Raw genomic sequence first — 55,317 nt, forward strand, 5'->3', positions numbered from 1 at the left:
CTTTTCAAAAGGGTATTTTGGCTTTGACATATTAGGGGCTATTCCATTTCATCGTCCAACAAAATGGGTGCAGTACATTGATAAAAAATCTCCAGGGGGCTTTCTGCTGTATACCATCCACAAAACGCTTTCGGCATACAGCCTCAAGCGTCCGCGGCTATTCTAACGACTTTCGTATCTGCAACAATCCTTTTATCGCACGGCTAATTCCTCTGGTTAGCTCTTATCGCCTGCAAATAAATTTTTAACCTTTCCGTTTGATTTAAATTCCAGAAATGGAGACTTTGTCATGTCTTACAATCGACAGCCTGTCGCAGAAGATCCTATGCAGATATGGGGCGCTGTTGGTGTCCTTCTTATCCTGCTGCTATTCGTCATATGGTTATTCTTGCCGGAAGTGGTTTACGCCAGCTGCCTGATTCTTCATACCTTATGGGGACTGGTCGACTGGGGACCATTTCATAACTATGCAGCACCACGATACAACCTGCTTGCCATGACCGGTAACAACGCCGCCAACATAAGCTATAGCCAGTGGGTTAACGTCATGGAGCAGACCATAGGTATTCTGTGGATGTACCTCTTACCTGTGACACTCTGGTGTTTGTGGGAATGGTATCAACATCCGGGGCAAAGCCGTTTCACCCGCAGACCAGTAGATATTACCCGACTGCCACACATCTTTGCTTCGTTGTCCCCTGCTATCGCTCCTGTACTGGCAGATGGTGATCCGGAAAAACTCTTTCATGGTGGTAAACGGCCTGAACGACGGGTTGCTCTCACCCCGGAAGCATTTGTCGAGCAGCATACTCTCATCACCAATATGCAGCTCGATGTTGCAGCTGCAAGACGATGTTTCATGGCCCAGTTGGGTAAACCTTTAACGTCCTGGAAAGACATGGCACCACATGAAAAAGCGCTCTTTGCCATATTTGGCCTTCAGTATTTCCTGGATGATCGTAAGGCAGCATTAAAGCTCATGGATACACTGAACCTCTCATGCAGAATTAAAAGCAAACGGGACAGCGGGAAATTCTGTACCCCTGTTTATTCACTGGCCAAATCAGCTTTCCAGAGAGTGATTAAAAGCAACGGAGCACAGCAATGGCTGAAACAACATCGCTACGTCCGCAGTGGGCTGGTCTGGCTGTATGCACATGACCTGCGGCTTACGCCACCCAACTGGATTTGGCTGAAAGGCGTGGACAGAACGCTCTTTTATGCATTACACCGCGCCAATACCACGAAAGGATTTATTGAAGGCGCTGGCGTGGTGGCCGTTGCACGTGCAGAGGCCGAAGCCATGCGTTTTGGCCTTCCCTGCCCTGACCCCTGTGTTGATGAAGCGGTGGAAGGCTTACGGCGGGATATGCTCAGTCTCGGTCTTATCTGGGATGAACCACAACCAGATCGCGACCGGAAACGCCGCATCCTGACCAACTGGTCCCTCACCGACGACATCCTGCCCCGTACACCTGCTACAGACAACGAATTCTGATTATCCGGAGAACTGAAAATGACAATCGAGTACTTTGCAACACGCATTGCAAAACATATTTCCGTGCAGGCAATCTGGCCGGATGGCAGGACAGAAATTATTGCCGTCCTTCCACGGGATACCCTGTCAGGGCTGGTAACACGAAATAATCAACTGATTCATATAGCCTTTGACGCCATGGGCACCCGTAACAGAGAAACCGTCCTGATTGATAAACAGGAGCATAACGCTGACCAGATACTTACAGCTATTGATTCCTGCCTGCGCCTTGAATACCTGATGGAACGCCGCTTCAGCAGAACACCTTTGTTCCGTGGCATAATCGCCAGCGTTGTGCTGTTCGTAATGGCAACGATTGGCTTCTCTCTGTTCCGCTATGTTGATCGTGTATTCTGGGACGATACAACGCCTGAAGCAGTACAGACAGCAGGTGAGCCACGACTGCTTCCCCCTCACCTGAATCACACTGTGCCATTAAATGAAGGCATTCAACTCCCGGTTCCCCCGAAAAAAGACGTCCAGGTACCGGAGAAAACAATCACAAGCAAAAATCCGGAAGCCGCAGCTGCGCGACATAATCTGGCTACTGTTCTGAAGCGGAACGCCGATCGGGGCATGTTTACCATCAACCTGTCATCCGGTCATGAACGAACCCTGTACGCATTTCTCGATCCTGCCTGTCCTAACTGCAGACTTCTGGAGCCGGCCTTAAAACGCCTGGCCAGCGACTTCAATGTCGTTATCTACCCGGTTTCAGTTATTGGTGGAGAGGAATCCACCGACCGTGTGGCACCACTGCTGTGTGAAAAAGATGCTCAGAAACGTGCTGCCGGCTGGCACCGACTGTATTCCGCAGATAACGGAATGATGACGCCATCAGAAGAAACAACGCCTGCAGATGAAACATGTCTGAAAGCAGCCAGAGCTGCGATTGATGTTAACAATGTCGCCTTCCGTAAGTTCGGATTTGCCGGTACCCCATGGGTGCTGTCCGACACGGGCTGGCATCTGCCTACTGGAATTCTGCAGGAAACTGGCACACTTAATTTATTCCTGAAAACCACCGACAGCGAGTCTGGCCATGAGTGAACATCGCGTTAACCCCGAGCTTTTACACCGTACAGCCTGGGGAAATCCTGTCTGGAATGCACTCCAGAGTCTCAATATCTATGGCTTTTGCCTGGTGGCAAGTCTTGTGGCCAGTTTTATCTGGCCACTTGCATTACCGGCATGTCTGTTGTTCACACTGATAACGATGCTGGTATTTAGTCTGCAGCGATGGCGCTGCCCTCTTCGTATGCCCATGACGCTGGAATGTGCTGACCCGTCACAGGACAGAATGATTAAAAGAAGCCTTTTCAGCTTCTGGCCAACTCTGTTTCAGTATGAGGTCATCCTGGAGTCACCGGCCAGCGGCATATTTTATGTTGGTTATCAACGCGTCAGGGATATAGGTCGGGAGTTGTGGCTGAGTATGGACGATCTGACCCGCCATATAATGTTTTTCGCCACCACCGGTGGGGGTAAAACGGAAACCATCTTTGCCTGGGCGATTAACCCGCTTTGCTGGGCAAGAGGATTCACCCTTGTCGATGGCAAGGCACAGAATGATACGGCAAGAACGATCTGGTATCTGGCCAGACGCTTTGGCCGTGAAGACGATGTGGAAGTCATCAACTTCATGAACGGAGGAAAATCCCGCAGTGAAATCATTCTGAGTGGTGAAAAAACGCGTCCTCAGTCAAATACCTGGAATCCCTTCTGTTACAGCACTGAGGCATTCACAGCGGAGACAATGCAGTCAATGCTGCCCCAGAACGTCCAGGGGGGCGAGTGGCAGTCCCGGGCCATTGCCATGAACAAGGCACTGGTATTTGGTACTAAATTCTGGTGTGTGCGCGAAGGCAAAACAATGTCGCTGCAGATGCTCCGTGAACATATGACTCTCGAAGGAATGGCCAAACTTTACTGTCGTGGCCTCGATGATCAGTGGCCGGAAGAAGCTATCGCACCGTTACGTAACTACCTTCAGGACGTTCCCGGTTTCGACCTGTCGCTGGTCAGGACACCATCAGCCTGGACGGAAGAACCCAGAAAACAACATGCTTATCTCTCCGGGCAGTTTTCTGAAACTTTCAGCACATTCACGGAAGCATTCGGGGATATTTTTGCTGAAGATTCCGGTGATATCGATATCCGTGACAGCATTCACAGCGACAGGATTCTGATGGTAATGATCCCCGCTCTGGATACATCAGCGCATACAACGTCTGCTCTTGGACGAATGTTTATCACCCAGAAAAGTATGATTCTCGCCCGTGATTTGGGCTATCGCCTCGAAGGAACTGATTCCGATGCACTGGAAGTCAAAAAATATAAGGGGCGTTTCCCTTATCTGTGTTTCCTTGATGAAGTGGGGGCATACTATACGGACCGTATTGCTGTGGAAGCCACTCAGGTGCGTTCACTGGATTTTGCTCTGATTTTGATGGCACAGGACCAGGAACGTATAGAAGGACAGACAACAGCCACGAATACGGCAACACTGATGCAGAACACGGGGACAAAATTTGCCGGCAGGATTGTCAGCGAGGGCAGTACGGCCAGAACGCTGAAAAGCGCCGCCGGTGAAGAAGCCAGGGCGAGGATGAACAACCTGCAGCGTCAGGACGGCATATTTGGTGAATCATGGATTGACAGCCCACAAATCAGCATCCTGATGGAAAGCAAGATAAATGTTCAGGAGTTGATTGAACTTCATCCTGGCGAGTTCTTTTCTATTTTCCGGGGAGAAACCGTACCATCAGCATCATTCTTCATCCCTGACAATGAGAAAAGCTGCAGTAGCGATCCCGTTGTTATAAACAGGTATATCAGCGTGGATGCACCTCGCCTGGACCGTCTCCGCCGTCTTGTTCCCCGTACTACTCAACGTCGAATCCCGTCACCGGAAAATGTCAGTGCCATCATTGGCGTCCTGACTGCAAAACCCTCCAGAAAAAGACGAAAAATTCGCACAGAGCCGCACACGATCGTGGATACATTCCAGCAACGCATTGCAGGACGTCAGGCGGCTATGGCAATGCTGGAAGAGTACGACACGGATATCAACGCACGTGAAAGTGCCTTGTGGGAAACAGCGGTGAATACGCTTAAAACGACCACACGGGAAGAGCGACGAATTCGCTATATCACGCTGAACAGGCCAGAACTACCTGAAACAAAAGAGGAAAATCAGATATCAGTGAGAGCAGAAAGAGCAGGTATAAACCTGTTAACGCTTCCACAGGACAATACCCCCCCGACAGGGCGTCCTGTAAACGGGTTTCATCATAAAAAAACCAACCGTCCGGACTGGGACGGAATGTACTGAACATAGGCCGCGCCGGATTCTGGCGCGGCCTTTTTTTTAACCTGGAGAAGGCGGTTCCCAGCGTTTATCCTGCTCCGGCGGAGGCAGTGATGCGTCATCGTTGCTGTTCGCCGCGATATAATCGCGGTAGTAGCGTTCACTTCCTTCACGGTGATGATCCACGTCCGGTCGCGTAATCCTGTAGTCTTCGTGACCGGTACGGCCTGTCACATTATGCCAGGCAACCATTTCAGCAAAGACCTGGTTAAATTGTTTGTCGTTTCCTTCTGGTTCAAAACCCATGCGTGGATCACGCCCGAATAATACCGGTGCAATCAAATCCAGTTTATCTGCCAGCGCATTGCGGTCATGGTGATTACGGAAAACAACCCTGTCACCATAATCCGTACAGACAAACTCTCCCGTCCGACGGTCACGGAAACGAACACTCCCGTTCTTCTGCAGACGGGCCTCGAGATCACCGGTATTACCGTATACCGGCGTTCCGCCCGGTTCACAAAGCACGACACAGCGGTCTGTCGTCGTTGTGCGTGACTTGTCTTTACGGCGATCGCGATAATCCCAGCCTCTCAACTGCGATACAGCAGCCCTGTCTCCCTGAGCAGCCTGAATTTCGACCCACTGACGGTAAGAGGGTGGATACCACTTCCCGTCAGCAATAAGTTTCTGTCGCTCATCCCTGATGTCTTCTTTCAGCCTGATCAATGCCTGCATTCGCTGAACTTCTGCAATGTGATAATGCAGCTTACGTAATGCCGGATCATCGTACTGCGCACGAATGTGTGACTTCCGCAGACGGCATGCCTGATGAATTTCCCGACAACGTTCCCCATAACGCAGATCTGGTTTACGCCATTGTTCACGCCATGCCAGATAGCGGGCACGCAGGTCAGCACGGGCCTCAGCCCTGGCTTCACGTCGCTGCCGGCGCAGCATTGGATCACGTTTACTGCTGACCCCGTACCTGTCACTGACAGCCAGCTCCGGGTTATAGCGATTTTCAGGTTGCACCCTGTCAAACAAATCTGCTGGGGCACTCACAAAAGGTCCGGCCTGTGGCTCCGCACGCCCCAGTGTCAGATCAGGATGAATGCTGCTGGCTTTCACCGGCGTTTGCTCATGATTAAAGGCATCAACGACAACAAGCCCGTGATGTTGTTTCTGTAGCATCAGTCCCTGTTGTGCAAACAGCTCATGACAACGCTGCCAGGTAAACTCACCCTGTGTGATCATTTCTTCAATCTGAGGGCTACAATGGCTGATGCTGTATCCCCACAGACTTTCTTTGTCAGAAAACAGTTCGCGTTTGATAGCCCCCTGCGGCCCCGTACCTGTACGCATACGGTGCCATTCTTTATCGGTCGCAGGACAGCTCTCCATACGACGACCACGGAAGCGTTCTGTTGGCGTAACCTGGCGGAAAATATCTGTTGGTACAGGCTGCCAGCCACCATCGAGTTGATTCACATTGTCGAGCGTCAGCAGCGACCATACGCTGTCAGCACGAACGGGAGTCTGGTTATGATCATAACCGTCACAGATAACCAGGTGACCATGCTGAACACGCATCCATAATCCCGCTTCAGCCAGTGTGCGGTGAATAGCCTGGCAGTTTTCCAGCCGTCCTTCCCGTGCCATTTCCGGCAGACGTTCTCCAAGATGACGACAGGCATACTGCTGCAGACTTTCTGTTTCAGCGATTTTTTCCGGGCGAACATCAGCGGCAATGAAGTCCGGATTAAAGCGTCCTGGTGCTTCCACCTGGCTGAAAATGTCTTTTGGTACTGGCGTGTAGTCACCCATTTTTTTCATGAGTTTTTCTGCACACCAGGAGGGACCAAACGAGTCAAGCTGTACACCTTCCCTGTTGCGATCCCAGCCATCCATCACCAGAAATTTTCCGTCCATCTGAGACAGGTACAGACCATCTTCCGCAAGACGACGATGCAGGGATAACCAGTCATTTACAGGTTCACTGCGTAAACCAGCGACCGCTGTCTGCGCAACATACTCGCGAAAAGTTTGTTTTTTTCCGCGTGTCCAAGCGTTCTGGCGATCACGTTCAACGGCAGTTTTGCGAACGATACGATTTCCCGGCGCATGGACCCAGCAACCGTTATCCGGAGCAAAACCATGCTTCAGTTCAAGCTCACGGCAGGCACGGCTGAGTTTTTCCTGACTCCATGAAAGGCAATTGAGATAACCTGTAACCGGATGCACCCGGTTGACCGCAACGTGAACATGCAGGTTATCAGTATCGGTATGCACGGCAGAGACATACTGATGTTCACCCAGCCCGAGAGATTTCAGGGTATGGCGTACACTGTCATAAATCTGTTCCGGACGCGGGCTTTCATGGGCCTGCCAGGAAAGAATGTAGTGAAAAACAGGATCAGTATTATCTTTCGCATAGTGTGCCTGCTGTGCAATGTACTCCATATCTGCAGCGGCAGTTTCAAGCGATGTACAGTTGTGAAAACAGGTCACACCGTAAAAGTTAACCCATTCGCAGCCGTCCTTCATGACATCAACCAGCGCCACGAATGATTCATTTCGAAGGCGTGTTGCATAATCAACAAGACGACTGAAGCGGTTTCGGTGCGATTGTTCAGCCTGCGAAGAAGAAGATAAATCCAGTTCCTCATCGGTCATGTCATCCCGGACAGAGACGTAGGACACCAGGTCTTCGAACGAAGACTTGCCGTCCCTTCTCTTTTTCGGAATGACTGCATTCACCGGAGAATCCTCAACCTTCCATTAACTGTTTACGCAATGTATTTGTAAGTTCGGTTATGGCAACAAGCACTTCTGCGTATTCCTTGTCACCGGTTCTTTTTCCCTGAACAAACAGATGCTTCTGCATCCTTCCCAGTCTCATTAACTCCTTCAGAAAAGCATCATCTGTCCGGGAGTTAATTCGCTTATTCAGTGCTGCATTTCGGATGTAAGCAGATACAGTAAGTCCGGAATCTTCAGCTTTTTTCCTGATGGTTTCATCCTCAACAGGAGAGAATCTGAGTGTTCTGACAACTGTCTTTTGCCGTACCTCACTTTTCTTTCTTACTGCACTATCACTCACTTCAGGCTCCTTACGGGGTGTCGGGGCGAAGCCCTGACCAGATGGTAATTGTAATAGCGTCGCGTGTGACGGTATTACAATTACACATCCTGTCCCGTTTTTCAGGCCATTATAGCCTGTTATTTTTGTGCATCATAGTCTTATGCAGACGGCAGAGGCAGGGCGCAGCCCTGCCAGGAGGCAGTTTTTGATGATAAAATCAGACTTCAACATGAAACGGAGAGAAAGTGCCAATGGCTTCTAAAAAATTTTACTCAGATGATGACATCCAGCTGGCAAAAGCTGCCTTATCGGAATTGCCGGACCTCACCGCTCAACGGAAAACATTGCGTGATTTTCTTGATGCCATTCGTGATGACATCATTGTCCTGGTAAGGACAAAGGGTTATACACTGGCAGATGTTCGTGACACGCTCAAAAATGCAGGGTATGAAGTAGGAGAGAAGGCACTTCGTGACATTATTCGGGAAGCAGAATCGAAAAAACCATCCCGCCGTTCTTCCTCTAAAACAGCACCTAAAAAGACAGATTCAGCCAGGAAAGATGGCATCGATATGAACAACAATTGATGTAACAATGTCACATCATGTTCTGAGATTATGATGATTACAGAAAAAAAAGCCCCGGTATAAATACCAGGGCTTTTCTGTTTAATCAGACTCGTGGCGGCAATGAACCAGGATAATGCCGTGCAATAATATCATTCAGTTTTTCAACAAGGTCAGGACGCTTAAAGACAATGTGTACGGTCCCTTTCTGGTAGCCACGCACCGTAAAATATTCCCCTTCTAACAGCTTACCGACATTGTCGCCGTTCCCGAGAAATTCACCATACTGCGCCCCGATGCTGCTCCGGAAGTCAGGAACGTTGCGCCCCTCCAGCAGATAAAACGGACGTACCAGGTCATCCAGTGCCTCCCGTCCGCTGCAGTCCAGCGTCACACGCCCGTTACTCCAGCGGTACAGCAGGTTTTCAATAATGATTTTCTTGCCCAGACGGCATGGATTGTTGGTTCTGTAATCCCATGACAGTTTCCTGTAGACATCAATCAGTCCCTGTTCAAATGTCTGCATCTTACTGGCATTCAGATGGCGAAAAGTTGCCAGCACATTGTCCAGGGTGATTTCAGGACAGGTGTCGCTCATCAGCTGGCTGTTCCACTCATCACGCTGGCATGAACTCATGAAGGTGTACATCCCCGTATCTGTCATCAGGCGGTCCCAGATTTTACGGTCGGCAAGACGGGTGATATTCCTTTTCGCTTCTTCCGGTTTATCCATGCACCGAACGGAGTCGGTCACGCAGTCTTCAAAACCGTAAAGAAAAATATCACCTGACGCATCAAGCAGAATCCTGCGCGCTGTCGCCAGGCATTCCATCGCCTGCATGAACAGTGCAATACCTTCGTTACGCTGCGCGATGATGCGGTCGATGGCCACAGACGGAATAACATCTGTCGTGCCGGCAGTATTCAGGTCAGCAGTGGGTAAAGTCTGATTCATCACATTGTCTCCTCATCGTCACGACTGCCGGGTCAGCCAGGTCATCTCCCGGAGGAGCGAAGCTCCTTCTGCCGTCCGGGTCTTCGGGGATTTCCCCGCAATGGACCTTTCCGACGGGGGACGCTCACCACGTCACGGGGCAGTTGTCCGGGGGCAGACGCAAAAGTTTTTGACGCCTGCGGCAAAAAGTTTTGTGGCTGGTACATCTCTCCCCTGGACGGCTGAAACGGGATGTGGTCGTGTATGTACCCCTGGAAAGTCCGTCTGCGGAGAAAAGGCCGCAGAGCGGCGGCAGGCAGGCAGAGAGAACTGCGCCATCAGGCGCAGTGGCCTTACACACCGTAAGGTGTGCAGGGAGCGCCGCATCCGGCGCGACCGGAGAAAACCGACGGCCCAACAACGGCATGCGGTGGTCACTGGTACACCACTCCCGCACAGGTGAAAACAGAGAAAACAGCACGACACCTACTATCAAAAAAAGGTGAAATTTCTTCACTTTTTCACACTTATTTTTTGCGCTGATTTGGTGATTATGGTGATAAAATAAAGTGAAGTTTTTTCACTTTTTCAAAGGTGTTTTATGACCGGCTGGGAACTGCGAATCTGGCGAAAAAGCATGCTCTGGTCACGCGAAAAAGCGGCCAGAGAATTTGGCGTGACACAGAGAACATGGCACGCCTGGGAAAATGCGGATCAGGTGGATGTCACCGTCTGGAGGACCACCCAGGCACTTTCAGTCCGTGACCTGCTGCCTCACATGCAGGGGATGCGCAAGGCAGATATCATCAGGCGTCTGGAAAATGAACTGGGGGAAACGGCAGAGGATGTGTGAGCGTGATTCACAGCCTGGCTGAATGCCAGGCTACTGCTCATCAGGAAACAGTTTTTTCAGTTCTTCACCGGAAAGTCCGGTTGCCTCCTGAATCCGTTCCGGCGGCCAGCCCATATCCCGAAGCCGGCAGGCTATTTCCCGCGCCACTTCAAGAGCGCCTTTTTGAACAAGACGTTCTGCAATCGTCATGCTGTTTGCTCTACTCCTGCTGGCAAAAAAGCCCGGGATTTTGCCGGGCTTTGTGGTTCTCATCAGTGAGTGATTTTCTTCAGTTCGTCATCGGAAAGTCCGATAGCCTGCTTAATCTGCTCCGGCGTCATCCCCATTTTCTGAAGCTGGCACGCAATAGCCAGGGCTTTTTCAAGCGCTCCTTCCATGCGTCCTTCCATGCGTCCTTCCATCCTGCCTTCCTGGCGACCTTTTTGCTCAAGACGTTCTGCGATAGTCATCAGTTTATCCTCATGCTGCGGCAGACGCTCAGCCAGCGCCCGCATAAATTCCGGTGATACAGAATCCCCTGCGTTAACGATGTAATGAATCAGAACACGCACCTGCTCGTCTGAAATTTCCACCATGACCTGCGGGAGTTTGTCCAGCAGCTCCATCATGTCACGATGGCGGATATGCTTCATCAGCAGCGTCAGTGCGGCCATCCGGCGATGGTTCATGATTTCATTGTCATCAACGACAGTGATATCAACCAGCGGAAACGGCTTTGTGTATATTTTAGCCGCAAGCGCCGGATTCTCAAAACAGTCCAGCCAGTTCATGCTGTACGGGTACGGGCTGCGCTCACCGTGATAGAACAACACCGGAATGACCAGTGGCAACGTTTTGTGCTGTTCCAGATGTCTCTGCATCGCCGCCACACTGTAACGTAACATGCGAAAAGGCATGTACAGATTTTCGGTGCTCTGGTGCTCGATGAGCGTATAAACATAACCATCTTCACCCCCGGTGGTTTTCACGCTCCAGAGGATATCGCTGGCGTACTGATGCAGGTCCGGCTCAACAAAGGTGGCGGGTTCCAGCTTCAGTGTGGACAGGTCGCACAACTGCCGGTACTCCGCAGGAAGATGCAGTTCCAGAAAATCTCTGGCGACGTCGGGATTCGCCAGGAACGACCGGAACGCGGCATCATGCGGCGTGGGCGTTGTGGTGTTTTTCTTCTTACTCACGGTTCCTCCTGGTGAGATGTCTGAACGTATCCTGCCGCCTGCACAGGCAGACGGCAAGGGTTAATCAGTGGCAGACCCGCTCAATTTCAAGCGCGCGAAGCAGGTGGCCCCATTCGCTGACTTTCATAGCGGGGATACGCACCCGCTTCTGCTCACTGCAGCGTCTGGCGATATGGCCGCTCATCGCCAGGACGTCCGGGTTAATCTCATCCTGTGCCAGCTCCTGACGTCTGAAGCGGGTATGGCGGTGCAGGGGTTTATTCTCCCGCAGGCACTCTTCACGCAGACGCTTTACATACTCGGCGGTTGCGAAGATAATTGATGGTCTCACAAATATTTCTCCTTATGTTGTTGATGACTGCCGCTCTTCCTGGCGGGGAAGTAACGGCGGAGAGAGGCAGGGTTTATCGCCCTGCCTTTTTTTCATTTCGGACAGCGACGCAGTGCCAGCGCGAGCGCTTTCATCTTCCAGCCTTCCGGCGTGCGGTACATCACCTTCCAGTAGCCGTCGATGAACACATAATGGAAGCGCACCTCTTCAGTGCTTTCAGTGGCAATAGCCTCCCTGAAAGAACGGTACTCACGCGCCTCACTGTCCATCCGGAAACCACTGTCACGTCCGTAATAAGCCGTCACACCGTCCACCGGGTTCTGAAGCGTATGCCCGGCGGGTTTGTCACAACGGGGACCGAGGCAACGGATATCACCGTGTTCAACCAGGGCTTCGGCCTGCTGACCGGTGGCATAGTGGGTATGCAGGATGCGACCGTTCCAGGTCGGCTCCCCGTGCAGGTGGCAGTAAACGGTACGGAACACCCCGTCGCGGCAAAAAACGGAAATCGTGCTGCTGACTGTCATGAAAACATCTCCTTCTGCTGAATCAGGTCGCCGGGCCGACCGGTTGCTCCCCGGAGGGGCGAAAGCCCCTTCTGCCGTCCACTTCTTCGGGGTTTCTCCCCGCAGTGGACCTTTCCGATGGGGCGTCCGTCACCACGTCACGGGGCAGCTGTCCGGGGGCGGACGCAAAATTTTTTGCCGGGTTTATGGCTAAAAATTTTGTGGACGGTATATCTTCCCCTGGACTGCTGAAACGGGATGTGGTTACTCCAGCCCCCGGAAAGTCCACAGCGGGAAACAGGCCGCAGGGGTGGCGGCGGAAGGGTTGACTGCGCCATCAGGCGCAGTTGCCTTACACACCGTAAGGTCTGCAGGGAGCGCCGTTTCCGGCGCGACAGGGGCGGCGCGACCGGAACGGTCGCTGCAAGCCTGGTTTTTCAGACATCGGACCGTAGCGGCAGCCCGAAACCGCGCCAGCGGGTTCGGCGGAGACTGGCGGGTGCGCCAGCAGCTGCCTGTCGGAGTCGGGCCTGACGACCGGATGCCGCCAGGCAGCCGGGAGCCGAAGGTGTCCCCGCCTCCGGAAATCAGAACAACAGAAACGACATAACAGAAAAATGCCTCACACCATGACGGGCAGGAAGGGCAGCGCCGCAGGCGCGGCCCTCCTGCATTTCAGGCAGGCGTAAGCCTGCCAGGGTTTTCCGGCGGCCTGGCAGGCCATACCCCCGCCGGAGCGGGGGAGTAAATCACCGACGGAACACATGACCGTCAATAAAGGTGAAGGAGTCCAGGAATAAATCCCGCGCATACGCCTCATAGTCAAAATAGAGCGCCACCGTCTCCGGCACGTCAGCCAGCAGGCCGGTATCACTGGCGAACTCAACCGCAAAAGCCTCCTCACTGTCAGCCTCGCCCCACCAGGCATCGCGGAAGGTGTCAAAATCCGTCTCACCGGTATCATCCACCCAGAGACGATAAGCCTCTTCGCAGCCTTCATCCCGTGCCTGGCGGAAGCCTTCAACCCAGGCCCAGTTGATATGGCATTCAGAGGCCATATTCCCCGGGAATCCCTCATAATCCTGAAACATCAGTTCAGGATCGGCTTCATCCTGGTGAAGAGCACGGCAGGCGGCGAAAAAGTCGCGCTCATCATCAAACGTGGTCAGGTCAAACCAGCGTCCGGCGATGCTTCCACAGTTGTATTTGTGCCAGGTTCCAACGTATACAGCAGGTGCAACAACAGACATTCCCGAATCCTCCATAGTCACATGTTCTGCGGCACCGGGCGGTGCCGTGCCTCCATAAAAGCCGGGCGATAAGGCGGGGATGCACAGGGCGCAAGGGAAGCCGCAGCCTGACGCACACGGCTGGCGGGAGTTGCAGGGTGAGGCCGCGAAACCTGAGCGGGCGAACGACCGGAAAATCACGGCAGACGGGAAGGAGGGACCGGGTGACCGCAGCGGCGAAGCGTACCCTTGCATCAACGCCAGCCCGGCTACGATGGAGGCACGGCACAGCCCGCACACGACGCTGAGGCCACATAGCTGAAAACCCACAAGGCCATGCCCCGCATGGCCGGGTAAAAGCGGAGCCGCCGGCGACTTCCTTATTCCGGCGAGTGCAGAGGACACGCCGCATGACCTCCAGACCACCCCTGATATGAAACGATCATGATCGGCGTGTCCCTGCGTAAAATATACATGCCTGGTTCACCGGAGAATATCTGTGATATCCACAAGTTTTCTGTCGCACAGCCAGTCCTGCGCTTCACGCACCACGCTACTGTCGGGTTTCACCGCTTTCAGCGATGATGCCAGTCGCTTGATCAACATAACCAGTTCCCGTATCTGTATGTCCGGCATTGTCTCCGGCGGAGCAGAGGGACTCTCATTTCCGACGCCCATCCCATGCGCTTCCAGTGTGGCACGGACAAACCAGGCGGCATCGATCAGTTGCTGGCGAATCCAGGTCAGATCGGCATTTCTGTCACGGGCTGCCATTCGCTCACCCGACAGCGCCTTGCTGATATGGCTGCGCACCAGATTATCCAGGAGTTCCTGCGCTTCTTCCGGTGAAAAGCCACCTGGTATCTCTGTGCGCAACAGTCCTTTCCTGTACAGTAGCTGCAGCAGATCAATCTGCGACCGCACTGCAACTATCAGTACATAACGGACAATATTCGCACTGGCGGTGGTTTCTGTATCATTCAGCAGTTCCTCCGGATCATTACCACCGGTATTGCAGAGCAACGGCAACAGAGGTCGCATCCACACGGGAACCTGATATTGTTCGTCTGATTTCATCATATTGCGTTCTCCAGCTTGTTCGGGATCATCCACTGCTCAAGTGCACGTACCTGTACCGGTGCACCACGACCGGCCTCACCGGCTTCAAAAATCAGCCGCCAGAGTGGTTCCTCCTGCCAGAAAAACCGGTCAAATGATGACAGTGATGGAAAACGCCCGCACCACCCCCAGAAAATCGTTTCCAGATCATGCTCCTCAACAACACCAGACCAGCGGGACAACCAGCTTCCGACCGTGGCGGGAGTATGAAACGCAAGGTCAATCTGCGCCTGAGCAAAACATGTCTGGTATTCCAGTTCCCGTCGTTCTGCCTCACGTTCCCGCTGGCGGCTGTATTTCTGCTCTGTCAGCGTGGTTTTCTGACGACGCCGCTCACCTTCACGAAAAGGAACGGACGGGAACAGACGATGCCCCGCATCGGATGGCAGGGGAAGAACACAGACTTCACCAAAACTTTCAATCAGTTTATCCACGGCAGCCAGCCACAGGAGACGGTTGCCATGAAATTCCTCCTTCGTCAGCGCAGGAGCAAAAAAGCGGAGATCGGTCAGCGAAATCCGGCGACTGCCATTCAGGCAGCGAAAGAAAGCGCTGGCATAAGGCCATGCTGAAAGTGTGCGTCCCTGACGACGACGTTGTTCGGTGACAGCCACAGCCTGCATGGCGGCCTGTTGCTCTGCGCTGAGGGGGATCAGTGCCCGTGAACGTGCGCTCATGCCTGACCTCCTTCTGCCATCAGGATATGGATGATGTCGTTAACACTGTACCCCTGCGCATCAAGTGTCGCGGCAAGCGCCAGCGTGTGACTGATAGCGACAGGCGTGAAGATATGTTGCACCTGAACGACGGCGAAAGGCTGTCCACCACAATTCACCAGAACCAGCATCCAGAGCTGAGAGACGTCTCCCGGCGAACATAATGCCAGGTGGAAACGTTCGTGGGCTGGCGTGAAACGAACCTGGACGGGGAAAAAGCCCCCGAACTCACTGCCATACTCGCCATTCATCATCCAGTTAGCCGGTGCGTCCACTTCACGCATCACCTCGTGAGTGAGATTACGGCGCATATCGCTTCCCGCAGCACGGATATCTTCATATTCCTGTGCGTTCATGGACTGCAGGGCATTCAGGGTCAGTTCAGTTTTCATCACGGTATCTCCCTTGCTGCCGCCCCGTCTCTGGCGGGGCGGTGTGGTTGTTCATCAGGCGGCATCAGCCAGGTTATCGGTGCGTTCAGTGGCATCTGTCTGTGGATGTGGTGCACACATCCAGCCTGGAACCCAGCGGTTGTCTTTCATATGGTGCTCTGCATGTTCAGCCGCATCACCTTTCTTCATCTTCTCCACGTCCCGTGCGGCACCGGACAGTCCTGCCTCATTCAGGGCTGTGATAATCTGCGGCTTTTTCAGGTGTCCGAAAAAGTTTGCTTTTGTCGGCTGCCACCAGTCGCGCATGTGAAAACCGATGGCGCTCTCCAGCGTGTCCAGCGGGCTGCGTGACGTGTGACCACACTCGCGGGTCTGAACGCCGTGGATGCTGCACGCGGTGCAGAAACTGAGCAGGGATAACAGCACCTCCTGACTGAGTGACAGGAACGTCGTCATGTCCCGTGACCATCCCTCCGGTAACAGGGCCGCAAGACGGGCTTTTTCTGCCATCATCGCCATGAACGCGGCACCTTCCTTCCCTGACGGCGCATCGCTGGTCAGCGAATAATGTTTACATTCCAGGCTGATTTGTGCTGGTTTACTGTACGCTCCGCTGCCAAACACATTCAGGCAGAGCGTCCATGCCAGCAGTGTCAGGGATTTGTCCGGTTGCTGCATGAGTGCCGCCTGGACTGCCAGCGTGCGTTCGGAAGACATTTTCGTCAGCAGTGGCAGACTGATTTCCTCCACTGATGCTTTCTCCTGCACCTGTTCCGTGCGGTCAGCGTCATCAGTCGCGTCATCTTCACTGCGCAACTGCACACCACGCTGGACACATACGTTTCCATAACGCCAGGACACCACCACGCCACTTCCGGCACGCATCTCCGGCGTCCACGCCCTGACCTTCGCCATGCAGTCAATCAGCTTCATTTCTGCTTCCAGCAGGTCAGATTCCTCACACTGGTTTTCCAGCGCGTCGTAACGTGCCATCAGTTCGTTCAGGCGTTCTTCTTCTGCCTCCGTCAGCACCGCTTCCGGCTCCGGCAGACTGCGGTATGTTCCGGCATCCTCACGGCAGGAACCAACAGGCTCCATACGTCCGGCGCACCATTCCCAGCCTTCTGCTTCCCGAAGGTGTTCAGCGACAGCCTGGAGTTTTTCCAGCAGGGCAGCATCGAGCGCAACACAGTCCACATAGCCACCCTCGTCGTCGCTGAACAAATCGGTGCGCAGTTCATCTGGCGAGAAGGCATCAGCCCCCACAAAGCGGAATTTAGTGTTCCCCGCCACCGCCACTTCACTTTCGGTCACCAGACGACGAATGGTCTGTACTTCCGGTTTACCGCCCCATCCCGACTGACAGGCGGCTTCAAACACCTGCACCTGACGCGCGGTGTCGTTCTCCAGCGCCAGCGCCTGACAGTGCTCTGTGGTGATGCGGTCTTCTGCCAGCGCATCGAGGATGACAGGCGCAAGGTCTGCCAGTTTCAGCATTCGCTGAACGTGGCGGGGCGAATAACCCAGCAAATCACCGATTTGTGCCGGTGTTTTGCCTTCCTGCGCCATTGCGCGGAATCCGGCAATCTGTTCGGCAGGGTGCATATCCCGACGCTGACCGTTTTCAGTCATTGATGCGGCAGTCGCCAGTTCCTGCGGAATAACCTTCACGCGTACAGGACAGTCAGCCGTAAGGATGTTGCGCTCTGCCAGCATGTTGAGTGCTGCCAGTCGGCGACCGCCTGCGGCGACACCGTAACGGTCACCTGGCAGGGCATGAACAACCAGATTCTGTAACAGGCCGACACCTTTAATGGAGTCCGCCAGTTCGCTGACGGACTCCGCAGAATACGGCACCGTGCGCACATTCAGCGGTGACTTAATCAGCGAGGCCAGCGGCACGCTCACTTCCTCCGTCTGCGCCAGCAGGGCAGACAGGACTGTTTCCTGCGTTTTTGCATATTTACGGCTTGCTTTGCGGGTGGTTTCTGGTTCACACTTCGTTACAGGCATAATCATCCCCTTATAATTGCTTATGTCCTGCCGGACGTTCGCGCGTCCGGCACCTCTCTTACTTAAGAATCCCGAAATCCCTGATGGCATGATTCATCCAGTACCCGGCACCGTCCTCAAAATTCCAGGTACGCCAGACCAGGGCACCGTTATTGCGGACAACCAGGCGAAAATGTTCCCCGTGGTCATCCTCGATAAAGACGTTCCGGTACTGTGCGGCAACGGCTTCCGCCTGTTCGCGGGTAAAGGAGCCGTCCGGCAGCCCCTGAAGTATTCTGAAATATTCGCTCATCCTCATATCTCCGGTGATGCCCCGCGCAGGGCGGGGCGGTTATCACAGTCAGGCCAGTCAGAACGGGATATCGTCTGAAAACCCGTAATCCTCCCCCTCCGGCGGTTGCGGCTGAGGCTCGGGCTGCGCGGCCTTACGTCCACGGCCTTTCGTTTTCGCGCCACCTTTTTTCGTCGCGTCAGCACTCTGTGGCTGCCCATTCTGCTGAGGCTTCGGTTGCGCCTGAGCGTTCTGCTGTGGTGCACTCCCCAGCATCTGCATGGTGCCCGTGGTCTTAACAAGAATTTCAGTGACGTAACGGGTGATACCGTTATCTTCCCAGCTACGGGTACGGAGTTGCCCCTCGATGTAGACCTGCGCGCCCTTGCGCAGATATTCACCGGCCACTTCCGCGAGCTTGCCGAACAGCACCACGCGGTGCCATTCCGTCTGCTCCCGCATCTCCCCCGTCTGTTTGTCGCGCCAGCTTTCTGACGTAGCCACCTGCAGGTTTGCCACTGCGCCCCCGTTGGGGATGTAACGGACTTCCGGATCATTGCCCAGACGCCCGACGAGGATGACCTTGTTGATACCACGTGCACTCATAAGAACCTCCTGACTGAAAGATGTGAGATAAACCGGATACCGGCGACGGGACGTTCATGTGCCCCTTCAGAGGAGCGAAAGCTCCTCCTGCCGTCCACTTCACAGGGGTTTCTCCCCGCAGTGGACCTTTCCGATGGGGGCCCGTTTACCGCCTCACGGGACAGCTGTCCGGGGGCGGACGCAAAATTTTTTGCCGGGTTCATGGCTAAAAATTTTGTGGCCGGTGCATCTCACCCTGGACAGATGGAACGGGAGGGGGTTACGTCTGCCCCCCGGAAAGTCCACAGCGGGAAACAGGCCGCAGAGGTGGCGGCAGGAGGGAGGACTGCTGCGCCATCAGGCGCAGTTTCCTCACACACCGTCAGGTGTGCAGGGAGCGCAGGTCACGGCGCGACAGGGGCGGCGCGACCGGAACGGTCGCTGCAAGCCCGGGTTTTCACGCATCGGACCGTAGCGACAGCCCGAAACCGCGCCAGCGGGTTCGGCGGAGACTGGCGGGTGCGCAAGCAGCTGCCTGTCGGAGTCGGGCCTGACGACCGGATGCCGCCAGGCAGCCGGGAGCCGAAGTGGGCGCAATAAAAGACAGCCAGAAACGGTGACAGTGTCACGGAATATCACACCTGTTCCCTGCATACAGCCATACACTACCTTCTGACCGGAAAGCCGGGCCGGCAGCGCCGCAGGCGCTGCACCCCGCATTTCCGGCAGGCGTCAGCCTGCCAGGGGTTTTCGCGCGGGCTGACAGGCGGCCTCCACCGCCTGCCCCTGTATCACCTGTTTCTGCTGCCCTGAAGAATGTAGTGACCACCGAGGAAAACCGCCTGCTGATTCGCCACAAAATCGCAGATTTCATCAACAATCTGTGCGGTGGTGAGCGGTTTCTGCCCCATCTCACGACGTCGCGCATTAATCACGGCTTTGTAATTACGCAGAATTTCGCGGGTTTCCGTGCTGATATTCATGACATGTGCTCCCCGTCCAGCGCCTGTAACACAACGTTCATTGCTTCGCGTTCCTCCCTGACGAACGCATCACCGTCGCCCCCGTTCTCACTCCCGACGGCATACAGGCGCTTCATTTCACTGCCTGCCAGCGCCATCACTTTTTCCAGCATCACCGCCGGAACTGTCACCTGACGGCTGGCGCGCTTTTCTTCCATCAGCTCACGAACAACGTCGTGAACAATGCTGACATCCGCACCATATTCAAAGGCATCGTCCAGCCGCTGCATGACGGTTTCCAGCTCATCGTCTGTCAGACTCCAGTCCTGGGCTATGTGACGCACATCCCCACGGGTCAGCACCACGGCAAAAACGCATTCACTGTCCGGCACGTCTGTATCCAGTACATCGCGGATAATTTCTTTAACAGTACAGTACATGTTCTCGTCTCCTTTACAGGGGCGTCATTGCCGCCCCGTCCGTTAATCAGTCCAGTGCTGCGTAAATCGCGTTGCATTCAGGGTGAAATTCGATGTGACGCCACAACTGCGCATCGCGCATCCGGTAAAGCTGGGTCAGTCCTGCATCCCCGCTGTCGTGGTACAGCCACAACTGGCGGTTAATCACAAGGGAGGTAAGGATGATGCCTGCGGCATCAGCACTCACGGTACGGTCAAACCAGTTTGCACCGTTCACCATGTGGAAACGGTCGCCATCCGGCATCATGTAGCCGCCACCGTCCGGCAGGCGGATGAAGTGCCAGAATCCGCCTTCGTATTCCGGCATCATTTTTTTCGCCAGCGCGTACACAGACGCCTCGACATACAGAAAATCCTGGCCAAACAGGTAAGGCAGAAAGAAGAGGCGGTCGCATTCTTCAACATTCAGAGTGACAGGTTTCGCATATTGCATGATGTTTTCCTCCGTTGTTCACATATTCCGCGACACCGGGCGGTGCCGTGCCTCCATAAAAGCCGGGCGAACAGGCGGGGATGCAGGGGCGCAAGGGAAGCCGCAGCCTGACGCACACGGCTGACGGGAGTTGCAGGGTGAGGCCGCGAAACCTGAGCGGGCGAACGACCGGAAAATCACGGCAGACGGGAAGGAGGGACCGGGTGACCGCAGCGGCGAAGCGTACCCTTGCATCAACGCCAGCCCGGCTAAGATGGAGGCACGGCACAGCCCGCACACGACGCTGAGGCCACATAACTGAAAAACCACAAGGCCATGCCCTGCATGGCCGGGTAAAGCGGAGCCGGCGGCGACTTCCTTTGTGCTCTTTCCGGTGACCGGCAGGAAAAAGGCGGGGATTTTCCCCGCCATCGTCATCATTTCCGGATTTTTGCCAGGGCATCCGCCATGCTGCGAATTTCAGCCCGGGCTTCCCGGACCACCTCCCGCAGAACACCACGGTCAAACCAGCGGCGGGGCGGTTCATCCGGTATACGCAGCACATCGCAGGCCAGCCCACTGGACAGGATATGCTCAATACAATCGCTGACCAGGTACATTTCCACCGACGAAAAACGTGCTCCCCGGTTCACGATGGCATCGAGCACCACGGGCAGGTTTTCGTCATCTTCATCGAGCCAGCACGGGTGATCGCTTTCCTTCACGACCAGGCGAAAGCGGCGCGTCTGGCGGGTCAGCAACGTCTGACCGGTGGTGGTCAGCGCCGCACGGATACGCCGCGCATCTTCTGCCACCTGGTAACAGATGCTTCGTACCGCATCGTGCACCGCATCAAGAACAGCCCTGATTTCGTCTTCGGTCAGCCATTCTCCGGCATACGGGAAAGACACCTGCGTTCCGTCTGCCGGAAGTACCGGCAGCGATTGCCACTGACTGCCGGACAGTACCAGTTCCGCCCCGGTTCCGGTCAGTCTCTGAATGGCGGAGGCCAGGAGCGGCGGCAGTACGCCGCCGTGACGGTTGATAAGTAACGTCGCCAGCCGGGGCGCATCCAGCCGCACGTAAATGCTGATCCAGCCCGGATACTTCGGGTTACGCTGGTCAACATCCGTCTCTTCCGGCCAGCCCTGCGCCAGCAGCAGGTTACGGGCGTGACGACAAACCAGTGCATTCAGCGTTTTGTTCATGATTAAGCGTTCTCCCTGTATCGCCGCCCGCAGGGCAGGCGGCGATAACATCAGTTGTTTTCGTGTGTGTTGTTTTTCAGCAGGGTGCGGGCCTGATTAATCACTGCCTGACGGCGGGTAACACATTCCGGGACGGCAAGGCCGTTATCACGGGCGGCCCATTCACGTTTCCACAGTGCCTGTTCAGCGGTCTGAATCAGGGACGCCAGCAATTCAGCAGAGACGGTCACCAGGCGGTTTTCGCTCACGTTGCTGATAATCTCCATCGCAGCGGCGGAAGAAATACCGGACTCCATCCGCTGGTCTTCCGGGATGTCCTCCAGGTGCGCCAGGACAGTCCTGATTTCATGATCGGTCAGAGAAATTTCCATACCGTCGGCCAGTGCCTGAATCTCTTCCGGGGACCAGATAAGCAGCATCAGCGGCGTGTTTCCCGGATACTTTGCTGCCAGCTCACGGCAGAGCGTTTCGCATGTTCCGTACATTTCGTCTCCTCCTTAATCTTTGAAGCACGCATCCAGTTCAAGAATTTCGGTATATGCCTCCATCAGGAGGCGGTTTGCGCGAAACAACGTCTGACGCACCAGACGTTCCGGCAGGGTGTCAGCATTAAAGCTGTACCGCCGCTCCATCTCATTCATGGTTGTACGCAGGTCGCACATGGCATTGGCCACCTCCGCCACTTCGGCGCGAAGTTTTTCGTGTCCGGCATAGTTCATTTACGCAGCCTCCGGTTCAAACCAGTTATCATTTGCAGCCCCCTGCTGCATGGCCCGTTGTACGGCGGCCAGTCGTTGCTGTCCGGCACAGTGATACTGTTCAAGCAGCTCGATACCGATATACCGGCGTCCGGACTGAAGGGCGGCCACGCAGGTTGAGCCGCTGCCTGCAAACGGGTCCAGCACAATCGCGTTCGGATGTGTGAAGCTCTCAATCAGTGGTTGCAGGCTGGTAACAGGCTTTTCCGTCGGGTGATGGCGGTTGCCTGAATATTTCCAGCCCAGCACGTCCGGCAGCGGGTTTTGTGGCAGACGTGGACGGCCTTTTGCCAGGATGTAGGCGCATTCGTGGCGATAGCCCACATATGCGGCCTTCGATGTGTAGTTTTTGGTGAAGACCAGGTGACCAACAACGCTGAATCCCGCATTTTTCCAGGCGGCCATAAAGCGATCGACGCGGTTCCAGCCATAGAAGCTCACCATTAACGCGTCTTTTTTCAGCACGCGGTACATTTCATTACAGGCCGGTTGCAGCCATTCATCGGTTTTATCGCCGGCGATGGTACGCCCCTGTCGGTCACGAAAACCGACGAGGTACGGCGGGTCAGTCAGTATGAAATCAATGGCGTTATCAGGAATCGTGGCCATAACATCGATGCAGTTACCGAGGACAAAACGGGACATACAAAACTCCTTCTCTTACAGAGGGCACCGGGAGGGCACCCCTGTGGTGCCCGTTCCCCGCTGCCTGTGGGCTGTTCACCGCGTCCGGTAACGGGTCAGGCCGACCGTGGAATACCGCAGCCGTCGTCTTTTTGACGGCAAGGTTATGCCGCGAAAGCGGCTTGAAGGGCGTTCATCAGAAAAGGGCGACTGGCTGGCGTACACTGTCACCGACGCCAGCCGGGAGCGGTAAAAGCGCCCGTCCCGTGCCCGGCCGGACGCGGGACACTGACCACAGGCAGCGTTTATGCCGCGCCGCATCAGCCGGCGCAGTAAAAAGAGGAGCACAGCGACATCCTTTACCGGAAAAGAAACGGGCGGTTGCCCGCCCGTCTCCATCATACTTCATCCGCCATAATGCGCCACCTTGTCGACTATCCACACAGGTCCGGTGACTTCCGGCAGCTCATCATCATCTGTCGGATGTGACCATTCCAGTTCCCCCCACAGCACATCAACGAGCTCTCCGCGCTCATACAACTGCCAGCCACAGAAATCACAGCCCTGTTCGGCATACCAGTGCTCCAGCGTGCAGCTGAAACGGCGGCTTAATTCTGCAATAACGTCGCTTTCCGGCTGACACCACGGCGTGTCGAAATCCACCTTAATGAAGTTGTCTCCCTGACTGCTGATATTCACCTCATACCCACAAGGCCACTTCACGCCATACTGTTCCGTATACCAGTGATATGCAGAAGGAACACCGTTCAGAACACCACCGTTAAAGCCATTCACTTCAACATCCAGGCGGGTAGGCAGAACCGTCAGCAGGTCAAACGGCATGGTTTTTTCCGGCAGTACGTTGTCACACAGACGGTTCCACCACACCGATACAGCCTCGTTACTCCAGAAGCCACACCAGTCACCTCTTTTTGCGGTGAAAAGTGCGGTGATGGTATCCCTGACATCGTCCGGTAATCCTTCCCAGCGACGCTGGCCAGTACCGCTCTGCAGCCAGAGTTCATGCAGCATCAGGCAGTTTTGCTCATCCAGCAGTACACCGTTCTGCAGGTATGTCAGCCAGCGGGTGAACGCGATATTCTCCGGCGATACAACGCCACGCCCGGCAGCCGTCAGTCCGGGGCATGGTTCAAACCGCACATCTTCAGTGGTCTGCAGAAGTCCGGCACTACCGGCCAGAAACAGCTGAATACCTTCATCTGTGGCGCGGCGATAAAGCGGTGTGACTGCACCGCTGGCCAGTCGTTTAATCTCAGCGATCTGTGCTGGTTCACCAGAAAAATACATACGATTCGAGCACCAGTTTGGCATGGGAATTCTCCTCTCACATGCGGCCTCCATCAGGCCGTGCCGCACCTGTAACCGGGCGACCGCATACGAATGCAGGTGCGGCCCCGAAGCCGCAGCGCGTGGAGGAGGAACGACGAAACGTGACCGGGTGAGGAGGCCGGCGACAGCGACACACTTGCATCGGATGCAGCCCGGTTAACGTGCCGGCACGGCCTGGGTAACCAGGTATTTTATTCACAGAACCGTGCGCAAAATGCTGTGGATAAGCTGGACACAGCAGTCCACAGCAGGCATACAGCCACACTCTCAGAGAATTGAGCGTTTTTTAGTCACAATAATGACATTTGACTGTGTGTGGATTCAGTTATTAGAATACTGTATATACATACAGCAAAAGAAAAGGGAGATGAGAACATGATCCGCATTGAAATTCTTTTCGACCGCCAGAGCACAAAAAACCTCAAATCAGGCACACTTCAGGCGCTACAGAATGAAATCGAACAACGTCTGAAACCACACTACCCGGAAATCTGGCTGCGTATAGACCAGGGCAGCGCCCCGTCTGTATCTGTCACAGGAGCCCGCAACGACAAGGATAAAGAACGTATCCTGTCTCTGCTGGAAGAAATCTGGCAGGACGACAGCTGGCTGCCTGCAGCATGAGTACCGTTTATCACCGTCCGGCTGACCCTTCAGGCGATGACAGTTACGTGCGACCGTTGTTTGCCGATCGTTGCCAGGCCGGTTTTCCTTCGCCTGCCACTGATTATGCTGAGCAGGAACTGGATCTGAACAGCTATTGCATCAGCAGACCTGCAGCCACCTTCTTTCTGCGCGCCAGCGGTGAATCGATGAACCAGGCTGGCGTGCAGAATGGTGATCTGCTGGTAGTGGACAGGGCCGAAAAACCACAACACGGGGACATCGTTATCGCTGAGATCGACGGTGAGTTCACCGTCAAACGACTGCTGTTGCGCCCACGCCCGGCACTGGAGCCGGTTTCAGACAGCCCGGAGTTCCGCACACTGTATCCGGAAAACATCTGTATTTTTGGTGTTGTCACTCACGTGATACACAGGACGCGGGAGTTACGCTGATGTTTGCACTGGCTGATATCAACAGTTTCTACGCCTCATGTGAAAAAGTTTTCCGCCCGGACCTTCGCAACGAACCGGTCATCGTACTCAGCAATAACGATGGCTGTGTGATCGCGCGCAGCCCGGAGGCAAAAGCCCTTGGCATCAGAATGGGGCAGCCCTGGTTTCAGGTGAGACAGATGCGCCTGGAGAAGAAAATACATGTATTTTCCAGCAATTATGCGCTGTACCACAGCATGAGCCAACGGGTTATGGCTGTTCTGGAGTCGCTTTCTCCCGCAGTTGAGCCCTACTCAATTGATGAAATGTTCATTGATTTGCGGGGGATAAATCATTGCATCTCTCCGGAGTTTTTTGGTCATCAGCTCAGGGAACAGGTAAAAAGCTGGACAGGACTCACCATGGGGGTGGGCATTGCGCCTACAAAAACGCTGGCTAAAAGTGCACAGTGGGCAACAAAGCAATGGCCACAGTTTTCCGGTGTGGTCGCGCTGACGGCAGAAAACCGTAATCGGATCTTGAAGCTACTGGGGCTGCAGCCAGTTGGTGAGGTCTGGGGAGTAGGACGCAGACTGACGGAAAAGCTGAATGCGCTGGGTATTAACACAGCACTGCAGCTGGCGCAGGCTAACACGGCATTCATCCGGAAAAACTTCAGCGTCATTCTTGAGCGTACGGTACGCGAACTCAACGGCGAGTCCTGCATATCCCTGGAAGAAGCACCACCGGCAAAACAGCAGATTGTCTGTAGTCGCAGTTTTGGTGAACGAATCACAGACAAAGATGCCATGCACCAGGCTGTTGTTCAGTATGCAGAGCGGGCCGCAGAGAAACTACGTGGGGAGCGTCAGTATTGCCGGCAGGTGACGACATTTGTACGGACATCCCCCTTTGCAGTAAAAGACCCCTGTTACAGCAATGCCGCTGTGGAAAAGCTTCCATTACCCACACAGGACAGCCGGGACATTATTGCCGCAGCATGCAGAGCGTTAAACCATGTCTGGCGTGAAGGGTACCGCTATATGAAGGCAGGAGTCATGCTGGCTGATTTCACACCATCGGGTATAGCGCAGCCGGGATTATTTGATGAGATCCAGCCCCGTAAAAACAGCGAAAAGTTAATGAAAACACTCGATGAACTGAACCAGTCTGGAAAAGGGAAAGTGTGGTTTGCGGGGCGAGGAACCGCCCCTGAATGGCAAATGAAACGGGAAATGCTCTCGCCTTCGTATACAACACAATGGACTGAGATCCCCATTGCTTCATTCTGATATATCAGAATAATTTTTGCATTTTAAGGCGCACATCATTCATTGCCTCCTGCACCGAATCAGTAGCAGAAGGAGGCATTTTTTCAGCAGATTGCAAAGCACCGAGTTCAGTCAACACAGCTCTGATATCGGCCTGAGAAGGCTTCCATCCTGTCGTCTGACTGAGTAAGGTTACAACCTGATCTGCTGAAAACTCCTCGCTCAAAATGGCAGTCAGCAATACAGGCAGGCGAGGATCAAGTTGGTGTAACGCCATTCCAGAAATAAATGCATTCCGGAACAGCTCACCACGCTCAGAACGCGGAACGGACTCTATCGCTTCCAAAGTTTGAAAGTCTGCAGCTTTTTCCGGATGCAGATAAAGTGTGAATTTTTTCCTTTTCCGTTCATCGTCCACAATATTACTCCTCTTTGAAAGCCGCGATAGCTTCAACCAGTGCTGTCTGTGGCGACTCCATCATCACTACTTTTTGCCCAAGATGGTGCCATGCCGTTTTTATCGAATCATAGATCAACGGGGCCCCACCACCGACAACATAAACACGATTCACATGATGAAAATCACCGAGCTCATTGACTACTTGCTCCCCCAGACTGGCAATAGCCCCCTCAATGGTATTAAGGACCAGATCAGTTTTTGTTTCGTCATTTATAACCTGCCGAACAAAGTCCGGGTCATTACGACGTTTAATCAATTCATCTGCAACGAGGAAACTGGTATCACTGGATGCCATGCGCAATGCACTCATTGCAGCTTTCGTAACTGAAGACACACCAATGCCAGAATTACCATGAATGGCACTTACAGAGTCAAATTGACCAACGATAACACCAACATCAAGCGTAGTGCCGCCAATATCAACTACCAGCGATTTTTCGAACTGACCAACTTTATCCATGACCAGACGAGAAAACACAGCTGGCAATGATTCAGGCATCACATCAACGTGTTCAATGGTGAAAACATCGCCTTTATTAAGACAAATCGGCCTCATTAAATTCTCAATTTTACGCTGAATGTTGAGTTCATTTTTTTGACACTCTTTCGTGTAGAACTCACTGATAGGCAAAGTCACAGTCAATGATACAGGCTGAGGCGCTAATCCACTATTCAGTAAAGCGTGATGCACAGCTAACAGGTTAACATCCGTATATTGATACTCAATATGAGTCGTAAGAATAGATTGGTTGCTAACTTCATCATACGTGTATTTTTTACCATCCAGTTCATAGTTAAATGTCTGGCGAATCCCTAACCCGTCAACCTTCCATCCATGACGAAATGAGTTTTGCGACAACGACTTACAGATTTTCCCATTGTCATTCCATGCCAACTTGATTGTTGTTGAACCATCATCGCAGTATACGTTCATCTATAGCCCCTTAAATACTCAATCTGAGTAAATCACTGTTTCTGGTTGCAAGGTAATACTCAATTTGAGCACTATCATAGTTATGAAACCACAAAACACAAGTAATATTTATTACATCATATGACATACTTCATATTTCATACTTCATAAATATGAATGCATGTTGACACATCAGGTTACCGTGTCAAAATATCATCATACTTCACACATCACATTTATGAGGTTGCAATGATTACTGTAGTTGGTGGGAACAAAGGTGGTTCAGGGAAAACTACCATTGCATCAAACCTGGCTATTGCTCTCGCAAATAAAGGAAGGGAAGTCTGCCTGTTAAACGGAGATCTACAACGAACAGCCGCAAAACATCATGCAGAACGAGAAGCTGCAGGACTGTTACCAGCAATAACCCTTGTTGAGAAATTTGATAACCTGACACAAACACTACAGGCTCTGAATGAAAAGTTCGATGATGTAATAGTGGATGTCGCAGGAAGAAACTCAAAGGAATTCATAACGAGTGGAGTTGTCGCACATCAAATAATTGCGCCACTACAGTGTTCTCAACCAGATCTGGATACTCTTACAGAACTAGAACAACAGATAGACGCAATGCGTAACCTTAACCCGGAACTTAAGGTTTATTGTTTACAAAGTATGGCAACAACCAATCCGGTTTTGAGGGGAAATGAGAGAAAAGAATTCCTTGAATATCTTGAAGAATTCCCAACAATTCAAGTCCTGGATTCAGTTATTTGTTTCAGAAAAGTCTATCGCGATTGCATGAGCAACGGCACCGGTGTAGTAGAAACGAACAATACAGCAGCCAGAGCAGAAATTGAACATTTAATGAATGAGGTATTTGGCCCATGGTGAAGAAACCCAGCCAGCAAGCATTAAACAGAGCTGCAGTTACGGTAGAACAAGCAGAGGCTCTGGCTCAGCGCCTTGCGGATAAACCATACGGCGCGCCGGAAAAACCCGAACCAGAAAAACAATGTCGGACGACAATCTCTCTTGGTGAAAGCATGCTTGTCACAATAGAAGATCTGGCATTGAGGAATAAACGCAATGGTAAAGATCCAAAAAATGTAAGTGCCATCGTCAGAGTAGCCCTTGAGCAATACTTAAAAACACTAACGTAATAATCAAGAAGTTATTACTTATGAAATCACACTTGTGAATTCACACTGTTTAAGCACCCTTGCATACAAGAGATCACATATTGCAGTGGTCTCTTCTTTTATAGAATAAATCACAATTCATAATTATGATTTGTGACTTATGCGTGTCTGTTTTTCAGCATTGTGACAGCATCGGACTCAGGCATCGAAAACTGCACCCGGTGCCGTGCAGCCACATCCAGTGCAAACACCTTCGTGTAGACCTCTGTTGAGCTGATGGACTTATGCCCCATCAGGCTCTGCAGGACCTTCAGCGGTATACCGGCATACAGCATGTGCATCGCATAGGAATGGCGGAACGTATGTGGCGTGACCGGGACAGAGAACGTCACACCGTCAGCGGCAGCGGCGGCAACCGCCTCCCCAATCCAGGTCCTGACCGTTCTGTCCGTCACTTCCCAGATCCGCGCTTTCTCTGTCCTGCCTGTTCGTTTATTACGCCGTTCCATGGGGATTTTCAGTGTGGCCACCATCGTCTGCAGCTGGCTGACGAACCAGGCGTCGGAGAGCGGAACCAGCCGGTGAGTCTGCTGACCGGCGGGCATTCTTCCTGCCGTCCTGGCGGCTTTTTCCGTCCGTTGTTTCAGGGTCGCAAGCTGCACAAACGGATACGGAGGCGCAAGCGAAAAATCCCCCCTTGTCAGCGCCAGCACTTCGTTAATTCGCGCGCCCGTGTTCCAGAGCGTCGCCAGCAGCATCTTGCGGTGAAGATCCGGCACGTAGTGGAGCAGGGCGCTGACTTCCGGCGCCAGCAGGTATTTCGGGAGTTCGCCCTGAACGAGAGCCATCTGGCGAAGTGCCAGCGCTGCTGGGTAGTCTATGGCGACAGGTAATGATGTGTTGCTTACTGGTATACAGTTAGCGGGAAGCGAAGTCATCGACATATCCCTCAGTGAAGACGCTTATGGATGGTGTCGCTGCGGTAATTTCAGAATATGCCATCATCCGTCCTGTATAGTGCATCTTCCTGCAGAAGGGTTTCAGCCGCCACGGTAATAAATGCTCGTACCGTGCAGATAGCATTCTGCACACTCCCCGAACTGATATACACGGGTTCAAGAGATTCGGTAACTCCATTACGGTGTACCAGTGCGTTTCGGGTCTTGATTACACCCTTAATCTCCTCCAATGGCCACTCATGTGGCGTTGTCAGCATCCTTGAAAAATACCGACCTATCACTTTGTGGCTCTGAAATGTCTTCTTCGCTACAAGAGACTGAGCTCGCCAGGTATAAACCTTCTCAGGAGTGTCTTTATCCGGCTCCTGCTCGACCCATTTGGAAGCAAGTAATTTTCTTCTGTCTTCCTTATTAGGAACCAACGAATCAGCCTCGTGCAGGAACTTCTGTAAATGCGGGGGATGACTAAGAAGTGCTCTTGCGCTGTACATCAGAAAGCTGTCCAGTACACTCACGCAATGAACGTAAGCCATCCGCTCTACGATCCTGGGTTGGTTGAACTGCATCAGGCTCTCTAACTCATCCAGTTCAGCCTTTGCATCCTGCAGGCGGTCAGGAATACTGGCAAGCGAAGCCTCAAAATATTGCTGCTCAGCCGCCTCTTCCATCCAGTCCTGAAACCAGCTGTATTCCTGCGCTGCCGCATCCCATTCAGGAGTTCCTTCCTCAGCATCCGGATAATTTTCCGCAATCCATTCGTCACGCCGTTCCTCCTGCATTTCAAACAGCAGTTCTTTCATACTTCCCATTTAAACCTCGCCATCAATGATGTAATCCCGCCATCAATTACTCCTCTGACCTTCAGGGGGCGATAATGTAATAGCCTTTAAAATAGTCATCTATCTGACAGGATTGCCAGGGCGGAGCACAATGTTGGAACAGCGGTTTTTTGTAGTCACCAACCAGTTGCCATGAGTCCGAGTTATCCATTCGTTCTGCAACCATTCTTCCGTTACGTTTCAGGATTTTTGGCGATTTCCAGTTATGTCTGGCGTTAATCATTTCTGTTGGCGTTGCGTATGCCGCTCCTGAATACAGCCATAGCTCTTTATGGCCATATACATCCTCAAGCTCCCGGACCACATCGTAAAATGATCTAAATGTTGGTTTACCCATACCTCGCCTCAAAAATAGTATCCGGTTCAATAGTCACGCAGAGTAATGATGACGCGCGGCACAACCCTACTTCTGTCACATGGATGATTTTCCCATGATGTCATCATTTCCAGGCTGATAATAAGCAGCCACATAACCACTCAATTAAATTACCGGATGGCCATTCCGGCCAGATCCGACTTTTATGTTATTCCGCATTTTCCGGAAGTGTACCACGGTCAGGAAGTAAGCGAAGCACTGTTTTCTGCTGCTGCGCGGCGCATCACAGGTCAGGGAGATGACACAGCATATAGTGTCATTAACAGCTAAATTCAGCACTACATGTTGTGCTGACGGGAGATGGCGCTGTGCGGAGGGAGAGGAAGATCCGTGACAGCCGGAAACCGGATCTGCGCGGCGGGAAACCAGCAACCAATATGATAATTAAGCAAAACACATGAAACCATACCTGATATGATTTATTTCTTAACAGGACATTATCAGATGGAGTGTGAAGGATGGATGAAGAACGGGTGTTTTCACTCAGCTATGAACAACTGACCCGGTTTGCGGAACGACGCATCCGGGAATGCAATCTGGACAGCCAGGGCGCAATTTATCTCTGCGAGTCAGCCAAAGCCGGAGCCGTGCTGATCTTCTGGCATGAACTGGCCATAAATGGCTATGCCTCAATGAATGCCATAAAGAGACAGGAGCTCATTGACGCCGACTTTCAGCGCCTCAGAAAGCTCATCTGGCCGGAGGATGACAGGTAATGACCCAGAGCCGCCGACCGTCGCCACTGCAGCGGAGAGTGCTGATTGTGCTGGCTGCCCTTGATGAAAAACGGCCGGGACCCGTGCTGACGCGGGACATAGAACAGGTGCTGGAGCGAAGCGGGGAAGCCCCGGTCTACGGGCCAAACCTGCGCGCCTCCTGCCGTCGTCTGGAGGATGCCGGCTGGCTGCGTACCCTGCGCGCTCCGAACCTGCAGCTGGCAGTGGAGCTGACGGACGCCGGCCGGGCCGTGGCACAGCCTCTGCTGCAGGCAGAACAGGACCGCCTCCGGGCAGAACAGCGTGCGGCAGAAGTCGTCGTACTGCCGCTGGTCCCGGCAGCAGGTCTGCCCGCAGACGGCACTTTTGCCACTGATCTGGCGGTGGAGCTGAACGGCATAACGTATCAGGCCTGCCGTGGGGATTTTGTGGTGCGTCTCGACGGCAGCACCTGTCTACAGTTATGGAATAAAGAAGGCAGGGTGATACGCCGGGAGGGCGATCCGCTGGAAGTGGCGCAGTGGCTGCAGGCCTGTCACGATGCAGGAATGGAGGTTCGTGTGCAGGTTAATGAAAGCATCGCCCCGTAAAAACATGCCTGCACGGTTTACACATCATCCCATGGTGGCAGCCGGTTAACTTTCCTGCGCCACCAGTGGAAAGAGGCCATGCACAGTCCGGACAAAAAACCACTCGTGATACTTATAATAATGCCCTCACCAGCCACCATTCCTGACGGCCCCCAGTAGATAAACCACATTGCACATCCCCAGGAAATGCCCCATAAGCCTCCCGTCAGCACCGTGACCTGCCAGAACGTCATAAAGGGTAATGGCGGGAGCCGGATACCCAGCCGCCAGAAAATACGCAGAAGAGGAGGGGCATAATTACTCCGCCACATCTTTTTGCTGTCCATCAGAGCAATGGCCCGGGCTTTTTTCTGCTCAAAGCTCACAGGAGCACCTCCGTTCCATGATGTAAACGTGATACATCTTATTGTTATTGATTATTATTATCATAATGTAATTATGTTATCACGCACCGGTAAAGTTTGATGATATTCTTTGCATTAGGATACCTTGCAGAGCTTGCTTCTGGCGTGAAACGAACATTCTCATTTAGAGAAAAGGTATTGATTCCGCCCTGCATATCCTTATCTTTTCCATAAAAAATTGCCTGATCTTTGTCACTTTTAATCAGCACATAAGCTGGATTAATACTTATTATTTCTCCTGTGTGTTCAGGATTGATTGTTACTCCTGCTGACCAGTCTTTTCTTACTTGCAGGGTGGGAATTCCTGCCGGGAGTTATTTATTCTTCCAAAGCGCATGTAACGAACAAAGTTCAGACATCCGCGTATTGCTCTCGATTATATCAAGTAATTTCAAATTAGATGGATTTATCCAATAGATTACTTTTAGACATCTATCATAGTGTTCAATTACTTTATTTATCACATCTTCAACTTGGTATGCTTTCTTGTTACGCCATAATGGCTCATGATGAGAGAGTTGTAATAGCCCCCGTTTAAACCGGACACTTCACCAGTAAGACATAGTCATAGAGCTATGTTTAAGGAGTGTCCTGTGCAAAGAATCGAAGTGATCACTGGCGAGCAAAAGCGCCGCCGTTATTGTTCTGATCCTGGGGTCCGCTTGGAAAACGGAAAATATCCCACGCTAAGACTATTTTCTATACAGTAACAGTTTGCTGTTTCGCTCTAACTCTCAGAATTGTTTGCCGTGTGGTTCGGAATTCCCTGGCAATAGCACTTATACTTGCCCCAGACTTAATGCGTTCGAGTACCTTCTGTTTTTGTTCTTCATTTAATACCGGTGGGCGACCAAAACGTTTTCCTGCATCCCGTGCTCTTGCTATCCCTGAATAAGTTCGTTCAAGTAAAAGATCTCGTTCAAATTCAGCGACCGCTGAAATCACTTGCATTGTCATTTTTCCTGCCGGACTGGTCAGATCAACACCACCTAATGCCAGGCAATGCACCCTGATGCCAGATTCGGTCAGTTGCTCCACTGTTTTCCTGATATCCATTGCATTACGACCGAGGCGATCCAGTTTTGTGACTATCAATACATCGCCACTTTCCAGACGATCAAGCAACCGGTTAAAACCAGGACGTTCACTGGCTGCTACTGAGCCACTAATTTGTTCTTCGATTATTCGTTGGGGTCTGACGTTAAAACCCGCGCTTTCGATTTCCCGACGTTGATTTTCGGTCGTCTGTTCCAGAGTGGAAACCCGACAATAGGCAAAAATTCGAGACATAGTGAGATCTTCTGTACGAAATAGGTGTACATATTATAATGCGTGTCCGAAAGTAATTTCGCTGACTTTCGGATATATCTGTTTAACAATGTCCGAAACCGGTCGTTTTCGGTCACAACAAATCCATAACACATGAAAACTTTACACGAGGGAAGCATTCATGCCACGGCGACAAATACTGAGTAGTGAAGAGCAAGCTCGCCTGCTGGTTATACCAGATGATGAAATTATTCTGACCAGAATGTGTTTTCTTTGTGATAAAGATATTGCTCTCATTAATAAGCACCGGCGTCCAGCTAATCGCCTGGGCTTTGCGGTATTACTCTGTTACCTGCGTGGGCCTGGATTTGTTCCGGACAAAAATAATTCACGGAAAGGCTGAGCGATATCCAGGGCTTCAGTCCGTCATATCAACAACCAGCCTGAATCTCAAAGATATTGAAACGTACTGGGGTGAGGTATTACGCCTAGCAGCTTCGATTAAACAGGGGACAGTCACTGCATCGCTGATGATGAAAAAGTTAGCCAGTTACCCAAAACAGAATGGACTGGCCAAAGCGCTGAGAGAAATTGGTCGAATCGAACGGACACTGTTTATGCTGGACTGGTTTCGAGATCCTGGTTTGCGACGACGTGTACAAGCTGGGCTGAATAAAGGAGAAGCCCGTAATGCTCTTGCGCGAGCGGTTTTTATGCACCGGCTGGGTGAAATCAGGGACAGGGGGCTGGAGAATCAGAGTTACCGGGCCAGTGGTCTGACGTTACTGACAGCGGCAATCGCGTTATGGAACACGGTATACATAGAAAGAGCCATTGAATCCCTGAAACGAAAAAAGCTCCCGATTAATGACCAACTGCTCTCTCACCTTTCGCCGTTGGGCTGGGAGCATATCAATCTTAATGGGGATTATGTCTGGCGTAATAATCTTAAGCTGGGTACAGGGAAGTACCGACCATTACGCAATGTCGATATCGAATCGTACAAAAAACAGTCTTAGCGTGGGATATTTTCCGTTTTCCAAGCGGACCCCATCCTGCGTGGACGGCAGGCCCGTGGCAGGCAATCAATGTAAAAGTCCTCTCTGCTCAGCATGTTGATGGCCTTTCTGGTGTGGAACCTTAAGGAAACAACATGTTGGGTGGAGTGGACAATCCAAATGGTGAATTACCGTCTTATATCATTGGCGCAGACAGTTGCTAATGTGCACCTTTTAAGAAAAGGTGCCAACTTTCGGCATAACCGAGGAATAGAATAGCGTCGGAGAATCGAAGTCAGCTATGATTGCCTGTGCCTGTTATATAAAACTGGAAGACATCCATCCCCTTTCCCGACATATTATCTCTTTAAACTCTCCGCCTCCATGCAAGATATTAATAAAAGGAAATTTTTTATTTTATGTCTGGCGAGTCAAAAAACACCTACATCAAACATTGTTAATTAATTGTAATCACAGATATTTTTAATATATACAACTCACACATAATTAATATATTTACACAGCCCATTCTGACTAAAAACCCTCAAATGAGTTGTCAGTCAGATTATAATAAATAAAATATTAGACCTTCTTTCATTATAGCAAATATTTTCACTCATACTGAAAGCTATCCAGCCTTTAAGGCCAGAGAATAATAATTATTAATAATACGAAATAATAACAAAAAAGTAATACTTTCATATATTATGCATGCCAATTAGCTCTCTGGTTTTGTACGAGCAACTGCGAAATGGCCCTGCTGGATGTGATGCCAGAAAGAGCAGCAACTGTACGCGAGCTGTATTAAGTTGTTTAATTTGTTATAGGAGTCAGCTATATGCAAAAAAGTAAGATATCAAAAAGAATAAAGCCTCTTTGCTTAATAGTTCCTTTGCTGTTATCAGCATCATGCCACAATATTACGCCCCCCTCTAAATTAACCAACTATATAGACAAAACAAAATCACTATTTCCAATAGAAAATTATCCTCAATCTGTCGATAACTGGTTCCCTTCCGGCCCAGAGAGGCATATTTCAGTCATAGATAAAACAGCACAGTCACGCCATTTTTCTAACCTGAAATCGCTCTATTTTGGGATGAAAGCAGGCGAAAAATCTCCATGGAACATGTTTTATATAGCATCCGTCCTTAACCAGGGGGTTGAAGCAGATCGTGATGCTAATATAAAAAAGTATCTAGGAGAGAAAAGTGTTTTCTGGGGGGCAAATTTTAGAGTCCACACGAACACATGGAAACAGCAGATAAGGGATAACGCGACGACCAACATTGACCGGACTTATGACCCGTCAAGACGGGGAATTACCATTAGAGAAACCCTGGTCAGACTTCTTCCGACTCTCGACCCGGCTTATGATAATCCAGGTCAGGCTGGGCAAGGCTATCCTTTTGATAATTTACAGGAATCATCAATCCGTCCCGGCACCCCTGTATTTGTCTTATCGACAAGCAACGACGGTCGCTGGAAATATGTTTTATCTCCCACTGTCAAGGGTTGGATATATAGTGAAGATATAGCAATGGTAGATCCACAGTTTGTTACTGAATGGCTGACTCTGGCTAATAAAAATCTAGGAGCGTTTATAAAAAAATCATACTCCGTTCATGAAAAAGAACTCTACTATTTTACGGCCCTCCCAGGAACTATCCTGCCATTCAGGAATAAACGCAACGGAGTTTTTGTGGTTGCAGTGCCTGTACGCAACTATGATGGGCGCGCACAAATTCGCTACGTCGAACTCAAGGAAGATGTGTTTGTTGCTATGCCATGGAAAATGACTCCCAATAATATAGCTATACTGATGAAAGCAGTGATCGGTAGACCCTATGGCTGGGGAAATTATAACTATTACAATGACTGCTCTGCCGAAATACAAAATCTTATGATTGCATTTGGGATATTGCTTCCCAGAAATTCTGCAGCACAAATACAGACGGCTTCCCGGCTTGTCAATCTCAGTCAAGCGAACATCAATACAAGACTGCGTTACCTCATGGATCATGGCAGACCTTTCACCACTCTTGTATACATCCAAGGACACATCATGCTGTATATAGGTAATGCTGTAATCAATGGGCAGCATGTACCAATGACATATCAGAATATATGGGGTTTGCGTCCGGTGGATTCCAGTAGCCGAAGCATTATTGGCGGTGCCGTTTTTTTCCCACTACTGGCCTCTTACCCGGAAACTCCAAGCCTGGAACCTCTGGCTGGCAAGGCGCTATTTAAATTGGGCTTTATTGAATAAATTTCGTTATATTTTTAACAAAACCATAAAGTTCATGAAGTAAAATGGGAATATCGGATAACCTCAGGCACTAACAATGGTCAGGCCTCCTGACCATTAACCATTATGGCAGACGTAAAAGTCTTTCACACCTGGCAAGTTGCTATTTAGTCTTGATAATTCGGTCTTCTTCATGTTATGTGTATGGTTTATCGCAAAATGTCATGGACAGCACATACAATCATCTACATTAATAAAAAAATCAGCAAGAGGAGGAATCAATATTAAACATGTCTCAGCGAAAATTATAAGCACCAAAACAACACAGAATTTTAAATTTGTGCGCATAAAGCTTTTGAGACACTTAAAGAAGTATCTACGTTGCATTAAGTATTTGTTATCAGCCAGCCATCCACGGACAACTATTACGTTTTTTTAAAAATCGAGGCTAAAAATATAAAGAACAAGCAATAATATCAAGCGAACAAGATGTAATACATTAAACAACTCACCACTATCACCACCACACATTTTGAGCAAACTCCTGACGACGAGACAAACAGGAGCCATTATAACAACCACAAGCCAGCAGCAAACACAACGGTCAATTATTAATCATTATTAACACCCCATACAACAAGCATATCGGAAGGATTACTATACTGCTAATGCAACAGAGGGACTGGTGTTCCTGTAGCCCAGCACACATCCGCTATCAAAGTATAAGCGATCAAATGCGTAAAACTATACACCTCCCCGACAACAAAAAAGCATGACTTCAGCAAACAGTATTAGCCACTAATAGCCAGATAATAATAAACAACTTTACAGTAACGGCAATAAATAACAAATAATAATGCACGCATAAAAAAAACTATCTGGACATAAAAATTCTTAATCTCTATATTTTCGCCTTCAAAAAAGGAGAAAGGCCTGCTCAGCATGAAAACGCATAACGTTATTCTTGACGTATTAAGAAATGCAATAATAATAGATGGGGAATCTAATCCTCTTTCAAAAAACGAATGTTTTTTAATCAAATATCTTTATGAAAGACAAGGAACCTCAATATCAAGGGATGAGTTAACACAACATTGCTGGCCAGGAAGGGTAGTATCTGCAACATCGCTCCCTGTAGCAATAAAACACATAAGAGATGTTTTAAGGAAAATAAAAAATGAAGAAATAATAAAAACTCACAAAGGTGAAGGATACTCTTTTCTTCCCGGAATAATTGAAATAAAAATTATTGATTCTTCTCCCGGGAACAAAACAATGAACACAAAACACACGGTAAAAACAGGACATCACAAACTACAAATTCGAAATTTCTTAACTGCAATAACAATAGGAATAAGTGTGTTTTTTTGGGGGGCGATCAGCTTCGTTATATATACGAGATACGCTAATAATATAAAGCACTGGCACACAAATAGTGGCTCACTGATAATTTCCACATCAGAAACAATGAGTGAATTAATAGATGACGCACACGAAGGAGACACTATCTTTATTGATGATATGGAGTCAACACTTATCTGTGATAAACAAACATGCAACTTTATAAAATGAAAACTTCATTTGTAATAACTTCCATTATTGCGATTTTTGCCACATTATTAATCATTAACAATAACAATGACATAACATTTTTCTCTGAGAGGACATACAAAAATATAACAGAACACACAGACATAAAAAAAAATGGGATTAGGTTTAACATTCTGCATTACATGTCAGATGACAATGCAAAACTAATTATTTCAGAAACACTTTCTGGAATAGCTATAAGAACAAGCTTACACGGATATCTGTTAATACCAACTCATAAATATAAAACATCCAGCTCAGGCTCATTTCAATCTATAGGCTCAGTGTTATCTCTATGCTCCTACCACGCCAGCAATCATGACATTATATTTTTTGATGGAAGCAGAGGTGTATTAGAAAATAATAATCAACTGATACCATTGCCAACTATATTTTTAGGGCAGAAGAATCACAGCAAGCATCCCAAAAATATAGCTCAAGAAAGAAACATAGAGCATAACAATGAAGAAAACAACAATTATCAAGAACTGACAACAATCAATTACTAATATTACGAGAAGCGGTGTAACAAAGGATGTTCACCGCAAAAATCATTAATTTAAAACTGAGCTGGCCCCTGAAATACCAGACAGTAGATGTATCTTAAAATAAGAGATAGGCTTGGATATATGTCTAACACTAGTTCTAATTTTGAGATGGCTGGCGTTTTGTTAGGAAAAGAGGTGCGTAAACGTAAAACACCTCAGGAAAAAAATCGCAATTATTCAACAGACTATGGATCCGGGCATGACGGTGTCCCACGTGGCGCGTTTGCATGGAATTCAGCCCAGTCTGTTGTTTAAGTGGAAGAAACAATACCAGGAAGGAAGCCTCACTGCTGTGGCTGCCGGTGAAGACGTTGTTCATGCTTCTGAACTGGCCGCTGCAATAAAGCAGATTAATCAGCTTCAGCGTTTACTGGGTAAGAAAACCATGGAAGTTGAGATCCTCAAAGAAGCGGTGGAGTATGCACAATCGCGAAAATGGATAGCGCATGTGCCCTTGTTACCTTCGGACAAGGAATAGCCCCGGTAAGCCGTGTTCTGGGCGTGCCACGTGCGCAGTTAACATTACGGATGAAGGCATCTGATAACAAGCCAGATAAACGGCGTCAGAGGCGCGATGAGGCTGCGGATGCAGAAGTCTTATCGCGCATCCTGGATATCATTGGCGATATGCCAGCATACGGGTATCGCCGTGTCTGGGCGATACTCAGGCGGCAGTCCCGAAATGAAGGACTACCGTTCGTGAATGCAAAGCGTGTTTACCGGATAATGAGCGAAAATAGTCTGTTGTTGTTACATGACAAACTATCACGACAACATCAGGAATATCAGGGCTGCATAAGCCCCCGCTATCCACCTTCCCGGAATCACGATTCTTTGTTTTCCTCTCATCAGAAATACACCACCACCGGCGTCAGGCTTCCCTGCCAACGTTTTACCGGTTCCTCAGCACCGGGGAAATTCACCCGCACATCACTCAGGGATGTCCCCCAGACACCGGCAATATGCTGGCTGCCATTCTCCTGTGACAACAGCGACTCTGCCCCCGAAATAAACGCATCATAACGTGCCGTCGAGCCGGCATAGTCCGGGGTCCATTCATAGCCGTTCACCTGCTTTTCGGCCCCCAGCGTGGTCACCTCTCCGCTGACCACGCTCCAGCCCTGACCACCAGTAATATTGTCCTGCCATGCCAGAAGATGGCGCATCGTGCACGTGATTTCCCCGTAACGCACCTGTCCCCGGGCCGCAATACGGGGAGATGATGGCACCACCTGAAGTAATGTCACCGACGGCTGCAGCCCCGGACGGGCAGTTGTCAGTGATGTGGTATGTCCGCCAAGAATATAAAAATCCTGCCCTCTCCGGCTTTCTCTGACCATGCCGCTTTTACCCGTTGTCAGACCGGCCTGCACGGCGTCTGGTGCACTCATCCGCACAGCGCGGGGCTGCCACTGCCAGGACACATCGCGGACATACAGCGTGCCGCTGAATTCCGTTACCCCCACAGCCATTCCCTCCTGCCAATGGCCCGGAGGAATAATCAGGGGTTGCGCCAGCACACTGGCTGAAGTCAGAAAAAACAGAGCCGGAAACATACCGGACTTCAGACGATGAATAATATTCAGCACCGGACCGTCCTCCTGCTTACTGGTACTCAATACTTACCGGCAGTGACACCCGCCAGCGTTCCGGCATCATGCCGTTCAGACGTAATTCACCACTGCCTGCCACAGTCTGTGCACCATACGCACCTTCAACCTGACGCAGGGAGGCATCACTGAAATGACTCACTCCCGAATAACCACTGATGGTCATTGTCTGCAGCCAGCCGGGGCCTTCGCCACTGAACATCTTCTGCAGAACACCCGGAATATCAGAAGCCTTCATGGCTGTGCTTTCACCAGGCAGACCATTCACATTCAGGTCGTCATACACACCGGCATACGCCGGCTGTCCATCCTTCACATGGAGCAACACCCCCGCAGCCTGCATTCTGAAAACAAATGTGCCTGCCCGGACGTTATTATCTCCGGTGACAGGCAGCGTCACCTCCGCCACGCCTGGTGCTGTCCATTCAAGCGAAAATCCCTCAGTACCCTTTCCGTAACTGACCCGGGGAGAAAGCCCCTCACGTCCTGCCGGTGTGGTCAGGGTGGTTTTTCCCAGTAAAACGGTCATCGCCGGCAGTGCGACCGGAATTGCCTGCTCACCGTCACGAACACCGCGGCTCTGTTTAACCTCCAGACCTTCATTTCCCTGTCCGACTTTCCATACCCACGGATTACGGGTGCTGGTCACCGGGCCTTCCAGCTTAAGCTCTCCGCTGAAATCTTCTCCCGGCGTGTTCCAGGCCAGTACACAGGAAGGCAGGAGGCTGGCAGCAAACAGAAACAACGTCACCTTTTTCACTTCTCTTCTCTCCTTATATCCCTGCAACCATCACTGTACCGTGACCGTCACATTCAGCCCCGCCTGCCATGCTGCAGGTGTACCCTCCGCCGGCAACCGCAGTTCAAAATCCGACACTACAGAGGCATATGCCGCAGCCAGATTCATCACCCGACCGTCAGCCAGTATCCCCTGAGAGATGACCTGACCATTGTCTGCGGCACTCATGCCATTGCCAAAACCCTGGTTCATCAGAAGTAATGTGGAAAGGCGGGTTTTCAGCCACTGTGGCAACGTTCCTGACTGTACATCCGTCACGCTCTGTCCGCTGACCAGCGACATCCCTGCAGGCACTGCCGTCCCCTCTTCCTGTGCACCGGCACTGACTGCCATCCCCTGATTCAGGGTGAAAGAAAGCTGCCCCGACACATTTCCCGTTTCCGGGTCACGTACCGGGACAGAGGCGCGAAAACGTTGCGCCGTAGTGCCACTGCCTTCCTTTACGGCGAAAGGCTGTCCGTTACTGCTGAAGGTAATCAATGGCGTGAACCCGGGACCACCGCGCTCAGCCACCTCATGCAGATGTCCCTCCAGAAACGGCAGCGCCCCTTTGTCACGCAAATCAAAAACAAGCTGTCCGTTCTCTGTACGTGCATCGGCAGTATCCACTGACCAGGTCTGGTCAGGTGAACTTATCTGCCAGGTCCATTTCGGTGCTTCGTCAGTGACAAAGCCATTAAACTGAATTTCTCCACCATCAAGAATATCTGCATGAGGCGCAGCCGAATAAAACAGGGCCACCGAAATAATGGCAGAAAGAAGGGCTTTATAATAATGCACTATTTTCATTGTTATTTACTCTGCTCTGTTCCGGAGTATATAAAAATAAAAACCAGATCATTCAAAAGTGTTCCCACTGAAAACAATACAGAACCGACATGCATCACAACGCATTCCGACAGAAAAAACACCTGTTCCGATATCCCGGTTCTGTATATTCAGACCACCGGAAACAGTGGCCTGAATTTTTAATCAGCAGCAAACGGTGAGGTTTTACTGCCGGATGCTGCTGAATTACACGTAGGAGACAGTAATCGGCAGAGAAGCGTTCCACTGAACTGTGCCGTCAATCTCCTTATCAAGGGAGATATTGATTTTTGAGGATACAGGGATAGCTGATACATAAAAAGCGCTAAAAGTATGCTCGGTTTCAGAAAAATCCACCTTCCCTGCAGAAGCGCTATCACTAATATCCTGAGGATTATAATTTTTTGCTACGTCAGCAAACACTTCTCCCGCAAAACCCAAAGGATCAGGATGTACTGCCTCCGGCTGTTTAGCTACCCCCCCAAAAAAGCCACTCCCACTATCAGTGGCATATACTTTATAGACACCCTGCCCATCACTACCCTTGAAAGAAGCTATTGCAGCAGCCCCCATAATAGTCTCAGCTTTACCAAGACTCTCACCTTGAGAATCTTTTATGTTCAGAGTTAATGATGCCGTCCCCGCGCTAAATGACTCCATATCAACCGCATCACCATAACTAATCTGCGGAGAAATACCCTGCTGTCCCTTAAATGCATCAGAAGTCTGAGTACGAATACCCAAGAGCGGAATAGCGCTCTTCAAAGAGATCTCAGCAGTCTTCTGGCCTTTCTCGAACGTTGCATCCAGACCTTTTACCACATCGCCAACTTTCACTTCCCACGGCCCCTGCAGGGATGCCGGACTAAATATCCCCCCCATTTCAACTGAACCACCCAAACCGTTTGGAGTCCACGCCATTGCATGACCGGATACTGCAGCAGATGCAGCCACAGCCAGTGCAATCAGAGTATTTTTCATAAAATAAATTCCTTAACGTTTCATAAATAATAAACTGAAATTAGTAATCCTTATTTACCCTGAATTACCGCAAAACCATCCCCTGCGGATTCATTTAATTAACCGCATTTCATTAAACACTGTGTTTAACTCAGAACAGTTTTACGTTAATCCCGTTTAAAAAACGGCAAATCCCTTTACCAATTACGGCTCTCCAGAGCCGTGAGATACATGTATCTATGCCAAAGATGAATTATCAGCCTTCCACCTGCAGCGCTATCTGCAGATTTCCCCGGTAGCTGACCGGTACTTCCAGCTCTGCTGGCGCATCCGTTCTTAACTCAACCAGCTTCTGTACCTCCGGTACGGTTATCACCACATCCTCACCCTGCTGTCTGGCGCTGAGTGCCACTTTCTTTCCGTCAACCATCAGGGCTGTCTTCAGCGTGATGTGGGCTTCCCCGTTATCTGGCAGCACCTGCTTCACCGTGATATACGCCAGGCCACCTGATGCCGCCCTGAACTCTGCGTTACGGATGGTCAGGCTGCCGGGAAGAGGCGTCGTGTCTCCACTCCGGTACAGCACCGGGTCTGTCGGTGTACGGGTCACCTTCACCACGCTGTTACCTGACACATGACCGTTCACCACCCCCAGATACTGCGTTTTCTCGCTGTATTCAGCGGACAGTGCTGCCTGAATACTGAGTGCACTCAGGACCAGGGTGGCTGCCGTCATTGTTTTCTTCATTTATTACCCCTCTGTTCCGTGTTCCGGAGAGCGGTTATTTTTTATCTGCCTTATCAGACGGATTAATCGGCGAATCAGATGCTTTCTGCCCGGAAGGAGCCGCAGCCTTTTTCTGGTTAATTGTCCAGGTCTGCAGGCTTCCCCAGTCATTCAGGGAGTCCACTTTCACCACATTCCTCTTCACCTGTACTTCATCACCCGGCATGAACATCAGCAGTTTCTGTGCCGTCTCATTATCCGTGGCAATTTTCTTCCCGTTTCCGTCCAGCAGACTGCCAATCGCAAAAACGTACGGCGTGGTGTTCACCAGCATGGTCCTGCCATCCGGGCGACTCTGCAGGCTGATGCCCTCTTCTGCCCCCTTGCGCCCTTCAAGCAGTGCCTTCGGTCGGTAGAACAGTTTCAGCTTCGTGCGCAGTGCCACTGCAATACCGCTTCCCTCCAGAGCCGGCGGAATATCCTGCAGGTTCAGCCAGTACACCGACTCTTTATCCTTCGGCAGATGATCCGAGGCCATGATGATACGCAGTGCCTGCTGACCCTCCGGCTTCACTTTGAAGAAGGACGGCGTCACCACAAAGGTCGGACGGGTGTCCTTCTCCACGATATTGTCCACCCAGGCCTGACCACCAAAGGTACGAGCCTTGTCATTGTTGGTGACCGTGATGGTCAGCGCATCCTTGTCCCCGCAAAAGATATAGCGGGTCTGGTCTGCCGCCAGGGAAGCCATCGCACTCTGACAGGTCATCATCAGCGCCAGGGACACCCCCAGTGCTTTTGTCACCCGGTTGGTGAAAAACGTCGTTACTGCGTTACGCTTACTCACACGTAATCTCCTGTAGTTTCTCAGTATCCTGCAGTTTTGCCGCAGGTATCCGGCACTGGCCCAGGGTGATATCACCGGGCGCATCCACCATGTTAATCATCAGCACACCATTGTTGGCCACAAAGCCCAGCGGTGTGTTCTTACTGTCACGTGCCCAGGTTCCCCCCGGCACAAACTCACCGTCACGCTGCTTCACCTGCAGCAGGTAACGCTTAACTTTCAGGGCATCAAACGGCATCCACACCACCGCCTTGTCCGTCGGCACCACCTTCTGACTGGTGTTCGTCAGTTCGGCACTCAGCGGCAGTGTGCCCGCATCAATCGTCACCGTGTTCCAGTCATAGCTGTTCAGCGGTACCACCAGGTTGCCGTCACTGTCAGTCTGTCCGTCTCCGGACGTCACCTTCACTCCGGGGGTATCCTTCACGTTCACCACAGCCACGGTGTCCCCGGTCGTGCGGCTGAACATAATGTCTTTAGCCGCCGGAACGGCCAGTACCGAACCGCTGACCGAGACAGAACCACTGGTTCCGCCGGACTGCGAGTGGTTCAGGGCACCATTCAGATAAGCCCGGTCACCACTGTACGACGCGTTCAGATAACTGCTCACACCACCACCGCTGTCACGACCACCGCCCAGGCCATAGCTGAAACGGTCATTCAGCGAGCCGGACACACCGGTGCTGAAGCCTGTGCCACCGTCTTTACTCGTACTCACCGACGTACTGCTGCTGTAGCGACGTTCAAACAGTGTGAACGGTACCGATACTGACGCCGATGCAGACCAGTTGTTTCCCCCCCGGGTGTTCCGTGAACCGGACCAGCCCAGGTTAAGACTGACACCCTTAATCTGTGTGCTCAGGGTGCCGGTAATCCCCGTGTCCTTACCGTTGTCATCGCTGTACCGGTAACTCCCGGTCATGGATGCGGGGTAATAGCTCCGCTGCCAGCCGGACACCGACAGACTGAACAGTCCACCCACCGGCTGACTGACACCGGCATTCCATTCATCCTTCGTCCGGCGACAATGATTTGACTGCGACCACAACTCTGTCGGGTCAAAGGAGGACATGTCCTCATATTCCTCACTCTGCCGTGACCAGCTCACCCGCAGTCCGGTGTTCGTCATCTCCAGTTGTTTACTCCAAGATAGCTGCACCTTATTTCCGCTGCGGCTGCCGTCACGGTATTTTGCCGTGGCATAAGCGCCGTCAGCAGATACCGCCCCCAGATAACTCAGTCCCAGAACAGCCCCGGCGCTGACACCCTGCCAGTCCTGGTTAAACACCCCCCCGGTGCGCAGCGTCAGCCCGTCCAGACCGTAACCGTATGACGCCGCAAACACACCGCCTTTCAGGTCACTGTCATCGTCAGGCAAACCGGCTGCCACACTGAACTCGTGCTGCCCCGGACTTAACTGCCCGGCCATCACCGACAACGGGAAGTTCTGTACCTGCTCGCGCCCGTCTTCACCGGTGATTTTCATGGTCACATCACCACTGGTGTACAGCGGCACATCCGTGATGGAGAACGGACCCGCCGGCACCATCTCCGAATGCAGCAACCGCCCGTTCTGCGTCAGCGTCACCCTCGACGGTCCGTTCGCAATGCCGCTGAACACCGGGGTATACCCCAGATTGCCCGGCTTCATGCTGTTGTTCCGGCTCAGCAACACTCCGTACGTTCCCGTGCTGCCCAGCAGACTGTCCCCGGTGGATGTTTTCCCGACAGCCAAGTCCGCACTCAGTGCGCGGATGGCCCGGGTGGCCGTAAACATGTTTATCGTGGTGGAGTTATCCCCGCTGTCACCGCCGCTGGCCGTGGCAGAAGAACTCACCACCCAGTGCCCGATATTGGCTTTCAGGTCCGCTGAGCCAAAGACCGAGGTGTTATTACGGCCGGTGTTGGCGTTCGCGTTATAGTTCACGCGAAATGCACTGGTCCCGTAATCCCAGTCCACATTCTCCGGCATCTTCACCAGCCCCTTCTGGGGAATGGACAGCGCCAGACTCTGGGTGGAAACATCAAAATCCACCTTCACTGACGGGGCTTTTGTCAGCACATAGCACTGTCGTGTGGCGTCATATCCCTCACGAAAGTAATCTGCACTGACGTAAATCCCGGCCTTCGTCAGCCATGCCTCTGTCAGACACAGTTCATTACTGTCCTGTGGTGTCACATCCAGTATCTGTTTCCCGGCCTCCTTCCCGTTCAGGGACAGGTCAACCAGATAACGCCCCGGCGCATAGCTGCCGTTCAGGGCTGCCCAGACTTCCGGATTAACCCCGGCACCCCCCTGGATAAAGGACATATCCAGTTTTTCACCTGCAATACCTGTGGCACTGGCAAAAGCAGCTGATACGGCAAGCGCGTATACAGTCCGGAAAAATACGAACAAAATTGATTCAGCGGCTACCTTATACCCTTGCACACACAATCCTTTTCTCAGTTACTGATACGTCACCACAAAGGTCAGTGCCCCCGAGTATTCCCCCGCCTTCACATTCGCCGGAAACACCGGCTGCGCACGAAAACGGAACAGCCCCTTAGCGGCAAACTCCACCGGGTAATTCACCGAATGACTGTCCTGAGTCAGACGTCCGCGATAATCAGCCTGTGTATCCACTGCCCGCACATCCACGCGAATACCCTCACCAGCACCGCGGGTGACCACGCCCCCTGCGTCCAGCTGCCCCGGGTTACCAAAATCCAGGGTGGCGACCTGCCCGGCCTTAAAGGCAGAGCAGCCCTGAACCGTGGCGCCGGACTCATACAGACGCACAGTGAAGTCACGCGGTGGTACGGATGCTCCCGTGGACTTGCGGTAAGTCCCGAATGTCAGCCGGTCACTGTTACCGGAACTGTCCGCATCCACCACCACATGACAGGCCGAAGCCACAACATCCATAGAAAATATTGTTTTTTGTCTCCCTTCCGCCGTTTCTGTCAAAGCCAGGAGCCATGTACAGGCAATAAAGAAGAAACAAATAAAACGCAAAAAAAAAAATAAAACACCTCCAGGAGGGCATCATTTCATTCTTGCAGCGAATATCCCCCCTCCAGCAGAAAAAACAAAATTATAAAACATTATTTAAAATTAATTTCTTTAAAAACATACAGTTAAGAAAACCCACAAAAATGCATTACACAAAAATAAATTTGCGCATATATAAGCACTAGCCAACATTAATGCGCGTTGCTTCTGCAAAAAAAACATCCTGAACACCATGCATATCAGGATGAAACTGGTTTGCGATATAACAACAGCTAATATCAGATAATGGGAAGGGATAAGATCATAGAGAGGCGCACCAGCCATATTCCGAATAAGGAGAAAACACCAGCAGTAATACATGCAACAAAGCAGGCGGACGAAAAATCTCGTCTTAATACAGAAGGTAATATTGTACCGTCATGAATACCTCATTCGCATAGCTAAACTGGAAAGGCCCCTCTGAACAGGCAGAGAAACGGGTGAACAGCGCCCCGGCAGCGTGGCTCATGAACTTACCGGATCTGCAGGTAAAAAAATATCCGGATCAACACCTTCGCCACTTCCAGTGTATCCAGCAGGAGGATATGTTTACAGATTACGATCGGCAGTTCAGTGCTTAACGTGAAGGAGAATCGCTGACGAAAATCCACGATGTGTACATCCGTAGCAAAAGTGCAACAACGGGAAAATAAAATATATCAATGATACCGTACAGCATTGTGAAATTCGCGGGTTACCAGAACCAGAACAACTGACTATCAGGCAGGTGTGGCTCAAACCATTACTGGCTTCGCTACATGCGAGGATAGAGAAAAATGCCACACAGTCGAGTAAATTCAGACTGGAAAAAGTGTTCAGCTATGTTCTGAATCAGAGGGGCGCACTCAGTTATTACAGTGAGGTCGATCTGGCAGAGACGGATAATAACCATACGGAAAGAGACCTGCGTGCTGTCTGAACGGTGTTGCACAGAAAGCGTATCAGCACCATGTTCTGAGAGTTCTACCAGACAGACTCACCAACCGGGTTGATAAACTCAGTCATAGCACTCATCCACAAATACTGTATCCGGTTAACACGTACGAACTATTTATTACTAATGTGGCTGAGAGCTACAGTTGGATACTTATGCTCGAAAATCAGGAGGGTAAATAGATGATATTTTATGTCCATCAATCAGCGGAAGCGTTCAGGAAGGAGTGATACAGTAAAGAAACCCCATGATTCCAGCATGGGGATAGTTGCCGGAAACCTGACCAGGTTGAACAGACCGAGCATTGTCAGATTTCCGGCGTTGGATTACAGGCAATTCCAGCTTTCAGACCCAGCTAAGTGGGTACCTGCATATACGAAAATAAACAGATAAATATATCTGTTTATTAAACAAGAATACAGGTTATATGATTTTCTATCTATACTGATGGAAATATCATCAGTATTAACAAAACCGAATTATCCAGAAGGGTATTTTCCTTTTATCAGATGAGCACAATGCACTGTATGCCGTGTAAACGGCATGGAAGGCGGCACTCCGTTGTTGCATATGATACCGGAGTAAAACCGCCGAAGCCCGGCGTAAGCCGGTACTGATTGATAGATTTCACCTTACCCATCCCCAGCCCTGCTAAGCCATATCCGCTTTCAGCCATGAGAGAGCTTCTGTGCGCGGTCGGAGTGGTCCCGACGAGGGTTTACCCGAAGTCGGGGCGTATCTCCGCGTTAGCGGGCCGTGAGGGCCGCTTACGAGCGTGTACTGAGGACTTTCAGCCAGAACACTAACAGCCATGATGGAATATAGTTACAACATTCATAATTAAAAGCGATGTTGTTCCCGCCCTTCGGGCGGGGGCGGCCTCGCTTTTCAGTTATGAGGGGTGGGCACGGTGCTGCGTTTGTGTGGTGTTTTTTATTCTTGATGTTTTCGCGGTGGTTTCAGAACGGTGAGGTTAGGGGGCCCGCGCGTCAGCGTGGGAGGTGCTTTTAGATTCTGAGCGGCGTGGCCCTGGCCGCTGCAAGCGAAGGCCTCTTTGTATTTGTTCACAGTGGTCTCAGAGATAAAGACTTTCCCTGCGGCGAAGCAACGCAGGGGATTAAATAATGGGGTTAAGACTATATTGCAGGTTTGCTGTTTCAGGTTTGCAGCTTCTTAAGGTTCTTTGTTTGCGGATTTATGTGGATAACTGAAACAACGTGGCCATGTTTTGATGGCTGATGCATGGTTTTATGGGCAAATATGCCTCTCTGAGGAGATTTAAGGTGATTACTGCGGATTTTGGGCTGAGCGGAACCAGCGCCGAAAGCCCCGGAGGGGCTGGCGATGATTCAGTGCTGAAGGTATGGTGCTGTCTAGTGCGGCGGTGGCGCAGCCAGCGTCAGTTCAAGCTGACGCAACTCCCTGATGGCCAGTCGCTTCAGATGGTCATCGGAACAAAAATAGGCTTCATCCGGCGGCAGACGCTTCCTGAGATACTCTGCCATCTCATGAATCTGCTGGTCGGCAGGCAGTTTCTTCAGGCGTCTGGCGCGCTTACTGGCTGCCGCTTTTGCACGACGGTGTTTCAGTGCATCCTGACTGCGCTGCAGATACCAGCGTTTTCTGGCCGCATGTACGGAGATATCTTCATCCTCACGCAGAACACCTTCCCGGATGAGCTGCTGACGGATTTCACTTTCACGCAGTCGTTTCTGCTGCTGTTCGTGAAGTTTTACCATGTCGACGCCCAGCATCTGCCACCCTGCCGGTGTTATCCAGACGTACCGTGGCAGACGCTGGCGGGTTTCACGGTCCCACAGGGTTTCCTCTGAAACACCCAGCACACCAAAACGTACCTGTTCGGCCAGCAAACGGGAAAGGCGGGAGACCGTCACTTCCAGTTCCGGAATAACCTTCCCCTTGCTGTCTTTCGGGCTGATTTCTCTGGCCAGACGGGAAACACTCATGCCTACGGTATGTGTGCCCGCATCACTGAAGCTGACCAGAACCGGCCAGATGGCATCGAGGAGGCGTTGTTTTTCCGGACGGAAAGCATATTTGCGACCGGCATACGTTCGTTTCTGCACGTAAAAAGGATGCAGAGACATACGCATGCGCAGGCTCTGCTCGCCGGTCATCGGGTCCTTTTTCACCAGACGGTTGTAGGCGTGCCCGAGCTGCCCGCTCAGCGCCTTATAGCGATCAGGACGATACCAGGACGGATTTTCGCATTTGGGTTTGGTGGAGTGCTCACCGCGACGACGCTTCGTGCGCTTCCTTTCCGGTTCAACCAGGAAAGTGGTCGCCCTTCCCGCTTCATAGTCTTCCCAGAAACGGATCTGCTCTTCGGGTGCTAACTGACTCCAGTGTACTGCGTTATATGGAGTATTCTTCAGACCTGCCACAAGCTGTCGCTTATGGCGGAGCGATTGTGCCGTGTATTTATACACTGCACAGGGTTGAATCTCTGGTACGGTTTCATTATACTTTACCCGTATTCTGTGAGGCCCCCACTATCTTTCGTCGTTCCGCCAAGTTCGTAAGAAAGATAGTGGGGGTTTTCCTTTTATGGCTTCCGGAACATCTTCAGTCTTCTGACTTACTGCCCGTACATGCCATCTCTCCTGAATGCCTTATGGCGCATTCTGCCGTCCGGCTTTCGCCGGTTTGCTCCACAGAGTGCCACCCTCTGCACAGCTAATAACAGCCGAAATATACCCGCTTTACGTTAATTTGAAAAGCATTACAACGATCTCTTCTCTTCCAGTGCCTCCTCACTGATACATCTAATGAGTTAATCTTGACCAGCATCAAAAAAATAAAATCTATTTTTAAAAGCAGATTTTTCTGCTTTAGATCCTTCTTTTGGATTAAAAGATCGACTTTTGTTCTACTCACGATCATTTATCTTACAACCGATCCACCCAACAGAATAATATTCTGTTTTAAGACAATTAAACGATCTAAAAAACCTTTAAAAAATAATTTTGTAGATCATTCGATCGTAAATAGAATGATTCTTAGATAATAAAACCATTTGTTACACAGCCCGCCAATTGTGTAACAACAGCCTCTACAAGAGCATATTTGTTCATATGTTCGTCAGAACTGCGGATTGTCTGGACGAGGGTCAGACACCGTTTCGTGCATATGGACCAGCATGTTCGAACGCCACAAAGCAGAAGCATCATGCCTGGATCGCTTCGGCGCGGAGCGTTAAGTTTTGACGCTTTTTTGTATATTTTTTAAGCTGTTAGTTGACTCGGTAAGTTATACTAAGTACCCTTTACTGGTCACAGGCAAAACTGTGATCGGGCGTAGGAACCCGCGTAGTCATCGTCGGCGCAGAAGTTAATTTCTTCATTTGGCGTCGTTTTTTGCCATACCATAAAGACAGGAACTTGTATTTCTTGTCGTCATCTATGGTAGCTCAGGCGGGGCAGGCATTAGCCTGGCCGGTTTCCGATGACGCCGGTATTCCTACCCCCGTCTGGGCTATCACCAATGAGCGTAGGAACTCGGTGATAGCGTTTTTAGTTGTCATCGGAGACCTTTGCTATGTCACCTCAAATGATACAGAAACTACCGGCCATCACTCTGTTGGAAGGCATGTTTCCCGAGCTATCAACAAACCAGCTTAAAGTCTGCGTTTTTTACGCAATGGGTGTTCCTTACGACGCCATTGCTCAGAACTGTCGGCTTTCTCCCGAAACGGTACGAACCTACCTGAAGCGAAGCCTGAAGAATTTAAATCTGGAAGGATATGATGCACTTCGCTCTGCTGTGCTGATGCGAACTTTCGTTTTCATGATTAGCAATACAGCTAAAGAAAACGAAAAAATGTGAACAGGTGTCCCCATTAAAGGGGACACTTTCATGGAAATTGCATTTTGCACTTTACAGGCGATCCCAAATTGATAAACATAAACACCAAGCACAAGTTACTTTAATAAAGCAAATCACTTCAGACGGTGTCCCAGTTATTTGTATCTGGCTCATGCCCGATACTCTGAACTGACGTGCTGATGTTTTATTTCGCGTATCACAATACTGTGCCACTGTATTGCTGATATTAGTGCTTAGCCGTTCTTTATCTGTGAGTTCGCCAAATCACCGATACAGAACGTACTAGAGTCTGCTGGTTATATGCCTGTCAGAACTGCAGTTTATCCAGATATGGGCTGGACACTGCTTCAGACATATGATTTAGCATATTCGCCTGACATCGCAAAATCGTCCATCATGGATCGGTTTTGCGCGGAGCGTTGAACTTCGTGAATATAGAACACCTGAATAACCGGAACTGGTATCTTGCGCAATATAATACAGCCGGCAAAAACAGAGAATCTTTATTCTCATGGCTGAATGAGCAAAACGTCGTACCATGGACTCCATTAATAACAAGAAAGATAAGACGGGCAGACTCCAGGTGCTGTTACCGTGAAAGAATATTCGCTATTTTTCCAGGGTACTTTTTTATTCTGGCTAATTTTGACATTCACCCAGTATCAGCATTACGTCGACATAGCGCCTTCATTGATTTCGTGAAGTTTGGCGGTGAAATAAAACCCGTAAATAAAGATATTGTTGATGGATTAATGAAGATTTACCCGGACCCTGTGCTAAATCCGGGAGCCAGGGAAGAGCTGAATGCGGCTTCCAGCATATGGCTGACAAAAGCACAATATCAGTATCTCCTCAGAATGGAAAATACTCTCCAGCCTGAGTCGAGGATATCCCTGCTCCTGGAACTGGTATCAAATGCCGAACATCACGGCTTTATGGAGCGCCTTGTAAACATCCCATAGCCAGTATTTCCCGGCCTTCGGGCCGGGCTTTTTTCAATTCAAGAGAATATTCCGGAGTGAAGCCTGCACGAAGCCATCCCCACCATGGACTCCCCCTGTCTTTTGATGGAACCGTGTATTTCTTAATGGCGAAAGAAATAAAAGGCTTCACCCCAGAGTATTGATTCGTTTTATCAAAGGCCGGCCCGTGCCATCACGTGTGGCGGAGAGAACGGATACCGGTCTTCTTTTCATCTCACAGTAGGACATTCGCATGACCACGACAGAACATCCCGTGCGCCAGTTGCTCTGGTGTGCACTGAATGCCCTGAAAACGGCACAGGAAAACCACAATATAACCAGTGAAACCGGATTACGGCATTACCTGCTTGAATGGCTTTCTGGTGCCAGCAGACATCCTGAGTTCCGTAGTCTACCTGGCGAAATCATGGCGTTAAAAGCATTGACCGAAAAAGATCGCAATATTCCCATCATCGGAACGCTGAATACGCTCTTTCTCAGCTCTGCCACTGTCGGGGAATGTCCGTTGTTTTGTTTTCGGGCTGCACTGGGTAAATTACAGAAAGCAGGCTGGCGCACATATGTCTGCCCATGGCCTGAGAGGGTGTTCAATGAATCCATTGAACGGGCCTGTTCCGGGAAACGTCATCTGCTACAACTAAGTCGCACCGAAGAGTGTTTTCTACCGACAGGCGATATGAGGGCACCAGTTACGTTGCAGCTGATCACTCCACTACACCGCAAAACTATGCAGCTTCTGGAAACGGCAGAGTTAATATTCTCCGACGAAGGATTTCAGGTGGTGAGAGGATACGAACATCAATTCGGGATCGAACGCAGAGAAACCCTCTTTCACACCCTATTTATCGGGCTGCCCAGCTTGCCAGAAGATGTCTGGGGTGCAACACAGGAGCAGACGACTATCACATTACATAGACTGGCCCCCTGAATCTCCAGACAACCAATATCACTTATTTAAGTGATAGTCTTAATACTAGTTTTTAGACTAG

The 55,317-nt window shown here is 51.0% G+C and carries 60 protein-coding genes and 3 pseudogenes; 24 read left to right on the forward strand and 39 right to left on the reverse strand.

Translation table 11 applies throughout. The features are described 5' to 3' along the window. Positions 1-289: 289 nt before the first annotated feature. Genes trbA through trbC form a run of 3 tightly spaced genes read left to right on the forward strand, consistent with a single transcriptional unit; the run spans position 290 to position 4,871 of the window. Positions 290-1,498: an IncI1-type conjugal transfer protein TrbA gene (gene trbA, locus ATB02_RS20025; RefSeq protein ID WP_089559493.1), complete on the forward strand. Its 1,209-nt coding sequence runs from the start codon at positions 290-292 to the stop codon at positions 1,496-1,498. Between the two features lie 18 nt (positions 1,499-1,516). Continuing rightward, positions 1,517-2,587 (forward strand): IncI1-type conjugal transfer protein TrbB, encoded by a 1,071-nt coding sequence (gene trbB, locus ATB02_RS20030; RefSeq protein WP_089559495.1) that lies wholly within the window; start codon positions 1,517-1,519, stop codon positions 2,585-2,587. Then, positions 2,580-4,871 (forward strand): F-type conjugative transfer protein TrbC, encoded by a 2,292-nt coding sequence (gene trbC / locus ATB02_RS20035; protein WP_024247588.1) that lies wholly within the window; start codon positions 2,580-2,582, stop codon positions 4,869-4,871. Before trbB ends, trbC begins: the two co-directional genes overlap by 8 nt. A gap of 36 nt (positions 4,872-4,907) precedes the next feature. Here trbC and nikB read toward each other — a convergent pair whose 3' ends face one another. Both nikB and nikA read right to left on the reverse strand, forming a co-directional pair. Continuing rightward, positions 4,908-7,607 carry an IncI1-type relaxase NikB gene (gene nikB / locus ATB02_RS20040; protein ID WP_024247589.1) on the reverse strand — a complete coding sequence of 900 codons (2,700 nt, stop codon included), beginning with the start codon at positions 7,605-7,607 and terminating at the stop codon, positions 4,908-4,910. A gap of 10 nt (positions 7,608-7,617) precedes the next feature. After that, entirely contained in the window at positions 7,618-7,950 is a 333-nt protein-coding gene (gene nikA / locus ATB02_RS20045) for an IncI1-type relaxosome accessory protein NikA (RefSeq protein WP_001283947.1), read from the reverse strand. Between the two features lie 233 nt (positions 7,951-8,183). On the opposite strand from nikA, the gene ATB02_RS20050 reads away from it, so the two are divergent. Next, positions 8,184-8,519 carry a hypothetical protein gene (locus ATB02_RS20050; protein WP_000157093.1) on the forward strand — a complete coding sequence of 112 codons (336 nt, stop codon included), beginning with the start codon at positions 8,184-8,186 and terminating at the stop codon, positions 8,517-8,519. An 85-nt stretch (positions 8,520-8,604) separates the two neighbouring features. Here ATB02_RS20050 and ATB02_RS20055 read toward each other — a convergent pair whose 3' ends face one another. After that, positions 8,605-9,453, reverse strand: a complete 849-nt coding sequence (locus ATB02_RS20055; protein WP_023156790.1) for a DUF4942 domain-containing protein — start codon at positions 9,451-9,453, stop codon at positions 8,605-8,607. A gap of 348 nt (positions 9,454-9,801) precedes the next feature. Here ATB02_RS20055 and ATB02_RS27010 point away from each other — a divergent pair. After that, a pseudogene (locus tag ATB02_RS27010) lies at positions 9,802-10,000 on the forward strand (hypothetical protein). Positions 10,001-10,033: 33 nt separating this feature from the next. After that, positions 10,034-10,285 (forward strand): helix-turn-helix transcriptional regulator, encoded by a 252-nt coding sequence (locus ATB02_RS20065; protein ID WP_000148279.1) that lies wholly within the window; start codon positions 10,034-10,036, stop codon positions 10,283-10,285. A 30-nt stretch (positions 10,286-10,315) separates the two neighbouring features. On the opposite strand, the gene ATB02_RS20070 is transcribed toward ATB02_RS20065, so the two are convergent. The 20 genes from ATB02_RS20070 to ATB02_RS20195 form a co-directional block, all read right to left on the reverse strand. Then, positions 10,316-10,537 (reverse strand): hypothetical protein, encoded by a 222-nt coding sequence (locus ATB02_RS20070; protein ID WP_077629276.1) that lies wholly within the window; start codon positions 10,535-10,537, stop codon positions 10,316-10,318. Further along, positions 10,537-11,463, reverse strand: a complete 927-nt coding sequence (locus ATB02_RS20075; protein ID WP_105272149.1) for an Rpn family recombination-promoting nuclease/putative transposase — start codon at positions 11,461-11,463, stop codon at positions 10,537-10,539. Before ATB02_RS20075 ends, ATB02_RS20070 begins: the two co-directional genes overlap by 1 nt. Positions 11,464-11,527: 64 nt before the next feature. Continuing rightward, positions 11,528-11,794, reverse strand: a complete 267-nt coding sequence (locus tag ATB02_RS20080; protein ID WP_001247862.1) for a hypothetical protein — start codon at positions 11,792-11,794, stop codon at positions 11,528-11,530. 92 nt (positions 11,795-11,886) lie between these two features. Further along, a complete protein-coding gene (locus tag ATB02_RS20085; RefSeq protein WP_000218863.1) occupies positions 11,887-12,321 on the reverse strand; it encodes a hypothetical protein in 435 nt (144 codons plus the stop codon). Between the two features lie 728 nt (positions 12,322-13,049). Then, positions 13,050-13,550, reverse strand: a complete 501-nt coding sequence (locus tag ATB02_RS20100; RefSeq protein ID WP_000117618.1) for an antirestriction protein ArdA — start codon at positions 13,548-13,550, stop codon at positions 13,050-13,052. Between the two features lie 462 nt (positions 13,551-14,012). Beyond that, positions 14,013-14,609, reverse strand: coding sequence for a hypothetical protein (locus ATB02_RS20110; RefSeq protein WP_000978009.1), 597 nt, complete (start codon positions 14,607-14,609; stop codon positions 14,013-14,015). Next, on the reverse strand, positions 14,606-15,325 hold the full coding sequence (locus ATB02_RS20115; RefSeq protein WP_001276261.1) for a plasmid SOS inhibition protein A: 720 nt from the start codon (positions 15,323-15,325) through the stop codon (positions 14,606-14,608). The genes ATB02_RS20110 and ATB02_RS20115 overlap by 4 nt, the downstream gene beginning before the upstream one ends. Next, positions 15,322-15,756, reverse strand: a complete 435-nt coding sequence (gene psiB, locus ATB02_RS20120; RefSeq protein ID WP_000845897.1) for a conjugation system SOS inhibitor PsiB — start codon at positions 15,754-15,756, stop codon at positions 15,322-15,324. Before psiB ends, ATB02_RS20115 begins: the two co-directional genes overlap by 4 nt. Positions 15,757-15,810: 54 nt before the next feature. Beyond that, complete coding sequence (locus ATB02_RS20125) at positions 15,811-17,769, reverse strand: ParB/RepB/Spo0J family partition protein (protein WP_089558124.1); 1,959 nt, start codon at positions 17,767-17,769, stop codon at positions 15,811-15,813. Positions 17,770-17,827: 58 nt separating this feature from the next. Then, the gene (locus ATB02_RS20130) at positions 17,828-18,061 is read right to left on the reverse strand and encodes a DUF905 family protein (RefSeq protein WP_000006012.1); all 234 of its coding nucleotides are present in this window, start codon (positions 18,059-18,061) and stop codon (positions 17,828-17,830) included. A gap of 57 nt (positions 18,062-18,118) precedes the next feature. Further along, the gene (locus tag ATB02_RS20135; RefSeq protein ID WP_001276114.1) at positions 18,119-18,646 is read right to left on the reverse strand and encodes a single-stranded DNA-binding protein; all 528 of its coding nucleotides are present in this window, start codon (positions 18,644-18,646) and stop codon (positions 18,119-18,121) included. Positions 18,647-19,416: 770 nt separating this feature from the next. Further along, on the reverse strand, positions 19,417-19,608 hold the full coding sequence (locus ATB02_RS20150) for a hypothetical protein (RefSeq protein ID WP_001027495.1): 192 nt from the start codon (positions 19,606-19,608) through the stop codon (positions 19,417-19,419). After that, the gene (locus tag ATB02_RS20155; protein ID WP_089640726.1) at positions 19,605-20,027 is read right to left on the reverse strand and encodes a DUF1380 family protein; all 423 of its coding nucleotides are present in this window, start codon (positions 20,025-20,027) and stop codon (positions 19,605-19,607) included. Before ATB02_RS20155 ends, ATB02_RS20150 begins: the two co-directional genes overlap by 4 nt. Positions 20,028-20,073: 46 nt before the next feature. After that, the gene (locus ATB02_RS20160; RefSeq protein WP_001198889.1) at positions 20,074-20,499 is read right to left on the reverse strand and encodes an antirestriction protein; all 426 of its coding nucleotides are present in this window, start codon (positions 20,497-20,499) and stop codon (positions 20,074-20,076) included. Positions 20,500-20,915: 416 nt separating this feature from the next. Continuing rightward, the gene (locus ATB02_RS26230) at positions 20,916-21,686 is read right to left on the reverse strand and encodes a hypothetical protein (RefSeq protein WP_069722655.1); all 771 of its coding nucleotides are present in this window, start codon (positions 21,684-21,686) and stop codon (positions 20,916-20,918) included. A gap of 50 nt (positions 21,687-21,736) precedes the next feature. Further along, positions 21,737-22,171 (reverse strand): DUF1380 family protein, encoded by a 435-nt coding sequence (locus ATB02_RS20175; RefSeq protein ID WP_000274472.1) that lies wholly within the window; start codon positions 22,169-22,171, stop codon positions 21,737-21,739. A gap of 12 nt (positions 22,172-22,183) precedes the next feature. Next, positions 22,184-22,405, reverse strand: coding sequence for a hypothetical protein (locus tag ATB02_RS20180; RefSeq protein ID WP_001104885.1), 222 nt, complete (start codon positions 22,403-22,405; stop codon positions 22,184-22,186). Continuing rightward, positions 22,406-23,089: a DNA methylase gene (locus ATB02_RS20185; protein WP_089640727.1), complete on the reverse strand. Its 684-nt coding sequence runs from the start codon at positions 23,087-23,089 to the stop codon at positions 22,406-22,408. A gap of 75 nt (positions 23,090-23,164) precedes the next feature. Then, entirely contained in the window at positions 23,165-23,470 is a 306-nt protein-coding gene (locus tag ATB02_RS20190; RefSeq protein ID WP_089640728.1) for a hypothetical protein, read from the reverse strand. Between the two features lie 3 nt (positions 23,471-23,473). Next, a complete protein-coding gene (locus ATB02_RS20195) occupies positions 23,474-24,400 on the reverse strand; it encodes a DUF1281 domain-containing protein (protein ID WP_446718973.1) in 927 nt (308 codons plus the stop codon). 393 nt (positions 24,401-24,793) lie between these two features. On the opposite strand from ATB02_RS20195, the gene ATB02_RS20205 reads away from it, so the two are divergent. The 3 genes from ATB02_RS20205 to ATB02_RS20215 are packed head-to-tail and all read left to right on the forward strand — an operon-like array spanning position 24,794 to position 26,747. After that, entirely contained in the window at positions 24,794-25,042 is a 249-nt protein-coding gene (locus ATB02_RS20205) for a DinI-like family protein (protein WP_000618110.1), read from the forward strand. Then, on the forward strand, positions 25,039-25,476 hold the full coding sequence (gene umuD, locus ATB02_RS20210) for a translesion error-prone DNA polymerase V autoproteolytic subunit (RefSeq protein WP_000109071.1): 438 nt from the start codon (positions 25,039-25,041) through the stop codon (positions 25,474-25,476). Before ATB02_RS20205 ends, umuD begins: the two co-directional genes overlap by 4 nt. Next, a complete protein-coding gene (locus ATB02_RS20215; RefSeq protein ID WP_089640729.1) occupies positions 25,476-26,747 on the forward strand; it encodes a Y-family DNA polymerase in 1,272 nt (423 codons plus the stop codon). Before umuD ends, ATB02_RS20215 begins: the two co-directional genes overlap by 1 nt. A 4-nt stretch (positions 26,748-26,751) precedes the next feature. Here the strand turns inward: ATB02_RS20215 and ATB02_RS20220 are convergent, their stop codons facing one another. Together ATB02_RS20220 and parM are read right to left on the reverse strand one after the other, a co-directional pair. After that, entirely contained in the window at positions 26,752-27,144 is a 393-nt protein-coding gene (locus ATB02_RS20220; RefSeq protein ID WP_000340829.1) for a plasmid partitioning/stability family protein, read from the reverse strand. Between the two features lie 4 nt (positions 27,145-27,148). Further along, the gene (gene parM, locus ATB02_RS20225) at positions 27,149-28,120 is read right to left on the reverse strand and encodes a plasmid segregation protein ParM domain-containing protein (protein WP_089640730.1); all 972 of its coding nucleotides are present in this window, start codon (positions 28,118-28,120) and stop codon (positions 27,149-27,151) included. A 228-nt stretch (positions 28,121-28,348) separates the two neighbouring features. Between parM and ATB02_RS20230 the strand changes: the two genes are divergently transcribed. Both ATB02_RS20230 and ATB02_RS20235 read left to right on the forward strand, forming a co-directional pair. Then, complete coding sequence (locus tag ATB02_RS20230; RefSeq protein WP_000633913.1) at positions 28,349-28,993, forward strand: division plane positioning ATPase MipZ; 645 nt, start codon at positions 28,349-28,351, stop codon at positions 28,991-28,993. Beyond that, the gene (locus ATB02_RS20235; RefSeq protein WP_000239529.1) at positions 28,987-29,262 is read left to right on the forward strand and encodes a hypothetical protein; all 276 of its coding nucleotides are present in this window, start codon (positions 28,987-28,989) and stop codon (positions 29,260-29,262) included. Before ATB02_RS20230 ends, ATB02_RS20235 begins: the two co-directional genes overlap by 7 nt. 137 nt (positions 29,263-29,399) lie before the next feature. On the opposite strand, the gene ATB02_RS20240 is transcribed toward ATB02_RS20235, so the two are convergent. The 3 genes from ATB02_RS20240 to ATB02_RS20250 are packed head-to-tail and all read right to left on the reverse strand — an operon-like array spanning position 29,400 to position 31,376. Further along, positions 29,400-30,185: a site-specific integrase gene (locus ATB02_RS20240; RefSeq protein WP_241957644.1), complete on the reverse strand. Its 786-nt coding sequence runs from the start codon at positions 30,183-30,185 to the stop codon at positions 29,400-29,402. Between the two features lie 44 nt (positions 30,186-30,229). Continuing rightward, positions 30,230-31,009: a hypothetical protein gene (locus tag ATB02_RS20245; protein WP_000535296.1), complete on the reverse strand. Its 780-nt coding sequence runs from the start codon at positions 31,007-31,009 to the stop codon at positions 30,230-30,232. Positions 31,010-31,061: 52 nt separating this feature from the next. Next, a complete protein-coding gene (locus ATB02_RS20250; protein WP_001302628.1) occupies positions 31,062-31,376 on the reverse strand; it encodes a hypothetical protein in 315 nt (104 codons plus the stop codon). A gap of 497 nt (positions 31,377-31,873) precedes the next feature. On the opposite strand from ATB02_RS20250, the gene ATB02_RS20255 reads away from it, so the two are divergent. After that, the gene (locus ATB02_RS20255; RefSeq protein WP_000343099.1) at positions 31,874-32,131 is read left to right on the forward strand and encodes a hypothetical protein; all 258 of its coding nucleotides are present in this window, start codon (positions 31,874-31,876) and stop codon (positions 32,129-32,131) included. Continuing rightward, complete coding sequence (locus ATB02_RS20260; protein ID WP_089640732.1) at positions 32,131-32,721, forward strand: hypothetical protein; 591 nt, start codon at positions 32,131-32,133, stop codon at positions 32,719-32,721. The genes ATB02_RS20255 and ATB02_RS20260 overlap by 1 nt, the downstream gene beginning before the upstream one ends. A 17-nt stretch (positions 32,722-32,738) precedes the next feature. Here ATB02_RS20260 and ATB02_RS20265 read toward each other — a convergent pair whose 3' ends face one another. Together ATB02_RS20265 and ATB02_RS20275 are read right to left on the reverse strand one after the other, a co-directional pair. Then, positions 32,739-33,086 carry a DUF6404 family protein gene (locus ATB02_RS20265; protein WP_089640733.1) on the reverse strand — a complete coding sequence of 116 codons (348 nt, stop codon included), beginning with the start codon at positions 33,084-33,086 and terminating at the stop codon, positions 32,739-32,741. Between the two features lie 738 nt (positions 33,087-33,824). After that, positions 33,825-34,415 (reverse strand): recombinase family protein, encoded by a 591-nt coding sequence (locus ATB02_RS20275; protein ID WP_000086536.1) that lies wholly within the window; start codon positions 34,413-34,415, stop codon positions 33,825-33,827. 160 nt (positions 34,416-34,575) lie between these two features. On the opposite strand from ATB02_RS20275, the gene ATB02_RS27100 reads away from it, so the two are divergent. From ATB02_RS27100 to ATB02_RS20305, 6 genes and pseudogenes are all read left to right on the forward strand, one after another. Further along, positions 34,576-34,797, forward strand: coding sequence for a DUF4158 domain-containing protein (locus tag ATB02_RS27100; protein ID WP_089640829.1), 222 nt, complete (start codon positions 34,576-34,578; stop codon positions 34,795-34,797). Continuing rightward, positions 34,760-35,413 (forward strand): annotated as a pseudogene (locus tag ATB02_RS20285) (Tn3 family transposase); the annotation flags it as partial. The gene ATB02_RS27100 and the pseudogene ATB02_RS20285, both read left to right, overlap by 38 nt. An 817-nt stretch (positions 35,414-36,230) precedes the next feature. Next, on the forward strand, positions 36,231-37,664 hold the full coding sequence (locus ATB02_RS20290; RefSeq protein ID WP_089640771.1) for an SH3 domain-containing protein: 1,434 nt from the start codon (positions 36,231-36,233) through the stop codon (positions 37,662-37,664). A gap of 921 nt (positions 37,665-38,585) precedes the next feature. Further along, positions 38,586-39,215: a winged helix-turn-helix domain-containing protein gene (locus ATB02_RS20295; RefSeq protein ID WP_089640770.1), complete on the forward strand. Its 630-nt coding sequence runs from the start codon at positions 38,586-38,588 to the stop codon at positions 39,213-39,215. Then, a complete protein-coding gene (locus ATB02_RS20300; RefSeq protein ID WP_105272150.1) occupies positions 39,212-39,742 on the forward strand; it encodes a PsaF/MyfF family fimbrial adhesin regulatory protein in 531 nt (176 codons plus the stop codon). Before ATB02_RS20295 ends, ATB02_RS20300 begins: the two co-directional genes overlap by 4 nt. A 147-nt stretch (positions 39,743-39,889) precedes the next feature. Then, positions 39,890-40,559, forward strand: a pseudogene (locus tag ATB02_RS20305) (transposase); the annotation flags it as partial. A gap of 70 nt (positions 40,560-40,629) precedes the next feature. Here ATB02_RS20305 and faeJ read toward each other — a convergent pair. The 8 genes from faeJ to ATB02_RS20350 all read right to left on the reverse strand — a co-directional run bounded on the left by faeJ (position 40,630) and on the right by ATB02_RS20350 (position 48,505). Further along, positions 40,630-41,370, reverse strand: a complete 741-nt coding sequence (faeJ, locus tag ATB02_RS20310) for a F4 (K88) fimbria accessory protein FaeJ (protein WP_089640768.1) — start codon at positions 41,368-41,370, stop codon at positions 40,630-40,632. A 16-nt stretch (positions 41,371-41,386) separates the two neighbouring features. Beyond that, positions 41,387-42,151, reverse strand: coding sequence for a F4 (K88) fimbria minor subunit FaeI (gene faeI / locus ATB02_RS20315; protein WP_089640767.1), 765 nt, complete (start codon positions 42,149-42,151; stop codon positions 41,387-41,389). A 30-nt stretch (positions 42,152-42,181) separates the two neighbouring features. Continuing rightward, positions 42,182-42,979 (reverse strand): F4 (K88) fimbria minor subunit FaeH, encoded by a 798-nt coding sequence (faeH, locus tag ATB02_RS20320; protein ID WP_089640766.1) that lies wholly within the window; start codon positions 42,977-42,979, stop codon positions 42,182-42,184. A gap of 225 nt (positions 42,980-43,204) precedes the next feature. After that, positions 43,205-43,978 carry a F4 family fimbrial subunit gene (locus ATB02_RS20330; protein WP_105272151.1) on the reverse strand — a complete coding sequence of 258 codons (774 nt, stop codon included), beginning with the start codon at positions 43,976-43,978 and terminating at the stop codon, positions 43,205-43,207. A gap of 235 nt (positions 43,979-44,213) precedes the next feature. Further along, positions 44,214-44,705: a F4 (K88) fimbria minor subunit FaeF gene (gene faeF / locus ATB02_RS20335; RefSeq protein WP_089640764.1), complete on the reverse strand. Its 492-nt coding sequence runs from the start codon at positions 44,703-44,705 to the stop codon at positions 44,214-44,216. 34 nt (positions 44,706-44,739) lie between these two features. Further along, positions 44,740-45,531, reverse strand: coding sequence for a fimbria/pilus periplasmic chaperone (locus ATB02_RS20340; protein ID WP_089640763.1), 792 nt, complete (start codon positions 45,529-45,531; stop codon positions 44,740-44,742). Next, positions 45,524-47,929, reverse strand: coding sequence for a F4 (K88) fimbrial usher FaeD (faeD, locus tag ATB02_RS20345; protein WP_425535438.1), 2,406 nt, complete (start codon positions 47,927-47,929; stop codon positions 45,524-45,526). The genes ATB02_RS20340 and faeD overlap by 8 nt, the downstream gene beginning before the upstream one ends. Positions 47,930-47,980: 51 nt before the next feature. Beyond that, entirely contained in the window at positions 47,981-48,505 is a 525-nt protein-coding gene (locus ATB02_RS20350; RefSeq protein ID WP_089640773.1) for a fimbrial protein, read from the reverse strand. A gap of 745 nt (positions 48,506-49,250) precedes the next feature. Here ATB02_RS20350 and ATB02_RS27105 point away from each other — a divergent pair. Continuing rightward, positions 49,251-49,484, forward strand: a complete 234-nt coding sequence (locus ATB02_RS27105; RefSeq protein ID WP_353653193.1) for an IS66 family transposase — start codon at positions 49,251-49,253, stop codon at positions 49,482-49,484. 1,388 nt (positions 49,485-50,872) lie between these two features. Here ATB02_RS27105 and repA read toward each other — a convergent pair. Then, positions 50,873-51,904, reverse strand: coding sequence for a plasmid replication initiator RepA (gene repA / locus ATB02_RS20365; RefSeq protein WP_089559551.1), 1,032 nt, complete (start codon positions 51,902-51,904; stop codon positions 50,873-50,875). Between the two features lie 972 nt (positions 51,905-52,876). On the opposite strand from repA, the gene ATB02_RS27110 reads away from it, so the two are divergent. From ATB02_RS27110 to ATB02_RS20405, 4 genes are all read left to right on the forward strand, one after another. After that, complete coding sequence (locus ATB02_RS27110; protein ID WP_024178332.1) at positions 52,877-53,140, forward strand: ash family protein; 264 nt, start codon at positions 52,877-52,879, stop codon at positions 53,138-53,140. Continuing rightward, a complete protein-coding gene (locus ATB02_RS20385; RefSeq protein WP_000074855.1) occupies positions 53,058-53,345 on the forward strand; it encodes a helix-turn-helix transcriptional regulator in 288 nt (95 codons plus the stop codon). Before ATB02_RS27110 ends, ATB02_RS20385 begins: the two co-directional genes overlap by 83 nt. A 428-nt stretch (positions 53,346-53,773) precedes the next feature. After that, on the forward strand, positions 53,774-54,307 hold the full coding sequence (locus ATB02_RS20395; RefSeq protein ID WP_001303319.1) for a transcription termination/antitermination NusG family protein: 534 nt from the start codon (positions 53,774-53,776) through the stop codon (positions 54,305-54,307). Between the two features lie 253 nt (positions 54,308-54,560). After that, positions 54,561-55,256 carry a conjugal transfer protein TraC gene (locus ATB02_RS20405; protein WP_089559555.1) on the forward strand — a complete coding sequence of 232 codons (696 nt, stop codon included), beginning with the start codon at positions 54,561-54,563 and terminating at the stop codon, positions 55,254-55,256. Positions 55,257-55,317: the final 61 nt, after the last annotated feature.

Origin of the sequence: Escherichia sp. MOD1-EC5189 (assembly GCF_002966045.1) — a bacterium.
GTDB lineage: Bacteria > Pseudomonadota > Gammaproteobacteria > Enterobacterales > Enterobacteriaceae > Escherichia > Escherichia coli_F.

Excerpts from the sequence above, each read along its gene's own strand:
- trbA (WP_089559493.1), top strand. The coding sequence starts at position 290 with ATGTCTTACAATCGACAGCCTGTCGCAGAAGATCCTATGCAGATATGG.
- trbB (WP_089559495.1), top strand. The coding sequence starts at position 1,517 with ATGACAATCGAGTACTTTGCAACACGCATTGCAAAACATATTTCCGTG.
- trbC (WP_024247588.1), top strand. The coding sequence starts at position 2,580 with ATGAGTGAACATCGCGTTAACCCCGAGCTTTTACACCGTACAGCCTGG.
- ATB02_RS20050 (WP_000157093.1), top strand. The coding sequence starts at position 8,184 with ATGGCTTCTAAAAAATTTTACTCAGATGATGACATCCAGCTGGCAAAA.
- ATB02_RS20055 (WP_023156790.1), bottom strand. The coding sequence starts at position 9,453 with ATGAATCAGACTTTACCCACTGCTGACCTGAATACTGCCGGCACGACA.
- ATB02_RS20065 (WP_000148279.1), top strand. The coding sequence starts at position 10,034 with ATGACCGGCTGGGAACTGCGAATCTGGCGAAAAAGCATGCTCTGGTCA.
- ATB02_RS20070 (WP_077629276.1), bottom strand. The coding sequence starts at position 10,537 with ATGAGAACCACAAAGCCCGGCAAAATCCCGGGCTTTTTTGCCAGCAGG.
- ATB02_RS20085 (WP_000218863.1), bottom strand. The coding sequence starts at position 12,321 with ATGACAGTCAGCAGCACGATTTCCGTTTTTTGCCGCGACGGGGTGTTC.
- ATB02_RS20100 (WP_000117618.1), bottom strand. The coding sequence starts at position 13,550 with ATGTCTGTTGTTGCACCTGCTGTATACGTTGGAACCTGGCACAAATAC.
- ATB02_RS20110 (WP_000978009.1), bottom strand. The coding sequence starts at position 14,609 with ATGATGAAATCAGACGAACAATATCAGGTTCCCGTGTGGATGCGACCT.
- ATB02_RS20115 (WP_001276261.1), bottom strand. The coding sequence starts at position 15,325 with ATGAGCGCACGTTCACGGGCACTGATCCCCCTCAGCGCAGAGCAACAG.
- psiB (WP_000845897.1), bottom strand. The coding sequence starts at position 15,756 with ATGAAAACTGAACTGACCCTGAATGCCCTGCAGTCCATGAACGCACAG.
- ATB02_RS20125 (WP_089558124.1), bottom strand. The coding sequence starts at position 17,769 with ATGCCTGTAACGAAGTGTGAACCAGAAACCACCCGCAAAGCAAGCCGT.
- ATB02_RS20130 (WP_000006012.1), bottom strand. The coding sequence starts at position 18,061 with ATGAGCGAATATTTCAGAATACTTCAGGGGCTGCCGGACGGCTCCTTT.
- ATB02_RS20135 (WP_001276114.1), bottom strand. The coding sequence starts at position 18,646 with ATGAGTGCACGTGGTATCAACAAGGTCATCCTCGTCGGGCGTCTGGGC.
- ATB02_RS20150 (WP_001027495.1), bottom strand. The coding sequence starts at position 19,608 with ATGAATATCAGCACGGAAACCCGCGAAATTCTGCGTAATTACAAAGCC.
- ATB02_RS20155 (WP_089640726.1), bottom strand. The coding sequence starts at position 20,027 with ATGTACTGTACTGTTAAAGAAATTATCCGCGATGTACTGGATACAGAC.
- ATB02_RS20160 (WP_001198889.1), bottom strand. The coding sequence starts at position 20,499 with ATGCAATATGCGAAACCTGTCACTCTGAATGTTGAAGAATGCGACCGC.
- ATB02_RS26230 (WP_069722655.1), bottom strand. The coding sequence starts at position 21,686 with ATGAACAAAACGCTGAATGCACTGGTTTGTCGTCACGCCCGTAACCTG.
- ATB02_RS20175 (WP_000274472.1), bottom strand. The coding sequence starts at position 22,171 with ATGTACGGAACATGCGAAACGCTCTGCCGTGAGCTGGCAGCAAAGTAT.
- ATB02_RS20180 (WP_001104885.1), bottom strand. The coding sequence starts at position 22,405 with ATGAACTATGCCGGACACGAAAAACTTCGCGCCGAAGTGGCGGAGGTG.
- ATB02_RS20185 (WP_089640727.1), bottom strand. The coding sequence starts at position 23,089 with ATGTCCCGTTTTGTCCTCGGTAACTGCATCGATGTTATGGCCACGATT.
- ATB02_RS20190 (WP_089640728.1), bottom strand. The coding sequence starts at position 23,470 with ATGATGGAGACGGGCGGGCAACCGCCCGTTTCTTTTCCGGTAAAGGAT.
- ATB02_RS20195 (WP_446718973.1), bottom strand. The coding sequence starts at position 24,400 with ATGCCAAACTGGTGCTCGAATCGTATGTATTTTTCTGGTGAACCAGCA.
- ATB02_RS20205 (WP_000618110.1), top strand. The coding sequence starts at position 24,794 with ATGATCCGCATTGAAATTCTTTTCGACCGCCAGAGCACAAAAAACCTC.
- umuD (WP_000109071.1), top strand. The coding sequence starts at position 25,039 with ATGAGTACCGTTTATCACCGTCCGGCTGACCCTTCAGGCGATGACAGT.
- ATB02_RS20215 (WP_089640729.1), top strand. The coding sequence starts at position 25,476 with ATGTTTGCACTGGCTGATATCAACAGTTTCTACGCCTCATGTGAAAAA.
- parM (WP_089640730.1), bottom strand. The coding sequence starts at position 28,120 with ATGAACGTATACTGCGATGATGGTTCAACAACAATCAAGTTGGCATGG.
- ATB02_RS20230 (WP_000633913.1), top strand. The coding sequence starts at position 28,349 with ATGATTACTGTAGTTGGTGGGAACAAAGGTGGTTCAGGGAAAACTACC.
- ATB02_RS20235 (WP_000239529.1), top strand. The coding sequence starts at position 28,987 with ATGGTGAAGAAACCCAGCCAGCAAGCATTAAACAGAGCTGCAGTTACG.
- ATB02_RS20240 (WP_241957644.1), bottom strand. The coding sequence starts at position 30,185 with ATGTCGATGACTTCGCTTCCCGCTAACTGTATACCAGTAAGCAACACA.
- ATB02_RS20245 (WP_000535296.1), bottom strand. The coding sequence starts at position 31,009 with ATGGGAAGTATGAAAGAACTGCTGTTTGAAATGCAGGAGGAACGGCGT.
- ATB02_RS20250 (WP_001302628.1), bottom strand. The coding sequence starts at position 31,376 with ATGGGTAAACCAACATTTAGATCATTTTACGATGTGGTCCGGGAGCTT.
- ATB02_RS20255 (WP_000343099.1), top strand. The coding sequence starts at position 31,874 with ATGGATGAAGAACGGGTGTTTTCACTCAGCTATGAACAACTGACCCGG.
- ATB02_RS20260 (WP_089640732.1), top strand. The coding sequence starts at position 32,131 with ATGACCCAGAGCCGCCGACCGTCGCCACTGCAGCGGAGAGTGCTGATT.
- ATB02_RS20275 (WP_000086536.1), bottom strand. The coding sequence starts at position 34,415 with ATGTCTCGAATTTTTGCCTATTGTCGGGTTTCCACTCTGGAACAGACG.
- ATB02_RS27100 (WP_089640829.1), top strand. The coding sequence starts at position 34,576 with ATGCCACGGCGACAAATACTGAGTAGTGAAGAGCAAGCTCGCCTGCTG.
- ATB02_RS20290 (WP_089640771.1), top strand. The coding sequence starts at position 36,231 with ATGCAAAAAAGTAAGATATCAAAAAGAATAAAGCCTCTTTGCTTAATA.
- ATB02_RS20295 (WP_089640770.1), top strand. The coding sequence starts at position 38,586 with ATGAAAACGCATAACGTTATTCTTGACGTATTAAGAAATGCAATAATA.
- ATB02_RS20300 (WP_105272150.1), top strand. The coding sequence starts at position 39,212 with ATGAAAACTTCATTTGTAATAACTTCCATTATTGCGATTTTTGCCACA.
- faeH (WP_089640766.1), bottom strand. The coding sequence starts at position 42,979 with ATGAAAATAGTGCATTATTATAAAGCCCTTCTTTCTGCCATTATTTCG.
- ATB02_RS20330 (WP_105272151.1), bottom strand. The coding sequence starts at position 43,978 with ATGAAAAATACTCTGATTGCACTGGCTGTGGCTGCATCTGCTGCAGTA.
- faeF (WP_089640764.1), bottom strand. The coding sequence starts at position 44,705 with ATGAAGAAAACAATGACGGCAGCCACCCTGGTCCTGAGTGCACTCAGT.
- ATB02_RS20385 (WP_000074855.1), top strand. The coding sequence starts at position 53,058 with ATGTCACCTCAAATGATACAGAAACTACCGGCCATCACTCTGTTGGAA.
- ATB02_RS20405 (WP_089559555.1), top strand. The coding sequence starts at position 54,561 with ATGACCACGACAGAACATCCCGTGCGCCAGTTGCTCTGGTGTGCACTG.